The organism is Pedobacter sp. B4-66, from assembly GCF_018492665.1.
Classification (GTDB): Bacteria; Bacteroidota; Bacteroidia; order Sphingobacteriales; family Sphingobacteriaceae; genus Pedobacter.
This window is the reverse complement of record NZ_JAFVME010000015.1, coordinates 1-57,671: the sequence shown is the minus strand read 5'-3', so window position 1 is coordinate 57,671 and position 57,671 is coordinate 1. Positions and strand designations below refer to the sequence as shown.

57 protein-coding genes and 1 riboswitch (1 of these 58 running past the window's edge) are annotated in these 57,671 nt (G+C 37.2%); of the genes, 32 read left to right on the top strand and 25 right to left on the bottom strand.

What is annotated here, in order from left to right; genetic code table 11:
* The 4 genes from thrS to rplT all read left to right on the top strand — a co-directional run.
* Positions 1 to 141, top strand: partial view of a threonine--tRNA ligase gene (gene thrS, locus J1905_RS21545; RefSeq protein WP_173089309.1) — the final stretch only. The gene continues 1,785 nt to the left of window position 1, outside the view; only the last 141 of its 1,926 coding nucleotides appear in the window; the start codon falls outside the window, past its left edge; it ends in the stop codon at positions 139 to 141.
* A 13-nt stretch (positions 142 to 154) separates the two neighbouring features.
* On the top strand, positions 155 to 724 hold the full coding sequence (gene infC / locus J1905_RS21540) for a translation initiation factor IF-3 (RefSeq protein ID WP_008238148.1): 570 nt from the start codon (positions 155 to 157) through the stop codon (positions 722 to 724).
* Positions 725 to 750: 26 nt separating this feature from the next.
* Complete coding sequence (gene rpmI / locus J1905_RS21535) at positions 751 to 951, top strand: 50S ribosomal protein L35 (protein ID WP_048905002.1); 201 nt, start codon at positions 751 to 753, stop codon at positions 949 to 951.
* Between the two features lie 74 nt (positions 952 to 1,025).
* Positions 1,026 to 1,370, top strand: a complete 345-nt coding sequence (gene rplT / locus J1905_RS21530) for a 50S ribosomal protein L20 (RefSeq protein ID WP_048905003.1) — start codon at positions 1,026 to 1,028, stop codon at positions 1,368 to 1,370.
* Between the two features lie 64 nt (positions 1,371 to 1,434).
* Here the strand turns inward: rplT and bioD are convergent, their stop codons facing one another.
* From bioD to J1905_RS21515, 3 genes are read right to left on the bottom strand one after another with little or no spacing between them, the layout of a single operon-like run.
* Positions 1,435 to 2,046 carry a dethiobiotin synthase gene (bioD, locus tag J1905_RS21525; RefSeq protein ID WP_214229282.1) on the bottom strand — a complete coding sequence of 204 codons (612 nt, stop codon included), beginning with the start codon at positions 2,044 to 2,046 and terminating at the stop codon, positions 1,435 to 1,437.
* On the bottom strand, positions 2,039 to 3,169 hold the full coding sequence (locus J1905_RS21520) for an aminotransferase class I/II-fold pyridoxal phosphate-dependent enzyme (protein ID WP_214229281.1): 1,131 nt from the start codon (positions 3,167 to 3,169) through the stop codon (positions 2,039 to 2,041). The genes bioD and J1905_RS21520 overlap by 8 nt, the downstream gene beginning before the upstream one ends.
* A 21-nt stretch (positions 3,170 to 3,190) precedes the next feature.
* On the bottom strand, positions 3,191 to 3,967 hold the full coding sequence (locus tag J1905_RS21515; RefSeq protein ID WP_173089312.1) for an XRE family transcriptional regulator: 777 nt from the start codon (positions 3,965 to 3,967) through the stop codon (positions 3,191 to 3,193).
* 135 nt (positions 3,968 to 4,102) lie between these two features.
* Here J1905_RS21515 and J1905_RS21510 point away from each other — a divergent pair, with 135 nt between their 5' ends.
* A complete protein-coding gene (locus tag J1905_RS21510) occupies positions 4,103 to 4,453 on the top strand; it encodes a GIY-YIG nuclease family protein (RefSeq protein ID WP_214229280.1) in 351 nt (116 codons plus the stop codon).
* A 63-nt stretch (positions 4,454 to 4,516) separates the two neighbouring features.
* Here the strand turns inward: J1905_RS21510 and J1905_RS21505 are convergent, their stop codons facing one another.
* Positions 4,517 to 7,582, bottom strand: a complete 3,066-nt coding sequence (locus J1905_RS21505) for a basic secretory protein-like protein (protein ID WP_250318166.1) — start codon at positions 7,580 to 7,582, stop codon at positions 4,517 to 4,519.
* Between the two features lie 94 nt (positions 7,583 to 7,676).
* Positions 7,677 to 10,124, bottom strand: a complete 2,448-nt coding sequence (locus J1905_RS21500) for a transglycosylase domain-containing protein (RefSeq protein ID WP_214229278.1) — start codon at positions 10,122 to 10,124, stop codon at positions 7,677 to 7,679.
* 9 nt (positions 10,125 to 10,133) lie between these two features.
* Here J1905_RS21500 and J1905_RS21495 point away from each other — a divergent pair, with 9 nt between their 5' ends.
* The 12 genes from J1905_RS21495 to J1905_RS21440 all read left to right on the top strand — a co-directional run bounded on the left by J1905_RS21495 (position 10,134) and on the right by J1905_RS21440 (position 22,558).
* Positions 10,134 to 10,310, top strand: a complete 177-nt coding sequence (locus J1905_RS21495; RefSeq protein ID WP_214229277.1) for a hypothetical protein — start codon at positions 10,134 to 10,136, stop codon at positions 10,308 to 10,310.
* A 35-nt stretch (positions 10,311 to 10,345) separates the two neighbouring features.
* A complete protein-coding gene (locus J1905_RS21490) occupies positions 10,346 to 11,227 on the top strand; it encodes a polyphosphate kinase 2 family protein (RefSeq protein ID WP_214229276.1) in 882 nt (293 codons plus the stop codon).
* Between the two features lie 135 nt (positions 11,228 to 11,362).
* A complete protein-coding gene (locus tag J1905_RS21485) occupies positions 11,363 to 12,046 on the top strand; it encodes a helix-turn-helix transcriptional regulator (RefSeq protein ID WP_250318165.1) in 684 nt (227 codons plus the stop codon).
* Positions 12,047 to 12,095: 49 nt separating this feature from the next.
* Positions 12,096 to 12,303: riboswitch (cobalamin riboswitch) on the top strand.
* A gap of 97 nt (positions 12,304 to 12,400) precedes the next feature.
* On the top strand, positions 12,401 to 14,452 hold the full coding sequence (locus tag J1905_RS21480; protein ID WP_214229275.1) for a TonB-dependent receptor: 2,052 nt from the start codon (positions 12,401 to 12,403) through the stop codon (positions 14,450 to 14,452).
* A gap of 5 nt (positions 14,453 to 14,457) precedes the next feature.
* Positions 14,458 to 15,609 (top strand): YncE family protein, encoded by a 1,152-nt coding sequence (locus tag J1905_RS21475; protein WP_214229274.1) that lies wholly within the window; start codon positions 14,458 to 14,460, stop codon positions 15,607 to 15,609.
* 18 nt (positions 15,610 to 15,627) lie between these two features.
* The gene (locus J1905_RS21470) at positions 15,628 to 16,593 is read left to right on the top strand and encodes a PKD domain-containing protein (protein ID WP_214229273.1); all 966 of its coding nucleotides are present in this window, start codon (positions 15,628 to 15,630) and stop codon (positions 16,591 to 16,593) included.
* 12 nt (positions 16,594 to 16,605) lie between these two features.
* Complete coding sequence (locus J1905_RS21465; protein WP_214229272.1) at positions 16,606 to 17,691, top strand: YncE family protein; 1,086 nt, start codon at positions 16,606 to 16,608, stop codon at positions 17,689 to 17,691.
* Between the two features lie 22 nt (positions 17,692 to 17,713).
* Entirely contained in the window at positions 17,714 to 18,829 is a 1,116-nt protein-coding gene (locus J1905_RS21460) for a YncE family protein (RefSeq protein ID WP_214229271.1), read from the top strand.
* Positions 18,830 to 18,858: 29 nt separating this feature from the next.
* On the top strand, positions 18,859 to 19,962 hold the full coding sequence (locus J1905_RS21455; RefSeq protein ID WP_214229270.1) for a fimbrillin family protein: 1,104 nt from the start codon (positions 18,859 to 18,861) through the stop codon (positions 19,960 to 19,962).
* Positions 19,963 to 20,034: 72 nt separating this feature from the next.
* Positions 20,035 to 21,129, top strand: a complete 1,095-nt coding sequence (locus tag J1905_RS21450; RefSeq protein WP_214229269.1) for a DUF5074 domain-containing protein — start codon at positions 20,035 to 20,037, stop codon at positions 21,127 to 21,129.
* Between the two features lie 97 nt (positions 21,130 to 21,226).
* Complete coding sequence (locus J1905_RS21445; protein ID WP_214229268.1) at positions 21,227 to 21,808, top strand: DUF6580 family putative transport protein; 582 nt, start codon at positions 21,227 to 21,229, stop codon at positions 21,806 to 21,808.
* Positions 21,809 to 21,868: 60 nt separating this feature from the next.
* Positions 21,869 to 22,558 carry an SIR2 family NAD-dependent protein deacylase gene (locus J1905_RS21440; protein WP_214229267.1) on the top strand — a complete coding sequence of 230 codons (690 nt, stop codon included), beginning with the start codon at positions 21,869 to 21,871 and terminating at the stop codon, positions 22,556 to 22,558.
* Here J1905_RS21440 and J1905_RS21435 read toward each other — a convergent pair.
* From J1905_RS21435 to J1905_RS21405, 7 genes are all read right to left on the bottom strand, one after another.
* A complete protein-coding gene (locus J1905_RS21435) occupies positions 22,551 to 24,293 on the bottom strand; it encodes a peptidase associated/transthyretin-like domain-containing protein (RefSeq protein ID WP_214229266.1) in 1,743 nt (580 codons plus the stop codon). The two genes, J1905_RS21440 and J1905_RS21435, sit on opposite strands and share 8 nt — an antisense overlap.
* Positions 24,293 to 25,270 (bottom strand): FecR family protein, encoded by a 978-nt coding sequence (locus J1905_RS21430; protein ID WP_214229265.1) that lies wholly within the window; start codon positions 25,268 to 25,270, stop codon positions 24,293 to 24,295. The genes J1905_RS21435 and J1905_RS21430 overlap by 1 nt, the downstream gene beginning before the upstream one ends.
* Before the next feature lie 9 nt (positions 25,271 to 25,279).
* Entirely contained in the window at positions 25,280 to 25,873 is a 594-nt protein-coding gene (locus tag J1905_RS21425) for an RNA polymerase sigma-70 factor (protein WP_350027996.1), read from the bottom strand.
* 68 nt (positions 25,874 to 25,941) lie between these two features.
* Positions 25,942 to 27,480, bottom strand: a complete 1,539-nt coding sequence (locus J1905_RS21420; RefSeq protein WP_214229264.1) for a DUF4833 domain-containing protein — start codon at positions 27,478 to 27,480, stop codon at positions 25,942 to 25,944.
* A gap of 122 nt (positions 27,481 to 27,602) precedes the next feature.
* A complete protein-coding gene (locus J1905_RS21415; protein ID WP_214229263.1) occupies positions 27,603 to 28,253 on the bottom strand; it encodes a GIN domain-containing protein in 651 nt (216 codons plus the stop codon).
* 64 nt (positions 28,254 to 28,317) lie between these two features.
* Positions 28,318 to 29,457 (bottom strand): hypothetical protein, encoded by a 1,140-nt coding sequence (locus tag J1905_RS21410; RefSeq protein ID WP_214229262.1) that lies wholly within the window; start codon positions 29,455 to 29,457, stop codon positions 28,318 to 28,320.
* A gap of 80 nt (positions 29,458 to 29,537) precedes the next feature.
* Positions 29,538 to 30,743 (bottom strand): multidrug effflux MFS transporter, encoded by a 1,206-nt coding sequence (locus J1905_RS21405; RefSeq protein ID WP_214229261.1) that lies wholly within the window; start codon positions 30,741 to 30,743, stop codon positions 29,538 to 29,540.
* A 110-nt stretch (positions 30,744 to 30,853) separates the two neighbouring features.
* On the opposite strand from J1905_RS21405, the gene J1905_RS21400 reads away from it, so the two are divergent.
* Entirely contained in the window at positions 30,854 to 31,486 is a 633-nt protein-coding gene (locus tag J1905_RS21400; RefSeq protein WP_214229260.1) for a class I SAM-dependent methyltransferase, read from the top strand.
* An 11-nt stretch (positions 31,487 to 31,497) separates the two neighbouring features.
* On the opposite strand, the gene J1905_RS21395 is transcribed toward J1905_RS21400, so the two are convergent.
* Positions 31,498 to 32,112, bottom strand: a complete 615-nt coding sequence (locus tag J1905_RS21395; RefSeq protein WP_214229259.1) for a YdeI/OmpD-associated family protein — start codon at positions 32,110 to 32,112, stop codon at positions 31,498 to 31,500.
* A gap of 17 nt (positions 32,113 to 32,129) precedes the next feature.
* On the bottom strand, positions 32,130 to 32,306 hold the full coding sequence (locus J1905_RS21390; protein ID WP_214229258.1) for a hypothetical protein: 177 nt from the start codon (positions 32,304 to 32,306) through the stop codon (positions 32,130 to 32,132).
* 140 nt (positions 32,307 to 32,446) lie between these two features.
* Here J1905_RS21390 and J1905_RS21385 point away from each other — a divergent pair, with 140 nt between their 5' ends.
* The 3 genes from J1905_RS21385 to J1905_RS21375 all read left to right on the top strand — a co-directional run bounded on the left by J1905_RS21385 (position 32,447) and on the right by J1905_RS21375 (position 35,641).
* Entirely contained in the window at positions 32,447 to 34,699 is a 2,253-nt protein-coding gene (locus J1905_RS21385; protein WP_214229257.1) for a heavy metal translocating P-type ATPase, read from the top strand.
* Between the two features lie 117 nt (positions 34,700 to 34,816).
* On the top strand, positions 34,817 to 35,029 hold the full coding sequence (locus J1905_RS21380; RefSeq protein ID WP_108204000.1) for a heavy-metal-associated domain-containing protein: 213 nt from the start codon (positions 34,817 to 34,819) through the stop codon (positions 35,027 to 35,029).
* A 45-nt stretch (positions 35,030 to 35,074) separates the two neighbouring features.
* Positions 35,075 to 35,641 carry a helix-turn-helix domain-containing protein gene (locus J1905_RS21375; protein ID WP_214229256.1) on the top strand — a complete coding sequence of 189 codons (567 nt, stop codon included), beginning with the start codon at positions 35,075 to 35,077 and terminating at the stop codon, positions 35,639 to 35,641.
* On the opposite strand, the gene J1905_RS21370 is transcribed toward J1905_RS21375, so the two are convergent.
* From J1905_RS21370 to J1905_RS21360, 3 genes are all read right to left on the bottom strand, one after another.
* Positions 35,638 to 36,804 carry a chromate transporter gene (locus J1905_RS21370; RefSeq protein ID WP_214229255.1) on the bottom strand — a complete coding sequence of 389 codons (1,167 nt, stop codon included), beginning with the start codon at positions 36,802 to 36,804 and terminating at the stop codon, positions 35,638 to 35,640. The genes J1905_RS21375 and J1905_RS21370 overlap by 4 nt on opposite strands.
* 14 nt (positions 36,805 to 36,818) lie before the next feature.
* Positions 36,819 to 37,340 (bottom strand): hypothetical protein, encoded by a 522-nt coding sequence (locus J1905_RS21365; RefSeq protein ID WP_214229254.1) that lies wholly within the window; start codon positions 37,338 to 37,340, stop codon positions 36,819 to 36,821.
* A 62-nt stretch (positions 37,341 to 37,402) separates the two neighbouring features.
* Positions 37,403 to 38,242: a chromate resistance protein ChrB domain-containing protein gene (locus tag J1905_RS21360; RefSeq protein ID WP_214229253.1), complete on the bottom strand. Its 840-nt coding sequence runs from the start codon at positions 38,240 to 38,242 to the stop codon at positions 37,403 to 37,405.
* Positions 38,243 to 38,377: 135 nt separating this feature from the next.
* Here J1905_RS21360 and tatA point away from each other — a divergent pair, with 135 nt between their 5' ends.
* The gene (gene tatA, locus J1905_RS21355) at positions 38,378 to 38,578 is read left to right on the top strand and encodes a twin-arginine translocase TatA/TatE family subunit (protein ID WP_173089341.1); all 201 of its coding nucleotides are present in this window, start codon (positions 38,378 to 38,380) and stop codon (positions 38,576 to 38,578) included.
* Positions 38,579 to 38,688: 110 nt separating this feature from the next.
* A complete protein-coding gene (locus J1905_RS21350; RefSeq protein WP_214229252.1) occupies positions 38,689 to 38,874 on the top strand; it encodes a hypothetical protein in 186 nt (61 codons plus the stop codon).
* A gap of 163 nt (positions 38,875 to 39,037) precedes the next feature.
* On the opposite strand, the gene J1905_RS21345 is transcribed toward J1905_RS21350, so the two are convergent.
* From J1905_RS21345 to J1905_RS21335, 3 genes are all read right to left on the bottom strand, one after another.
* Positions 39,038 to 39,430, bottom strand: coding sequence for a DUF1801 domain-containing protein (locus J1905_RS21345; RefSeq protein ID WP_214229251.1), 393 nt, complete (start codon positions 39,428 to 39,430; stop codon positions 39,038 to 39,040).
* Positions 39,431 to 39,496: 66 nt separating this feature from the next.
* Complete coding sequence (locus tag J1905_RS21340) at positions 39,497 to 40,018, bottom strand: hypothetical protein (RefSeq protein ID WP_214229250.1); 522 nt, start codon at positions 40,016 to 40,018, stop codon at positions 39,497 to 39,499.
* Positions 40,019 to 40,110: 92 nt separating this feature from the next.
* A complete protein-coding gene (locus J1905_RS21335) occupies positions 40,111 to 41,523 on the bottom strand; it encodes an aminotransferase-like domain-containing protein (protein ID WP_214229249.1) in 1,413 nt (470 codons plus the stop codon).
* 115 nt (positions 41,524 to 41,638) lie between these two features.
* Between J1905_RS21335 and J1905_RS21330 the strand changes: the two genes are divergently transcribed.
* Positions 41,639 to 42,754, top strand: a complete 1,116-nt coding sequence (locus J1905_RS21330; RefSeq protein WP_214229248.1) for an acyltransferase family protein — start codon at positions 41,639 to 41,641, stop codon at positions 42,752 to 42,754.
* A 180-nt stretch (positions 42,755 to 42,934) separates the two neighbouring features.
* On the opposite strand, the gene J1905_RS21325 is transcribed toward J1905_RS21330, so the two are convergent.
* Positions 42,935 to 43,249, bottom strand: coding sequence for a hypothetical protein (locus J1905_RS21325; protein WP_214229247.1), 315 nt, complete (start codon positions 43,247 to 43,249; stop codon positions 42,935 to 42,937).
* 49 nt (positions 43,250 to 43,298) lie between these two features.
* Here J1905_RS21325 and J1905_RS21320 point away from each other — a divergent pair, with 49 nt between their 5' ends.
* Positions 43,299 to 43,589: a hypothetical protein gene (locus J1905_RS21320; RefSeq protein WP_214229246.1), complete on the top strand. Its 291-nt coding sequence runs from the start codon at positions 43,299 to 43,301 to the stop codon at positions 43,587 to 43,589.
* A gap of 66 nt (positions 43,590 to 43,655) precedes the next feature.
* On the opposite strand, the gene J1905_RS23860 is transcribed toward J1905_RS21320, so the two are convergent.
* Both J1905_RS23860 and J1905_RS21310 read right to left on the bottom strand, forming a co-directional pair.
* Positions 43,656 to 44,768: an acyltransferase family protein gene (locus J1905_RS23860; RefSeq protein ID WP_214229245.1), complete on the bottom strand. Its 1,113-nt coding sequence runs from the start codon at positions 44,766 to 44,768 to the stop codon at positions 43,656 to 43,658.
* Between the two features lie 390 nt (positions 44,769 to 45,158).
* On the bottom strand, positions 45,159 to 48,932 hold the full coding sequence (locus J1905_RS21310) for a glycoside hydrolase family 44 protein (protein WP_214229244.1): 3,774 nt from the start codon (positions 48,930 to 48,932) through the stop codon (positions 45,159 to 45,161).
* Positions 48,933 to 49,112: 180 nt separating this feature from the next.
* On the opposite strand from J1905_RS21310, the gene J1905_RS21305 reads away from it, so the two are divergent.
* From J1905_RS21305 to J1905_RS21275, 7 genes are all read left to right on the top strand, one after another.
* A complete protein-coding gene (locus J1905_RS21305) occupies positions 49,113 to 49,838 on the top strand; it encodes a hypothetical protein (protein ID WP_214229243.1) in 726 nt (241 codons plus the stop codon).
* A 20-nt stretch (positions 49,839 to 49,858) separates the two neighbouring features.
* Positions 49,859 to 50,932: a PCMD domain-containing protein gene (locus tag J1905_RS21300; protein ID WP_214229242.1), complete on the top strand. Its 1,074-nt coding sequence runs from the start codon at positions 49,859 to 49,861 to the stop codon at positions 50,930 to 50,932.
* Between the two features lie 105 nt (positions 50,933 to 51,037).
* The gene (locus tag J1905_RS21295) at positions 51,038 to 51,877 is read left to right on the top strand and encodes an alpha/beta hydrolase (protein WP_214229241.1); all 840 of its coding nucleotides are present in this window, start codon (positions 51,038 to 51,040) and stop codon (positions 51,875 to 51,877) included.
* Between the two features lie 40 nt (positions 51,878 to 51,917).
* The gene (locus J1905_RS21290) at positions 51,918 to 52,577 is read left to right on the top strand and encodes a hypothetical protein (protein ID WP_214229240.1); all 660 of its coding nucleotides are present in this window, start codon (positions 51,918 to 51,920) and stop codon (positions 52,575 to 52,577) included.
* Between the two features lie 70 nt (positions 52,578 to 52,647).
* Entirely contained in the window at positions 52,648 to 53,391 is a 744-nt protein-coding gene (locus J1905_RS21285) for a hypothetical protein (protein ID WP_214229239.1), read from the top strand.
* Positions 53,392 to 53,456: 65 nt separating this feature from the next.
* Positions 53,457 to 55,226, top strand: coding sequence for a hypothetical protein (locus J1905_RS21280; protein WP_214229238.1), 1,770 nt, complete (start codon positions 53,457 to 53,459; stop codon positions 55,224 to 55,226).
* A gap of 118 nt (positions 55,227 to 55,344) precedes the next feature.
* Positions 55,345 to 55,752, top strand: coding sequence for a hypothetical protein (locus J1905_RS21275; protein WP_214229237.1), 408 nt, complete (start codon positions 55,345 to 55,347; stop codon positions 55,750 to 55,752).
* Positions 55,753 to 55,758: 6 nt separating this feature from the next.
* Here J1905_RS21275 and J1905_RS21270 read toward each other — a convergent pair whose 3' ends face one another.
* Complete coding sequence (locus tag J1905_RS21270; RefSeq protein WP_214229236.1) at positions 55,759 to 56,880, bottom strand: hypothetical protein; 1,122 nt, start codon at positions 56,878 to 56,880, stop codon at positions 55,759 to 55,761.
* A 1-nt stretch (position 56,881) separates the two neighbouring features.
* Positions 56,882 to 57,514, bottom strand: a complete 633-nt coding sequence (locus J1905_RS21265; protein WP_214229235.1) for an ABC transporter ATP-binding protein — start codon at positions 57,512 to 57,514, stop codon at positions 56,882 to 56,884.
* Between the last annotated feature and the right edge of the window lie 157 nt (positions 57,515 to 57,671).

Here is a 57,671-nt window from a genome sequence, read left to right as displayed (position 1 = left end):
AAAATACCTTATATGTTGATTATTGGAGAGAAGGAAATGGCCGAAGGAAAGGTTTCTGTAAGGAAACATGGAGAAGGTGATTTAGGTGAAATGACCCTGCAAGAGTTTAGTGAATTATTAATAAAAGAAATAACAGTTTAAATAAAATACAAATTTGGCATTAGGCAGACCAGGATTTAATAGGGGACCACGTCCTCCTTTTAAGAAAAAAGAAGCAGAACATAATATTAATCAGTTTATCAGGGCACAAGAGGTAAGATTAGCTGGAGATAATGTTGAACCGGGGATCTATCCTTTGGCAAAAGCTTTGGCCCTTGCCGATGAGTTAGAATTGGATTTAGTGGAGATTTCTCCAAATGCAGTTCCGCCAGTATGTAGAATAATCGATTACAGCAAGTTCGTTTACGAGCAAAAGAAAAAGCAAAAAGAGATTAAAGCTAATGCTAAGCAAACTGTTATTAAGGAAATCAGATTCGGACCTAACACTAATGATCACGATTTTCAATTTAAACTAAAGCATGCTGTTAGTTTCCTTGAGAATGGTGAGAAAGTTAGAGCTTATGTTCACTTTAAAGGTAGAGCAATCGTTTATAAAGAACAAGGAGAAATCTTGCTTCTAAAATTCGCTCAAGCTTTGGAGGATATAGGTAAGGTAGAATTGTTACCTAAATTAGAAGGCAAGCGTATGTTTTTAACACTTGCACCAAAAGTTGCTAAGAAATAAATAAATTACATAAATTAAAACAGGTTATGCCAAAAATGAAAACCAATTCCAGTGCTAAAAAGCGTTTTTCGCTTACTGGAACAGGTAAAATCGCAAGGAAGAACGCATACAAAAGCCACATCTTAACAAAGATGTCAACTAAACGTAAGCGTAACTTAGGTCAAACATCAATGGTGTCTGATGCTGATATGGGCAACGTTAAACGTATGCTTGCAATCGGTAAATAATTAAATTTTTAACCAGGTATCCGGTAGTAAGTTTGCTGTAATACGCAACACCGCTTATCAAAAACAACAAAAACATGCCACGTTCGGTAAACGCAGTAGCTTCGAGAAGAAGAAGGAAAAAAGTTCTTAATTTAGCCAAAGGCTATTGGGGATCAAGAAGCAAGGTTTTCACCATTGCTAAAAATACGGTAGAAAAAGGTTTGCAATATGCATACCGTGACCGTAAAGTTAAGAAAAGAGAATTTCGTGGATTGTGGATTCAACGTATCAACGCTGGAGCACGTCAACACGGTATATCTTACTCTCAATTAATTGGTAAACTAGCTACTAAAAACATCGGTTTAAACCGTAAAGTTTTAGCTGATTTAGCTATGAACCATCCAGAAGCTTTTAAAGCTGTAATTGATGCTGTAAAATAGATATAACTTAAGGTTATAAAAAAAAGGAAACTAATTTAGTTTCCTTTTTTTTATGTCGTTTATTTTATAAATTGATGTGTTGACCAGCACTAATGATATGTTTCTTGTCGATTCTGCTTATAAAGGGAATTTTGCCAATTACCCTTATACCACTATAATTCTCGATGTAATCTTCAGTTTCATGGTTCGCAGTACCATTAAATATTAAGCCCTCAACAGGAATATTATTTGTCTTAAGTACTTCTAGTGTAAGCAAGGTGTGATTAATGCTTCCAAGGTAGTTTTGTGAAACTACGATAACCTTTGCTCCAAGTGACTTGATAAGGTCGTATATAAGCTCCTTATCGTTTAATGGTACCATTAAACCTCCGGCACCCTCAATGATCAGACTATTGTTTGTAACCGGTTTTTTAATAGAATCAGTAGTGATATGTACGCCGTCTATTTTAGCTGAGAGATGAGGCGAAAGCGGTTGACCAAGTCTGTATCTTTCAGGATGTATAACTGTTTTTGTGTTACTTATCAGGTTTCCGACAAATAAGCTGTCGCTTATATCCAAATCTCCTGACTGTATAGGTTTCCAGTAATCTGCTTGTAGTTTCTCCGTTAGGATTGAACTTACAACTGTTTTACCAATGCCAGTTCCTATTCCGGTAATGAAATATGTATTATTCATGTTCTTTTAATAATATAAGTTGGTCTACGAGCATCTTAATTTCTTTATCAGTATTAAAAAGATGTAAGCATATTCTTAGGCGTTCTTTTCCTTCTGGAACAGTTGGGCTTAAGATTGCGCGAACATCTATACCTTTATTTTGTAATGTCTCGGCAGCAAATTTAGCTTTTTGATTGCTATTATATATAATAGTCTGTATGGTGCTTGGACTAGGAAGAATACCTTCAATGCTGGAAACAACAGAAGTATATAATGCAATCTTTTCAGCAATTAATGGCTGATAATCTGTTTCAATTAGCATTTCATAAGCAGCTTTGATTGTTGCAACAGTATGAATAGGAGCAGCTGTTGAATAGATGAAAGAACGTGCAAAATTTATAAGATAATTGCGTAGAGTTCTGCTGCCAAGCACAATTGCTCCGTGGCAACCTAATGCTTTGCCAAAGGTTACGATACGGGCAAATACCTTGTTTTCTAATCCGGCTTCTTGTACTAACCCTCGTCCGGAATTTCCGAATATACCCAAAGCATGCGCTTCATCAACAATCAGATTTGCTTCATACTTTTCACACAAGGTATTTATTTCATATAAAGCTGCAATATCACCGTCCATAGAGTAAACACTTTCTACAACCACATAGATATTTCCCTTTGAGACCTTTAATTTAGCTTCAAGATCCTCTAGATTATTATGCTTGAAGGAATATCTGTTGGCGTGGGTAAGGCGTGCACCATCTATAAGACTCGCGTGAATCAGTTCATCAGATATAATGGTATCGCTACGCTGGGCTAAACTTGAAATAAGACCAACATTCGCATCATATCCTGAATTAAAGATGAGACCACTTTCTGCATGATGAAAATCAGCAATAAATGCTTCAGTTTCTTCTGTGAACGAATGATTACCACTTAATAAACGAGAACCTGCAGAACCATTACGGTATTGAGGAATGTGTAATAATAACTCATCAGTTGCCAATTTCAACTCAGATGATCTTGCAAAGCCCAGGTAATCATTAGAACAGAAATCAACAGGAAAAATCTTTGTAGATAGATTCCTAAATGAGCCTTTTTCTGTCCTGTTGAGTAGTCTTTCGCTTATGAATTGTTCAGCTTTATTCATTTATTGCTGTTCTGTAGCTTATTAGTTTTTGTTTAGCTGAGATATTGATTTCTGCATTTGAGACATCATATTCGTTAGCGTTTCAATAGTAGGCTCAGGTGTAGGGTCAGGTAGGGTAGACGATATATAAGCTTTTGCTTTCCAGATTTCCAGAATATCTTCAGCTGCTATAGTGTAAGGATCATAAACCTTATTATCTGAGATTAGCTTTAACTCTTTGTTTTCTTTGAAACGATTACCGGCTCTTTTATAAACTACGCCTTCATTCTTACTAATAATAACGTAAGTTTCGCCAGTTTTAACATCATTCCAGTTGTCAAGGTATTCACCTAGTATTACGCTTCCCGATTGAATAGGCAACATAGAATCTCCAACAATTTCAAAGGCTCTGAAGGTGCCTTGTTTTAAAAAGGGTAGAGGCAATTGAAACTTTGGAAGGTCTTTAATGTACTGCGGATCTGAGAAACCATTTAAATATCCGGCACTTGCTTTAACAGGAACCATCTCAATATTCTCGTTATCATCTTTATCTACCGATATACTCAGAATCCTAAGATTTGAACCCTGACTTTTAGGTTTAGGTTTCCAACTGTCGTTTATATTTTCATTGATGAATTCATCAATGGTCAGTTCAAAATATTCTGCTATTTTCTTTAGTAAATCATATTTTGGTTCAGCTCTGTCCTCTTCGTAAGCACCAATCAATGATCTTTTAATTCCCATTGCATCAGCGAATTGCTGTTGTGTGTGGCCTTTTTTCTTTCTTAAGTACTTAAGGTTGGATGAAATATTTGACATAAAATAAAAATTTAAAATTTATTTGTTTTTACTAAAATAGTTAGTATTATTGTACCAATAAAGTTAGTATTATTTATTTGAATATCCAAAAGGAGTACTAATTAATTTAGTTTATAACAATTTAAGCTTAAGGCCATGAAAAAGTTCGTATACATTGTAACAGACAGAAACCGTACTAGTTTACACGTTGGAATGAGTTCTGATTTAATTAAAACATTGGATTTCTATAAGCAAATGCCTTCTTTGTTTTTTGATAGCAGTCAACAGCTTACCAGATTGGTATACTTTGAAGAATTTAAAACGGAAGCACAGGCCTTAAGCAGATTTAAATTAATGAGCAGATTCACTAGAATGCAGAAGGAAAGGGTAGTGAGATCTTGCAATCCTGACTGGGTTGATTTAACTATTGGATTGGACTTTGAGCACATCATCTCAAGCAAGAAATTGATCAATCAGGTGAACTTGCCATTTAATATGTACTCTTAAATATAAAAGGTCGGATAGAAATGTTTCTATCCGACCTTTTAATAATACTATTAAGTAATGCGTCTACCAACCAGGAGCAAATGTTAACCCGAATACACCGGCTTTAACATCTTTACGCTGGAAAGGAAAAGCATAATAAGGTTCTAATACAAAGTATCCAAATACATTTACTCTAAGAGAAATACCTGCACTTAAAGCTGGCACTCTTTCAGCAGGCTTTCCGTTTGGTAATAAAACTCCATTAGGTTGGCTTTTGAAAGCTATTTTTGAATCTTCATCCCATGCTAATCCTGCATCAAAGAACAAGTTTAAATCTGTGAACAAAAGCTTAGAGGGTATTTGTGCTAACTTTTTAGGGCCGGTAAAGGGCAAACGTACTTCAAAGTTTACAACAGCAATCTTACTTCCTGACAACTGATTGATATCAAAGGTTCCTCCTAAATTATTGCTTTTATACATAGAGTTTGCTTCATAACCTCTAATTAAGTACGGATACCCTGCATACAATGGATATAGGTTTTCGCCATCCCTCCCAATTCTAATGTAGTTGTAAGTCCTAGCTGCTAAAGTGAAAGGTTTAAGACGTACATATTTCCTTAAATCAACAGTAATCGCCGAGAAACTATAATCTCCAAAATATTGTTCAGCTCCAACTCTGTATCTAAAACCATCAAGAGGAGAGGTTACACCCATGATAGAGTTATCGCCAACAAACGAAGCATTGGCCTGGAAAATAGTAAAGGAGTTGAACGGAATACCTAGTTCTTGAGAAGCCCGCTCTGTCGGTATCTTTTTCTTCTCCGAGCCTAGATAGTAAGAACCAGTTTCATCATAATAATTACTGATACGATCTATACGGTAGCTGTAACGTGAAAAGGCACCACCAAGTTCAAACCTATGCACTTTATTAAATGGATATGCTCCAAATACCTGAGCTTGGTCTTCAAATGTTCTTATTAAGTTAGTTCTGTCGTTAATAACATCTAGCTTGGTGCCATCACTCTGGTCAATTTGTTCTCGTGCAATATCCCTAAAGCCGGTTATGTATGGAATATGAGATAATGCAAAGCCCCAGTTAATTCTGCTTTGCTGGTTGATATAGCCTACAAGTCCACCAAAATCATAGATTTCTCCATTTACCGATAAGTTGGCAACAATTTGATTTTTACCCAAAATATCACTGAACATCCCAACAATACCACCTTGAACCCCTGTTCCAAACCTGCTGGTCGAAACCCCAACGCCACTATTCGCGAGGTAATCAAGTTTAAATTTAGGCTTGTAAGGAACCAACCTCATAGAATCAGTAAGCGTTTTTTCAAACCTTTCAAAGTTTCCAAGATTAGAATTTACAATATCCACGCCCGTATTCTCCATTGGAGGTAATATCGCAGCATCAAAATTTACCTCGTTAATGTCAACTGGTTTTGATTTGAAATTGCTGAGCGGGGAGTTGTATAAAGTATATCTCTGATAACGATAGTAACTATAAACTATATCATCATTTCTGGAAACCGAAATAGCTGGCGAAAACTCTGTGACCCCACTAATACCTGTAAAGTAGTCAGTAAGTTGTTTTGCTGTGTTTTCTGCAAGGTTGTATTCGTATAAATTCCTAAAACCATCTCTGTTAGATAAGAAGAACAACCTTTTGCTATCACCGGAGAATTGTGCATTTAAGTTGTTTGCACCGGGGAAAACAGGTATATCAGTTAATGATTTACTCTCAATATCATAAACGGTTAAGTTAATCGGATGAACAGCATTATTGCCATTATTCTTCATAGAAGATCTATCCGAAGAAAAAACTATCTTCTTTCCGTCAGGAGAATAACTTGGTGCGTAATCAGAATAAGTATCATTGGTAATTGGAGTTACCGTCTTAGTTTTTATGTTGTAAGAGAAAATATCACTTTGTCCTTCCGCCATACCTGAAAAAACAAGGTCATCACCATTTGGCGACCAGGTCAGGTTTCCAAACTGTTCAACAGTGCCCATGTCCGCTTTTAAAGCAACACTTCCATTGTCTACATTAATCACCATCAACTGGTTTTTACCCTTACTAAATATACTAAAAGCAAATTGTTTACTATCTGGCGACCATGCACCAGCTGATTCCAGAAAGTTAAAATCATCAATATGGGAATTCGCTACCTGACTACTTAGCTTTCTCATTATTTTACCCGTCTTAGCATCAGCTAAAAAGAGATCTATTCCGAAAAGGTCTTTTTCGGAAAGGAAAGCCAGATATTTTCCGTCCGGACTAATAGCCGGAGCAACATTCATGTTTCCAGCATTTTTGTTGTCAATAATCTTTGTACCACTGATTTTAATCTGAGAACTATCGGCTTTTAACATTGGACGATAGTGAGATTCAATTGCATTTTTCCATAATCCCGACAAAGTATTGTCATCGTAGCCAAAGGTATATTTTAAACCATTCTCGTATCCAAATCTTGCCGTTGCTTTAAACAAAGGTACAATAGTTGTATCACCATAAACAGAACCTACGAAAGTCCAGAATGCTTGTCCGTAACGATACGGGAAATATTTGTTAGAATTGGTTAAATCTTTTAATGAAGGGATATCTCTATTTAACAATGCATCCCTCATCCACATTGAGGTAAAAGCATCAGTTTTTCCGACTGATAGGTATTCGGCCATACCCTCAATCATCCATAAAGGAATCTGACTAATATTTTCCATGCCAATAGAATCCTTTTCAAGAAGGATATGGTATTGAAAAGCGTGAACCAACTCGTGACCTAAAACGTGTCTTGTTTGGTTGTTTAGCTCCATTACCGGCATAATTACCCTGTTTTTTAGCGATTCAGTTACACCGCCTGTACCTACACCAATTTCCCCCTGTAAAGCTGTTGTTTGCTGAAAATCGGGATGATTATTGTAAAGGATAATCGGGTTTTTTGTAAGGAATGTATCTCTAAATATTTCCTGGTGCATTTTATACCAGGTTTCTGCATCCTGAGCAAACTTTTGAATCAGCTTTTCATTTTTAAGGTAATAATAAAGCTCAAAATGCGGAGTTTGGAGAACTTTAAACTTTTCATTTTTATACCTTACTTTATTCTGTCCAAAGTATTGAGCCTGAACGGATACAGCAGATATCATTATGAAGATTAACAAGGGAACTAGTCTCCTCAAAAATGTAGAGTTCATTATCATAGTATGACTATTATAGGTTGTGATTTATAAATATTAAGGGCTACTGTTGTTCGTTTTTCTTTCTTTCCTTCTCTTCCTGACGTTGTTTTCTCTTTAACTGACGCTCTTCTTTTTTAGTTAAAGGAACTTCAGGTGCGGGCTGTTTAACAGGCTCAGGCGTTTTATTTTCTTCAGGTTTTGGAGTTATCACTTCTTGCGGGACAGGTTGTGTCTCTTCAATAGGAGGGACATCAAAATTCGTTGAATCAACAGCAAGACTATCTGTGCTAGTTGTATCAACTGTAAATCTAGGACTTGGACAGTTAATCTCTCTCGTTATTTTAACTTTCGATTTAGGAAAAGGGCCCATTGTATATCCTGTACTCGGATCTTTGTAAACCTTCTCCATAAACTTAGCAAAAATAGGGAGTGCAGTTCTCGAACCCTCGCCAGACTCTCCATTTTTAAAGTGAGCCGTACGCTCATCACAGCCAACCCAAACACCGGTAACAAGATCTTTAGTGACACCCATGTACCATGCATCAACATAGTCAGACGAAGTACCTGTTTTACCACCAATCTGATTGTTGTTTTTCCAAAGATCCCACTCCCAAAGCGCTTGCGAAGTTCCACCCGGTTCTTCCATACCACCTCTAAGCATGTATAACATTAACCAGGCTATTTCCTCGGTAAGTGTTCTTTTTGTTTTTGCTTTAAACTCTTCAACAATGTTGTCATCCTGATCTGTAATTTTCTCAACAAGAATTGGCTCAGTTTTGATACCTCCATTTAAGAAAGTCCCATAAGCCTTAACCATTTCAAATACAGTTACATCATTTGGACCAAGACTCACAGAGGGGACCGTAGCTAAATGACTATCAATACCGCATTCATGAGCCCATTTTACTACATTTTCTGCACCTACTTTTTCGGTAACCTGAGCTGTAATAGTGTTTACTGATTTACCCATTGCCCAACGAAGGGACATTTCGCGATAACTGTTACTCCAATCCGCATTTCTAGGCTCCCAATATTCAGTTTTTCCATTCTCCTGATAAGAGATTCGAACGGGTTTGTCTGTAAATTTATCACAAGGGCTCATTCCTGATTCCAAAGCAGCTAAATATGCAAAAGGTTTAAAGGTTGAACCAGCTTGTCTTTTAGATTGATTTACATGGTCATATTTAAAAAACTTATGATCAATACCACCAACCCAGACTTTAATCTTTCCATTAAACGGATCTAGCGTCATCATACCGGTATTCATGATTTTACCATAATATCTAATAGAATCCATGGTAGAAAATAAAGTATCTCTATCGCCTTTCCAGCTAAAGATTTTCATCTTTTTTTTCTTATTGAAATAGGCATCTATAGAATCGGGGTTGTTGTTGAATTTCTTTTGCAGAAGCGCATAGATAGGTAGGTTTTTCTTAGCACGCTCAGGATAATCTACTTTTTTCTTTTCAGAATCTTCCCAAGGATCTTCATTGCCCCAAACATTGTAAAACCTTTTTTGGATGGTTTTCATTTGTTCTTGAACAGCTTCCTCAGCATATTTTTGAAGTTTCGAATCTATTGTAGTGTAAATTTTCAGGCCATCTTCATATAAGTCATAACCATTTTCTTCGCACCATTTTTCCAGATACTTATCAACTGCAGCTCTTAAGTAAGAGTCGCCATCACTACCCTCATCAATACGTCCCTCTTTAAGTTTTATAGGCGTGTTTTTAAAGCTATCCAATTGAGCAGCATTGATATAATTGTACTTGTTCATTTGCGCTAAAGAAACATTTCGTCTCTCTAGTGCTCTTTGAGGGTTTTTTATCGGATTATATAAACTTGTACCTTTTAACATGCCAATTAATAAGGCAGATTCAGGAATGTCAAGCTCATTCGCCTGCTTGTCAAAATATATCCTTGCAGCTGTTTTAATTCCATAAGCATTATTGCCAAAAGAAACCGTATTCAGGTACATGGTAATGATGTCGTTTTTAGAATAATTTGATTCCAATTTTACAGCTGTAAGCCATTCTTTAAGTTTAGGAATGATTGTTCGGAGTAAAGGAATATGGCTTAAAAGTCCTTGCGACTTATTATATCGCGTGCGATAAAGGTTCTTTGCTAATTGTTGTGTAATAGTACTTGCGCCTCTTTTATCACCGGTTGCTGTTGATATTCCACTCGATAACAGGGAACGGAAATCGATACCCATGTGGCTGTAAAAACGTACATCTTCTGTTGCAACGAGCGCATTAATTACACTTGTCGCTATTTCGTTAAAGTTTACCGGAGTACGGTTTTCTTTGTAGTAACGACCAATTAGTTTCCCATCGGAGGTGTATAGTTCCGAGCCCACACGCAGAGTAGGAGCTTTTATATCTTTAGAGGAAGGGGAGTAACCAAATAACCATAAAAAGTTAAGTTGCAACGCACAAAAGAAGATAATGATACCAAAAAGAACTATGCTCGAATAACGGATGTACTTATTGCGAATTTCTTTAAACATGTGATAAAGATGAAAAAAAACGTAAAACTGTTAGTGTTAAATAGTGTTAAAATTGCAACGAAAAAAAAAAACCTGATTTTAAGAAACCTGATTGATTATGAATTTAGGCTTTCTAAGCCAAAAAACATAAACAAAGATAATAAAATAGCAGTTCACTTTTTCTACTTAAATCCTGCATTTGGTTAGTATAAACACTATATTTAACTAAAACATATCTCCTTATGAAAGACGAAATAGAACAATATCTCGCTACACCAGGGAAAAAGATTTCTCTTAAAAATTACGATACCCATTACAGAGGAAATCTCCAGAAGGAAGAAGGAAAAGAGAGGTTGGAGGAGATTAAGTTGAGGCTAAGTGTTTCACAGGAAACGCTATATGCTGAAGATAGATATTCAGTACTAGTCATTTTTCAGGCAATGGACGCTGCCGGAAAAGATAGCGCAATACAACATGTTATGTCGGGCTTAAATCCACAGGGTTGTCAGGTTTACAGTTTTAAGGCCCCAAATTCAGAAGAATACGACCACGATTTTTTATGGCGCCATTATAAAGCTTTGCCAGAGAAAGGTAGAGTAGGAATTCATAATCGCTCACACTACGAGAATGTCTTAGTTTGCAAAGTGCATCCAGAATATGTACTTAATGAACGGATTCCCGGATATCAGGACGTAAAAAAAATAGATAATGAGTTCTGGGAAAAGCGTTACGAAAGCATTAAAAACTTTGAACAACATCTAAATAACAATGGAACAGTAATTATAAAAATCTTCCTATATGTTTCTAAAGAAGAGCAAAAGCAACGATTCCTAGAGAGGATAAATGATCCTTCAAAGAATTGGAAATTTTCTTCTGGTGATATAGAAGAACGTAAACTATGGAAAGAGTACATGACCGCATATGAAGAAGCAATAACAGCTACCTCAACAGAAGGATCTCCTTGGTATATTATTCCGGCAGATCAGAAGTGGTACGCAAGATTAGCAATCAGTCATATATTGGACGAAACATTCAAAAAGCTTAATCTCAAATTCCCTGTGCTGGCAAAAGAAGAAGCAGAAAAGCTAGATCAAATAAAAGCGCAACTAATTAATGAAGAGTAAAATTACAGTTTTTGCAAAGCAACAAAAAAGGAGTAAAATAATCAATCCCAAAAACGGGGATAATGTTACCTCGGGTATATTAATACTATGTATATTTAACCTGATAATTAAAATCTTTATTATTGCTTTCAAAATATGACTCAAAACGCTCTTATTCAAAATAAGATTAGTAATGCTATAGCTAAAATTTCTGCAATTGCTGATGAACTTCCTGGCGTTGTCATTGTACACGATCTTAGAGACTGGTCTGTGGCCTGGATGTCAGATAGAGGGCTCACACAACTTGGTGTTACACTCGAAGAGATTACAAAAATAACCGCCGAAGAATACTATTCAAGATACTTCAACCCAGAGGATGCTAAAGATTATGTGCCTAAAATATTTCGTTTGATAGACGAAAATAACGACGACACAGTATATACTTTCTTCCAACAAGTTCGGTTATCAAGTTCCAGCGATTGGAACTGGCATATGTCAAGCGTAAAAGTTTATTTACGTGACGAGAATAACAAACCTTTGCTCGTAATGACAATTGCTTTACCAATTGACTCTATGCATCATATGACTGTTAAAGCCTCTAGGTTGCTTGAAGAAAACAACTTCCTGCGTAAAAATCTCTGTCATTTTGCAAAATTAACTAAGCGGGAACGAGAAATTCTTCGCCTAATGGCATTGGGCAAAACCTCAGCAGAAACAGCAACTGAGCTTTTTATATCCACAAGTACGGTCGAAACCCATAGAAAAAACATCAAGCTAAAACTCGATACAAATTCTTATTATGAGATGTGCCAATACGCAAGAGCATTCGATTTAATCTAAGCACAATTCCTTAAATGTAATCGAGCTTGTCTGAAGCTATTTATTTAAGTACATTTGCATCGCTTTTGGTTCCCGATGTGTTTATTCGGGATTAAAAGGGAATACGGTGTAAATCCGTAACTGTCCCGCAGCTGTAAGCTTCATAACGGTGTTCAAATCAAGGCCACTTTTTCTGATCTTTTAAAAAGGGATTAAGGATTGGGAAGGCAGAATTACCGGAAGTAAGTCAGAAGACCTGCCATAAGTAGTAATATTTCATAGCTTTCGGGGATTGAAGCTTGGAGTGAGTGCTTGTTTTTTGTATTTCATTTCCTTGATCTAACTGTTTGCTGTGGGTAATAAACTCACAACAAAATGAGAAGAAGTAAGAACGCTTTTGTAAGCGTAAATTATATTTTTTTTACTTTTCCGGCTATTATATGGCTGGGTACATTTACGTCTGTTCAGTCGTTTGCACAAATCGATTCAACTAAAGCTGATTCTATAAATAAAGTCAATCAACTTAAGGAAGTACAAATCAGGAAAATAAAGATCAGTAAAAGACAAACATCTTCCACACCATTACAAATACTATCCGGTGCCGAACTCGAAAAGTTAAACAGCCTTTCAGTAGCTGATGCAGTTCGTTTTTTTTCAGGTGTACAGCTTAAAGACTACGGAGGCATTGGAGGCTTAAAAACCATTAATGTCCGCAGCATGGGAACCAATCATACCGCAGTATTTTACGATGGTGTACAATTAGGCAATGCGCAAAATGGACAGGTGGATCTTGGTAAATTCTCATTAGATAATATAGAAGAGATAGAACTATACAACGGACAAAAGAGCTCTATTTTTCAATCAGCAAAAGGATTTGCTTCAGCAAGTTCGCTATACCTTAATTCTAAACAACCTGATTTCTCCGATGGCCGAACTCAAAAAGTTCGTGCTTCGATAAAAGGAGGGTCGTTTGGGCTTATAAATCCATCCCTATTGTGGCAAAGTAAAATAAGCAACAATGTTTATAGCTCCCTAAGCACAGAATATAAAAATGCCAATGGTAAATATAAATTCCGATCTACTAATGGAGTATATGATACTACAGCCGTAAGAAAGGATGGTGATATTGAAACCATGCGATTAGAGTTGGGGTTAAATGGCATGTTAGCCGACAGCAGCAAGTGGAAAGTAAAACTATACGGTTACAAGGACAATCAAGGATTGCCGGGGGCAGTTGTCAACAATGTATTTGCATTTTCTCAACGGATGTGGAACAAGAACTTTTTCATTCAGTCTTCCTATGAAAAGAATGTAGGCAAATACAGTTTGCTGGCAACAGCCAAGTATGCAAACGATAATCTACGTTATCTAGATCCAGATAGAGTAACTGTTAATGGATTGCTAGAAAATAATTTTCAGCTACAAGAAGTATACATATCATTGGCCAATAAGTTAAAAATCACCAATTACTGGGATGTCGTATTGTCTACAGATTACCAGCGAAACGTGTTAAATGCAGATCTTTATCGCTTTGCATACCCCGTAAGGAACACCATATTAACAGCTTTAGCTACCCAGTTTCGTTTTGCCAGATTTGATATTCAGGCCAATTTACTAAACACACTTAAATACGATAAAACCGTAAGTGGACCGGCCGACATAAACAGAAATGAGCTAACACCAACAGTTATGCTGTCCTGGCAGCCCTTTAACCAAAAGGAATTTAGGGTACGCTCATTCTATAAAAGCATTTTCCGAATGCCAACCTTTAACGATCTTTACTACACCTATTACGGGTTTACTGTTTTAAAACCTGAGTACACAAAACAATACGATTTAGGGTTTACCTATATAAAAGGATACGACAATAGGATATTGAGTCAATTTTCTATACAGGCAGATGCTTATTACAACAATGTTAAAAATAAGATAGTTGCAGTGCCCGGTAACAATCAGGCAAGGTGGAGTATGATGAATCTCGGACTTGTTGAAATTAAAGGTATAGATGTAAATATCCAATCTGCATGGCAACTTACAGAATACGTAAATCTTACGACAGGCCTTACTTATACCTATCAAAAGGCAATAGACGCAGATAAAACATCGGCAAGTTATAAAGATTTAATTCCTTACACTCCAATACACAGTGGGTCATTCTTAGCAAGCGCAGCCTATAAGAACCTATCTATGAATTACAGCTTTATTTACATCGGAGAACGCTATAACCAAAGTACAAATAATGTATACAACTATGTACAGCCATGGTATACCCACGATTTAGCATTGCATTACAACACAAAATTAAACCGAAGCGAAGTTCGTCTTACAGCAGAAGTCAATAACCTGTTAAATCAGGATTATGAAGTAATAACAAACTTTCCTATGCCCGGTCGTTATTATCGAATTGGATTAACCTATAACTATTAGCACTTATGAAAAAGAATAAAACACTTAATGCCATTAGTTTAGCAATTTTAATTACCTCAGTAGGGCTTACGTTATCTTGCCGTAAAGAACTTAAGCCAGTACCAGAACAGCAAGAAACGCTGTTAACACCAGATCCATCAGCTCAGGTTAAGGGATTTTATATTGTAAACGAGGGCAATATGAATATGAATAAGGCATCTTTAGATTACCTCGATTATACCACTGGAATTTATAGAAGAAACATTTATAACAAAGCAAACCCCGAAGTAGTAAAAGGACTTGGCGATGTTGGCAATGATATAGCCGTTTACGGTTCTAAGCTGTATGTGGTAGTAAATGTTTCTAATAAGATCGAAGTCTTGGATGTAAAAACAGGCAAGCGTATCAAACAAATCAACATCATTAATTGTCGCTACATTACCTTTCATAATGGCAAGGCTTACGTCAGTGCCTACCTGGGAACGGTTGGAGATCCTAAAGCACCAAATGGAATTGTTGCAGAAATAGATACAACATCCTTAACAGAAACCAAAAGAGTAGATGTTGGTCGACAGCCCGAAGAAATGGCCATTGTTGGCGAAAAACTCTATGTAGCCAATTCAGGTGGATACAGCCCTCAAAAATACGAAAGAACCGTTTCAGTAATCGATCTGAGTTCATTTAAAGTAACAAAAAATATCGATGTAGCCATTAACTTACACCGTTTAAAGGCAGATAAATACGGAGATCTTTACGTAACCTCCAGGGGTAATTATTACGATGTTCCCTCAAAAATGTTTGTAATAGACACCAAAACCGATCAGGTAAAAAAGACTTTTGATATCGCAGTAAACAACCTCACCATTGATGGAGATATTGCTTATTACTATGGTTCAGAATGGAGTTATAACGAAGCCAAATACACCATAACCTACGGTATGCTCAACGTAAAAGACGAAGTAATACTCAATCAGAAATTCATTACCGATGGTACCGAAAAATCCATCACTATACCATACGGGATAGCAGTACATCCAATAACCAAAGAAGTCTTGGTTACAGATGCCCTAAACTATGTTTCTCCAGGTAAACTTTACTGTTTTGATCCTAGCGGAAAAAAGAAATGGTCGGTTACCACAGGCGATATTCCGGCTCACTTTGCTTTTGTATATAAATAACCATATCTAAATTAAAAAATGAAGTTCTATCAAAAATCAATTCTTGGCCTTTCAGCAGTTTTACTTTGTTTAAACTCCTGTACATCTCCAAGTGATCCTTATTATGATGAAGTACCATACACGCCACGTTTGGCTACAAATACTAGTGGTAAATATATCAGTAAAATATATGAATACTCACCTGCTCCGGGGCAATTTATAAATACAGGGTTTGGAACTATGGAAGCCACCAAGCAAATCGTAGGGCAGGCTTACAATAGCCTTGTGTCTTTAGGAGGATACGGAGGGTACATCATTTTTGGATTTGATCACTCAATAGAAAACATTTCAGGGGCTGATTTAGGGGTTTACGGAAACCCATTATATGGCGAAAATATGGAGTGGTCTGAACCTGGAATAGTAATGGTGATGCGCGATTTAAATGGAAATGGATTACCTGACGACGGAGAATGGTTTGAACTGGCCGGAAGTGAATACGGTAAGTCCGAAACCATTAAAAACTATAGTATTACTTATTATAATCCCAAAAATTTAAAAGATGACATTCACTGGAAAGATAACCAGGGTAAAGAGGGCGATGTACTAAGGAATATGTTTAACAAAAATAACTATTATCCTGAATGGGCAAAAAATCAGGATCAGCTTACTTTTACAGGAACGCTACTTAAAAGTACACTTATGGACGGTGATATTATTACAAATAAGCCACTTCAATGGGGTTATGTAGATAATGGTTCTGAAGACTTTAAGTTGCTTACAGAAACTACAGATCCTTACAACTCTTTTGATATTGACTGGGCAGTTGATAAGAATGGCAGTAAAGTCAATTTAAAATATATAGACTTTGTTAAAATCTATACAGCACAAAACTCAAATGGAAATCCTTTCGAACCAGATAGAGAAAACTACCGTGCAAGATGGCTTGGAGAAGTTTCTACTGAAATTGGTGGAGCTGTAGATCTTAAATTACATTTAAAGAAATAACCAATCTGTAATATGAACTATAACAAACTACTACCTTGCTTTTTAGCCGGGTTTATGGCACTAACCATTGCCTCATGTAAAAAAGATAAAATTAATAGCGATGAGCCCGAAGCGCTAATGCCAAAAGAAACAGTTGGTGTTTATATGCTTTGCGAGGGCTATATGGGCCAAAACAATAGTACCATCTCATATTACGATATCAAAACAAAAGCTTCAGAAAAGGATTACTTTAAAAAAGTAAACGGATATGCATTAGGCGAAACCGCAAATGATTTACAGCGTTACGGTAGTAAAATGTACTGTGTTGTATCAGGTTTACAAGGAAAGAAAAACTCTTATCTGGAAGTGATAGATATAGCTACAGGAAAGTCATTAAAAAGAATACCTTTCTTTGATGCCACAAGTGAATTTATGCCACGCTATGTAGCCTTTAATAAAAACAAAGCTTATGTATCTGGTTATGATGGAAAAATCTCCCGTATTGATACCGCAACTTTAACTATTGATTCGAGAGTTGAAGTAGGTGGAGCACTTGAAGGACTAGCAGTAGTAAATAACAAAATCTACGTTACAAACTCAGATCATCCAATTCATCCCGATGGCAAAAAGAACGTTGTTTCTGTGGTAGACCTTACCACTTTTGCAAAAATAAAAGACATAGAAGTTATCCATAATCCAGTTAGAATTGCAGCAGCAGGAAACGGAGATTTATTGGTAATTTCATGGGGTAATTATTCCGACATAATGCCAGGTTTAACGCGTATTAATAGTACAACAGATTTAGCTACAGGTAACTACGAATACAGTGCAGGTGCATTGGCAATAGGAGGTAATACTGCCTATTTAAGTCTCGACTGGGGAGCATCAATAAAACCGTTTGATGTAGGTACAGGTATACTGGGCAAAGAGTTTGTTACTGATGGTACCATTACCGCTGGCGCATACGGAATAACGGTTAATCCTGTTGGTAACGAAGTTTACATTGCCGATGGTGCAACAGATGGAAAGGCATACTGCTTTAGTGCATATGGAGGCAAGAAGTTTGAGTTTGAAACCGGACCTTTACCACAACACGCCGTTTTTAAATATGGATATTAACAAGAAGATAAATAGAATAATCATGAATAAACCAGTACTAAACTATAGAAAACCAGCATTGCTTGCAATCATTGGCAGTGTTTTAGGATTAGCATCTTGTAAAAAAGATAAATTGCCAGTATTAAATGAGCGACCAGTTTCTACGGCCGGTGTATATGTATTGTGCGAAGGCTCATTTGGCTTAGCAAATAACAGTACCCTTACTTATTACGACCTTGCTGAAGGTAAAGCAACACAAGATTATTTCAAACTGAAAAATGGAATTTCTTTAGGAACCGATGCCGCTGATTTAAAACAATACGGTAGTAAAATGTATTGCACTGTAACTGGGGCAAGGGACACCAAGCAGGATTCCTATGTTGAGGTCATTAACATTGCGACAGGAAAATCTCTAAAAAGAATTCCTTTCTTTGATGATAAAAACGACTTTATGCCTCGCTTTGTAGCTTTCTATAAGAACAAAGCGTATGTATCTGGTTATGATGGTTATATCAGCAAAATTGATACTGCTAGTCTAACTATAGAGTCAAGAATTCAGGTTGGTGGTGCATTAGAAGGTTTGGCAATTGTAAACGGCAAGTTGTATGTAACAAACTCTGATCAATTTTATTATCCAAGTCCCAATAATACATCAGTTTCTGTGGTCGATCTAACTACATTTACAAAGAAACAAGACATCAATGTTGGTTTTAATCCTATAAAGATTGCCGCAACCCCAAATGGCGATTTGCTTACAATAGTAAAAGGAAATTACGCCGATATTCCAGCTCAACTTGTTAAATTGAGTAGTGTAACAGATAAAAAAGTTGACGGTTTCGATACTAATCTCGCTGGAATTACAATTGTAGGGAATAGTGGCTATGTAGTTGTTGAAGGAGCATACCCTATAAACTATTTAAAAACTTTAAATGTAACCAATGGACGAGTAGAGACTGATTTTATTAAAGATGGAACAGCTGTAATGACCTCATATGGTATTACTATAAATCCGTTAGGCAATGATGTTTACGTTGGCGACGCTTTAGGATATGCTGCTGCGGGTAAGCTTTTCTGTTTTGGCGCTGATGGTAAAAAGAAATTTGAATTTGCAACAGGCGGTTCACCTCAAAGTGCGGTATTCAATTACAACTATAAATAACGATATTGTACTCATTAAATCTGCCTGTTATGAACATTAAACATTACCTGCTTTTCGCTTTACTAAGTATCAGTATCTTATCTGCTTGTACAAAAGACGAGGATGCGGAGCAAGCTCCTGTGGTTGATATGGTAATTAAAAATAACCCAATTAACAGCAAGGTTAATGAACAAATCGCGTTTACCACGATTAATGTAAACAACAAGGCTTACGATGAGGAATGGAAACTAGATGGGGAGGTTAAAAGCACCTCCTCATTTTATAATTTCACCCCTGTAAAAGCAGGTATTTATAACATAGAGTACACAGCTACAAACAACAGTGGTGCTTTTACCTATAAATATGTAGTAAATGTCGGCGTGCCAACAGTACCATCAAATCCTGGAAGCAATCAATATGTAACTAAAGTTTTTGAATACTTACCAGCTCCTGGTCAATACACCAATAAAACTATTGGAACACTCGAAGGAGCAAAAAGTATCGAAGGTAAACAAGGCATAGTATCTCTAGGCGCATGGGGCGGATATATAGTACTCGGTTTTGACCACACAGTAATCAATGAAAACCAGAAAGACGACATTATTATTTATGGCAATGCACAATCAAACTGGGCAGAGCCTGGAGTAGTATGGGTAATGCAAGACGAGAATGGAAACGGTAAACCCGATGATACCTGGTACGAGCTAAAAGGAAGTGAGTTTGATAAAGAAGGATATATTCGTGATTATGAAGTAACCTATACAAAACCAACAACGGGAGGTAGCGTATCATGGAAAGACAATAAAGGTAAAACTGGAGTTGTTACCATTGCAGGAGCTACTTTGCAAGCCTTTCCATCATGGGTAGAGGGTACCGAATATACACTTAAAGGAACATTACTACCTTCATCTGGTATTAAAGCAGAAACACCAACCTTTATTACAAGTGCACCTTTTGCTTTTGGATATGCCGATAATAAAGTAGGCGGCGACAACATCGATATTGCCAACGCTATCGATAAGGACGGAAAAACAGTACATCTTACCGGTATCGATTTCATCAAAATTCAAACAGGTATTCAAGCCGATCTTGGCTGGTTAGGCGAACTATCAACAGAAGTGTTAGGCGTTGCCGACTTAAATCTTGCCAAATAAGCCCCCCAGTTAACAATTAAACAATCAGATCAATTTTATAATAAGCCGCTTTCAACAAATCATAACAACTAAATGAACAACATTTTTCTTAAAAAATCGCTTTTACTTGTAGTATTAGCAGGAACCCTATTTTCTTGTAAAAAAGACAACAACAAAGAAATTCAGCAATTAGAACCAGGTAAATTCGAAGATGGTTTCTTTATAATTAACGAAGGCTGGTATGGCCACGGTACAGGTTCAATAACCTTTTTCGATAATGCCTCACGCACACTAAAAGATAGCGTTTTCCAAAAAGAAAACCCTGGTAAAGATTTTGAACCTAAAAGTTCAACTGTTCAGTTTGCAACCATATTCAATAAAAATTTATATGTAGTAAGCAAAATAGGTGGCCCGGTTGTAGTGGCTGATGCTAAGACGCTTAAGGAAGTAGGACGTATCCCTGCATCACCGAAAAGTGACTGGCGTGCTTTTGTCGGTCTCGACGAAAATAACGGACTTTTAAGTAGCAGCAAAGGAATCTTTAAAGTTAACCTTAAAACTTACGATGCTACTACTCAAGTTGCTGGAACAAGCGGCCAAACTGGCGATATGCTTAAAGCTGGCAAATATGTTTATACCCTTTCTCAGTCCGAAGGTGCAGTAATTTATAATTTAGCAGACCTAATCGTGGCCAAAAAAATAAAGGGAGTTACATTAGGTTTTGCACAAACTCCAAATAATAAAGTGTGGTATACCAAAGGGAAATTCCTATACAACTCAGACCCTGTAACATTAGCTACCGACAGTGTTGAATTGCCATTTACACCAGCAAGCACATGGTTTACTTGGTTCTCTTCGCCAATCATTGCTTCTACAAAAGAAAACACTGTTTTTCTTTTAAAATCACCTTCATTTGGTGGCGGTAAAATGCTGTATAAATATACCGAAGGAAATCCGGCAACACTTCAACAACCTTTTATAACAACTCCTGATAAGCAATCATTCTACAAAAAGAACCTTGGTTATGATGCTAAAACAAATCAGATTGTAGTTACAACCGTTCAGGATGGTTATGGAGAGAATTACGGTGTAAACAATATCTATTTTTACGGCGCTGTATCAGGTAACCTGGTTAATAAGATTTCTTATTCAGGATATTATTTTCCAGCAATGTTTGTATTTCATTAAAACAGGTGCGTTTTTATAATAGAAACCTTGCTTTTTAATACCATAGAAATAATATAACTTTGTGTTATAAACTTTTTGAGTTATAATCTTTAAAAATATGTCTGAATTTAAATTCAATCCACGTACTGCCATTCTTCTGTTAATTATTGTTGTGATCAGCCTCATTCGCGTTGCTGCACCACTATCTGATAATTTCAAAGACATCGCAAATTTCTCTGCAGTAGGGGCGATAGCCTTATTTGGAGGAGCATATTTTAATAACAATTACAAAGCTTTTGGATTCCCCTTAGTGCTTTTATTGTTAAGTGATATTTTTATTGCCAAAACATCAGGTTACGGTTTCTTTTATGCCGGTTGGTATTGGACTTATATCGCGTTTGTGATGATGGTTCTTGTTGCCAAGCTGTTGATTAGAAAGGTAACTGTATTAAGTTTCCTAACTGCAGCTCTTTTAGCTGTTCTTGTACACTGGATAGTTGCCGATATTGGTGTAATGTACTTCCCAGGATTGTATGAGCCGACCTTAGCAGGATATATCAAATGCTTAGGCGCTGCGATACCTTATGAAAGACTATTCCTTTACGGAACACTAGCTTACGGTACTATTATGTTCGGTGCATTTGAATTACTAAGAGCTAAGTATCCACGTTTAAGTTTATCAGCAAATACAACAGTATAGTTGTAAGTAAAGTTTTTATTATATTGAAGGCTGTTCCAAAAGAACAGCCTTTTTACATTTATGAAAAAAAAACTTGTAGTATTAACCGGAGCTGGTATCAGTGCTGAAAGCGGCTTAAAAACTTTCAGAGACACTGACGGATTGTGGGAAGGATTCAATGTTTACGACGTTGCCACCCCTGAAGCCTGGCAGCGTAATCCTGCACTAGTGCAAGACTTTTACAACCAAAGAAGGAAGCAAGTATTAGAAGCGCAACCAAATGCAGCCCATAAAGCCCTTGCCAATCTTGAAGCTTATTTCAATGTTCACATCATTACCCAAAACATAGATGACTTACATGAACGTGCTGGCTCATCAAACGTTACCCACCTACATGGCGTAATTACCCGATCACAGTCAGACATAAATCCCCAACTAACCTACCCAATAAACGGATGGGAAATCAAGGAAGGAGAGTACTGTGAACTTGGTTCACAACTACGGCCACATGTAGTCTGGTTTGGCGAAGCTGTACCAATGATAGAAATAGCAGCTTCAATCTGCTCAAAAGCAGATGTTTTTATGCTGATAGGAACCTCGTTGGCAGTTTATCCAGCTGCAGGACTAATAGATTTTGTGCCAAAAACAACAATAAAATACATAATAGACCCTAGAATACCCGAGGTAGGCCGCTATAAAAACATCGTAAAAATAGAAAAGGCAGCAACATCCGGAGTAGCAGAAGTAGTAGAAGCACTAACCACTACATAATTGTGATACCAACATTCCAACCAATCCAACCCTTGGCTCTTTTGCTAATGTAATCATGCTTTGTAGGAGCTACATTCTGTTTGTAACCCTTGCCGCTCGAACCTTCAGGAGCATCTGTAGAATAAATTGAATAAACCGGACCACCAAATATCGATACACCTTTAATCAGCTGAATCTGTAGATTAGTTTGAAACCTATGTAAGAAATTCGAATAATCCCAATTGCCGAGGTATAAATACTGAGAAGTTATCTCGGCAGCTACAGAGAACCTGTTGCTAAATACAAAATCATGGCCAAACCCTAAACCAGCAGTCTCAACATTGGCAGAGTCGGCAAAGTTTTTTCCAGCCAATATGATATTATACAAATTCGCATTACCCATTTTAAAAGATGCATTGGCGTTTATGGTTTCATTGGTGGAGAAACTAAGCTTATGATAACCATGATGTACATAGTTTATTAAACCTAAGCTATAGCCATCAGAACGACCAGAAATATTTACGATACCAATCTGTAAACCATCCATTTCCTTGGCGTAATTAAAGAAACCAGCAATCTGAGTCCCTTTCATTTTTTGCGAAGTCATGTTGCCAAAACCGGCTATCTGCATACCATTAAGGTTTTTAGACGTTAAATTACCAAAGCCTGCAATCTGAATCCCCTTCATATCTTTGGACACCACATTGGCAACACCGCCAACTTGCAGGCCTTCAGTCTTTTCCTTTACATGGTTAAGCAATCCAGCAACCTGTACACCCTTAGAATTTGTGCGCACATCGTTTAGCACACCTGCAACCTGTACACCGTCTACCGAACCACCAACACCATTAAACACCCCCGCTATCTGCAATTTTTTAACATTTCCTTTAGTGATGTTAAACATTCCGGCAACCTCAACACCATCAGTTCCTGCGGTATAACCACCTAAAATATTCAAAGAAAACTTATTAATCACCTGCGAACTCATTATTCCATGTGTACTTAAACCGGGAGTAAGAGAAGCCTGAAAAGGAGTATTAGCAAAGAAATCAGGAATATTTAAACTCTGCATACGCTGTTTCGAAGAAATAAAGAACCTGCTAATACCAGAACTCTCAATAGAATTTAAAAACTCACCCCCCTGTTCCGAATCTTCATCAACATAACCCTCGGGCTTAACTGTAATATCGGCCAAAAAAACCAGCGAAGTATCCCTATAACTATCCTTGCTAGCAGTTAAAGTCACTTCAGTATGCTCACCCTTAAATCGAAGCCTGAAATAACCATCGTTATCCGTAAGTACCGATTGAAGCAAGCGCTTTTCGTAAACACTAGCCTGCTTTACTTTTTTGCCTGTTTCTGTATCAACGACATAACCACTGATGATATATAGCTTTTCAGCACTTGTAATGTTCTCTGGCTCTATAGTGAGGTGATTCGCCGCATAGCGAAGAATAATGTACTGACCGGTCTCTTTATAGTCTACTTTGCCATTAAATATACGATCAAGAACATCCCTAACCTGCATATCTTTTGCCTTAATGTTTACTATGCTATCCTGTTTAAACAGAGAGCCGCTGTAAGAGAAATAGAAATCCCCGGCTTTACTCATTTTATTGAGCACCTCAGAAATTGGCTGCTGCTTAATATCCAGATTAACCCTTTTATCCAAATTGCGCATGTAATTGGTCACAGAAGACTGTGCATTACAATATCCGGTTACAAATAATAGGGTTATGACTATTTTTAATCTCATTATTTAATTTTAGACAATACAATCTGCCCATCGTTACGATCTATTTTCAAGTTCTGCATAGTCTGAGTAATTAACTTCAGATTACTATCCAGAGGAGTTGCTTCTTTAAGCGTAGTATTAAGCGTTTCATTAGCAATACTCGCATCCTGTATTACTATCTGTGCGTCATAGGCTTGGTTTAAAATCTCTGCAACCTTCCAAAGTGGAGTTTTCGAAAACACAAACTCTCCGCTGCGGTAGTAGTTATACAACTGATCGGTATTTTGTTCCTTAATCAATTTTGGTGATGCCTCTTTAATCAAAACCTTTTCTCCTTTACGCAATTCCACTACCTCTTTACCTGTGCTCACTTTTACAATACCTGTTTCTACAATTACTTCAGTTTCACCTTTTAAGTGCTTCACATTAAAGGAGGTACCAACAACAGTTACCGAAATCTTATTTACCTCAATTACAAATGGCCTCGATTTATCATGAGCGACATTAAAAAACACATCACCCTTTTTAAGCTTAACACTGCGGTCTTCTTTAAAATCAGTAGCATAGCTGATCTGCGAATTTTTATTCAAAGTTACTTCAGATCCATCAGGAAGATGTTCTGTGATCACCTTATTGCTCGCCGTCAGATCGGTATAGTTTGCAGGGCCAAATACATTATACATCATCCATGCTCCGGCAACTAAAACCAAAACAGCGGCAATTTTTAACCATCCGAAAGACTGTTTTATTGGACGCACAATAGCTTCATGTGAGCTAAAAGTTTCTGTGCTAGAAGCTCTAGCTTTAAATTTAGTCCAGGCCTGTTCCTCATCAATATTACTTGTACTACTTAAGCTTTTACTTGCAGTCCAGATTTTTTCAAGTTGAGTATACTGCGCCCGGTTAGAGGTAGCCTCATCCAGCCATTTTTGTACAGCAATACTTTCTTCTTCACTTGTTTCTTTTAAAAGAAACTTTATCAATATTTCCTCGGTCATCTGTTCCTCTTAATTAAAAAAATCCTTGTAATACATGATTATGCCTGGCAAAATGAACGCAATGAAATCGGCCAGTTTCAAACGCAATATCTTTAAAGCCTTACCCATCTGATTTTCTACTGTTTTAATAGAAAGATCTAGTTGCTCAGCTATTTCTCTATATTTCAATTCCTCAAACCTGCTCATCTGAAAAATAGTTCTGCAATGTTCAGGCAATTCATTTAATGCTTCCTGAAGCTTAAATTGAAGTTCAGTAAGCTCTACTTTTGATGATGCTGCTTCATGATGATTATTCATGGTATAAGCTGCAAAATCCTGGTATTTTGTTTTAACCTTTTGGTGTTTTATGTAATTTAAACTATCATTATAAACACATTTGTACAAGTATGCTTTTATTGAAGTTTGCACATTTAACAACGCTCTCTTTTCCCAGAATTTAAGAAACATAGATTGTACAATTTCCTCCGCAGTGTCTTCGTCCCTAAGCATTATATTGGCATAGGAGTGAAGCTCTTTATAATGTGCTTTGAACATTTGTTCAAATACTTTATCATCATAATAGGGCGGCGAGCTAGTTTTAATAGGGGTATGATTCAATTCCACTAATTCGTTTTTTCAATAGGTTGGTTTGTTTCTTAGTCAAATATATTAGTTTTTCGTAAGCGCCCGGCCTAAATCTCAATCCGCTTTAAAAACTCCATTCCCGAAGCACTATTCACAGTTATCAAATCAATGTATTCTACTTTTGGAAACCAAAAAGAACCACCATTAACTCTAACAAAAACCCTTTTCAACAATAGGTCCTTACCCTCATCCTTTATGTAAATCTTGTATTTATTATCAATTTCTGACCTTTTAAGATACAGCGGCATCTTTTTATAAGCAACCAATCTTATTTCATACTCATCATTCGGCAAAGCTTTACATTTAACGCCATAAGCAAACCTGCGCTCAATACCAGTTAATTCCTTGTATTTGATTTGCTCCGTATACCTGATCCACGACCCTTTAACTGGATTTTCACGATCTAGCACACCATCACTTTTAAAGTTAAGCTCATAGATCACTGTATTAGCATCAGGATTTCTCTGAAGAAAAAACAGCAGATTTTCTCCTTTAGGAGTAGGTAGTCCCGATGTTTCTTGCTCATACCCCTTTTTTAAAGGCTGACTAAAAACATTTAAAGACTCACTAAGCAACAAAATGATCATCAATAATATACCTGCAAATTTTAACGTGTTTAATACCTTGCTTTTAGTGCCATTAACGCTAGCTTTTTTCTTTTCACTATGTGTAAGCTTGTGCTTGTAAATCTTACCCGGACTAGCAAAAATGAAGAACAACATTTCCCTTATTCCATCACTTTGTTTCACATCCTTAATCATATCTCTATACTCATGGAAGTTCAAAATAAAGGGGTTAGTTTTATTCTCAACAGGCGTAGTCAGACCATAAATCGGTTGTTCCTCTTCGTATTGAAAAGTTCCAAATAAATGATCCCAAATCATAAACATAGCACCAAAGTTCTTGTCCAAATACTTCTCCTGACTACCATGGTGTACCCTGTGATTAGATGGAGTACCAAAATACTTTTCAATAAAAGGGTATAACTTTCCAATAGCCTCAGTGTGAACCCAAAATTGATATAATGTACTCAACTGACTCGCTACAAAGAATATAACAGGATTGAAACCCATTAAAGCCACCGGAATAAAAAATACAGTTTTAAAATGTTGCACCCAACTTTGTCTAAATGCAACTGTTAAATTGTAATGTTCAGCGGAGTGATGTACCACATGTGTAGCCCAAAAGAACCTGTTGAAATGAGAGATTCTGTGCGACCAATAGCTACAGCAATCATAAATGATAAAGCACGGAATCAAAGTCCACCAGTTTAGGCTCATTCGCCATGGCAAAATATTATATATCCAAACAGCGCCATAAAGCAATACTGCTTTCATTAAAAGATTAACCGCCAAATTTCCAAGGCCAATAAAAACCGACCCAACAGTTTCTTTCTTTTCATAGCTTTTATGCTCTGCAAAGTGCGAAAATCCACATTCCAATGCAGTGCAAAAGAATACCAAAGGCAAGGCATATACCAATAGATCCGGGGCACTTTTCTCTAACTGATGGATGTCATTAATCGGAATCCTTGCTGCTCCGAAAAGAGAGATGAAATTTTGCCAATATGATTGAATCAAAGCCATAATAGTTATGTTTAAGAGTCGTGTATTTATCCGTTGCTAAACTATATTAACTAACTGTGCCAGAACATACCTATAAGTGGGTATTTTAAGTATTAGTTAATTAGATGTCGCAATAAATGCTTTTAAAGTTTAATTACTTTTCCTGATCCGCTGATGTCAGAATTAACCTGAGGACTACCCCAGTAGTAAACTTTACCACTACCGCTTATTTTAGCCTTAAGTAAGTCCTGCACTTTTATCTTAACATCACCACTGCCTGAAACATCTATGTCAGCAGTTTTGGTGTTTAGCTTTTCCAGATCAGCATTGCCAGAGCCTGAAATATCAACTTTGGTCTGCCTTGCATTAAGCGGCTCGTCAACCTCAACCTCCCCAGATCCGCTAATAGAGGTTTTAAAAACATCCACATCAGGAAACTGACCTTTAATCTCAACTTCGCCGCTGCCACTTAACGAAACACGGTCTATCAATGGCATCGTAATAAATACCTCAATGTCATCGTGCCTAACGCTGGCTTGTTCATATTCCAGATACAAAACATTGCTCATAACCTTGGTTTTAAAACGAGGAATCAAATTGTCAGATCCTTTTAAAATAACCTTAAAATCGGCACCATATACTACATGGATAGGGTTGGAGCCACTTCCGTTTATTCCTGTAAAGCTACCTGGTTTGCGTTCCTCTGTGATTTTGTCGCCACTAGCTGTTAGCCTGTCCTTTGAACAAGAAATAAATAGCAGACTGATGTAAACGTATAATACTAAGTTTTTCATAGTAGGTTGTTTTTTAATGTGTTATAAATGATGATTGTTAATTTTAATTAAAGGTTGCAAGTAGTTAAAAGATTACCTGAATACCTCCAGTGTATCCAACGTATAGCCCTTGGAAGTCGTTACCCCACTTGTTTTGCCATTTCGATATATAATGTTTGTTTAGTGCTTTGCCTTCAGCAGTATTGGTGTTTACGTAGTTAAGAGAAGGACCAGCATAGATTTCCAGAAATTTGGCAATCTTTAATGCAGGTAATACACGTAATGAAGTGTTAAAATATTCTCCATCTTTAAAGCTCTCCAAAGTAGTTGCTGTTAACTCTGTGTTTAACCTAAAGCTTTTTGATTGAAAGAAATGCGCTCCAAAACCAGCCTCAATTGCATATACTTCTTTATCGTTTTTAAAGTTATAACCAACCCCTAAAATTCCATAAAGCACCCTACCTCCAGATCTGAAAGTCAACATTGTAGTCAGGTTTTCGTTAGTACTTATGCCTATACTTTTCTCCCCGTTTTTAATGATGTTTACAATACCTATAGGAAAATCGCTGCTCTCTGCAATATTCATAAAACCAGCTATCTGAGCTCCTTTAACTTTTTTTGCAACATTTATAAACCCTGCAATTTGAGAACCCTTTACATCCTTTGCGGTATTGATAAAACCGGCAAGCTGAGAGCCTTTCACATCCTTGGCAATATTGGCAAAGCCTGCAAACTGCGATGCTGTTACATTTTTAGCAATATTAGTAAACCCAGCGAACTGAGCGCCATTCATATCTTTTGCAACATTTGCAAAGCCTGCAAACTGTGCACCTTTCACATTTCCCGAAGAGATATTGCTGAATCCAGCGAAAGCAAAGCCATCGCCACCACCATAAGTATTCGCAAAGCCTGCAAATAATCCGCCGTCTGCATTTTTAATTACATGGTTAGAGAAGCCTGCAAACAGAAACCCTTTGCTATCATGAAGCACAACATTTGAAAGACCTGCGAATGCGAAACCACGTTCGGCAGCAGATACGCCTCCAATCAAATTAAAAGAAAGGTTGTTAGTATCTAAGGGAGCATGAGTTCCATTGGTACTTAATGGATACACAATACCAATATGCATTTTTCCTGGCATCTGATTTTGTGCATTTGCACTGATACTGGTAGTTAATCCTGCAGCTAATAATACTGAAGTTGTGATAAAAGATTTAATGTTCATTGTTGTCTTGTTTTAGAGTAAGACAACATGATTAACTTATACCCCTACGTGAGGAGTAAAAAAAACTGTAGAAGAGATTTTTACACTAGAGGAGCAGGATTGGAAATAATATTTCTTCTTCCAACAGTTAAAATAGTGAGCGCAATAACCGAAGTTCCGGTCATAATTGCTACCATTGGCACAGCCGAAGTCTGCTCAAAAAAGCCAACACATGCCGAAGCAAGCGCTCCTAAGCCCATTTGAAGAGCACCCATCAAGGCGGAAGCACTACCTGCATTCTTAGAAAAAGGCGCAAGCGACAGCGCAGCTGCATTTGGATTGGCAACCCCTAAGCAACACAAGAATAAAAACAAGAATCCAACAGTTTCGGCAAGACCGAACCAGCCATTAATACTACCAATTAAAAACATCAAAACAGTAACTACCTGTCCTATTATAGCAGCAAAAATCAATTGCTCACTTTTATATCGCTTCAGCATAAGCGTATTAACCTGACTAGCACCAATAAATCCTGCCGAAAGAAAGGCGAAAATCCACCCGTAAATCTCCTCCTTTACCTTAAATAACGACATAAATAAAATAGGGGAACTCGTAATATATACAAACAAACCTGCAAATGCCATTCCGCCAGTAAACGCATAAGTGTAAAACTGAGGTTCACGTAACACCTTTAAAAAGTTGGTTATTATTGGTTTAGGTTTTAATGACATCGTAGTGTCAGCCTTATAACTTTCGGGCAACCAAAGCCAGCTGGCTATAAGATTAAACAAGCCCAAGCCAAGTAAAATCAAGAAAACAGTATGCCAGCCAAAAGCCACTGTAACGTAACCACCTACGGTAGGTGCTATCATTGGCGAAACACTGAGAACCAGCATTAGCAATGCAAAAACCTTAGCATTTTCGCTAACCGGAAACAAATCTCGGACCATAGCTACCGAAGCCACAGTAGCCGCACAGCTTCCAATTGCTTGTACAAATCTTAATATAATAAATGAATCAATATCTTTAGCCAAGGTACATCCGGCAGATGCCAAAATATAAACCAGCAAACCAATAAACAAAGGCTTCTTTCTGCCGAAACGATCTAATAATGGGCCGTAAAGCAACTGTCCTGCCGAAATACCGATGAAATAACTAGATAACGACCACGCAACTTTTGCCTCACTGGTACCAAGATCTTTGGCTATAGCCTTAAAACCCGGCAAATACATATCAATAGAAAAGGGGCCAAGAGCAGTTAACGAACCAAGTATTAAAATTAAGAACAGATATCTTTTTTGCGTCATGCTACAAAAGTAAGTATTTGAAGATGGGCTATCTGTCACATACGAGTATAAATGCGGAGATAATTATTTTTTTGTCTTAGCTTTAAGAGTATATAGTTATCAATAATAGTATGAAAATATTAAAACCGGCCGAGGCATTCGATAAGTCTGCAAAAATATACCAGGATAAGTTTATGGATGTCAGTATGTTTGCCGAAACATTCAACCTCTTTTGCGATAATATAGCGACTGATGATGTCAGTATTTTGGATATCGCCTGCGGCCCTGGGAACATCACCAAATACTTGTTGGATAGGAGGCCTGATTACCAAATTTTAGGAATTGACCTCTCTCTAAATATGCTCGATCTTGCCCAGAATAATAATCCTAACGCTACATTTCAGCAAATGGACTGCCGTGATATTGACACTATTGAACAGAAATTTGATGGGATCACATGTGGCTTTTGCTTGCCCTATTTAACACGTAAGGAAGCTATTGATTTAATTGCTAACGCATCACGATTGTTAAAACCAGGTGGTGTGCTTTACTTAAGCACTATGGAAGGGAACGATGATTGCAAATCTAAATATCAAATATCAAGCACCGGCGATCAGGTTTGGATAAATTACCATCAGGAAGACTACTTGTCTAAAGCTTTCTTTGAGAATAACTTTGAAGTCATCAATTTAAAGCGTTTTACTTCTCCAGATAAAGATGGTTTAATGATTACCGACTTGGTATTAACCGGGAAATTGAATTGATAAGTATATAATTACTTAGCATATTGCCAGAACCTACCTTTTCCTTGGGCAATCCATTCTAAAGCTTGTTCCATTCTTTTTTGCCTGGTGGCTTCTGTTTTGGCGTCAATTATCCAAACCAGATAGTCCTTTCTAAAAGAGGGTGATTTGCTTTCAAAAATTGCTCTAGCTTCTGGGTGTAGTGCCAGAGCCGCTGCAAAATAATCAGGTATTTCAATGACGTTAGGTGCTTCGGCTTTTTGAGGCTTAGGCTTTTTTATACCTTTTTCATTCAATTCCATCGCTTCTTTGATGTAAGCGACCAGTATTTCCTTTGAAGGTAAATCTGCTAACGATTTAAGTTTTACCATAAATCCCATTTTTTGCCCAGCTTTTACACTTGCAATCACTTTGGGATCGTGCATTAACTCCGCTTTGTAAAGGCTGAAGCTACAATGGGTTTTTGCAGCAGCTAGAATAAGCATCATATCTGCTTTGTAATCAAAGTGGGGGTAACCCCATTTAATAATTTCTTCTGCTTCTGGGCAGGTCTCATGTATGATTTCCCGTAAATAGTTAAGAATGGGTTTTGCAAAATCTGCAGATTTTGCAATGTATTCATCGAATGCTGGATTAAATGCTGACATTTTTTATAGTTTTGTTATTACTTCTTTGATCTTTCATTGATGAAATCTGCAAGTTTGCTGATATTCTCAGTACTACTGGTGCCATTCCAGGCAGGCATTTCTTTTTCAGTAATTCCGTTAGTGATAACAAGAATATGAAGGTAAGAAGTAACCTGTTTTTTTGCATGCCGGAGGAGGATTTGTTTGACTTCCAATTTAGGGAAATAATTTCATATCCATTTTTATTCTTTAATGGTGTTTTATTCAGTCTCCAAATTATATAAATTAAACACCATATTATATAAGCCCTCCCAAGACCAGCCATAGTACCTTTGTATTATAAATAATTAAGATTATGGCTTTACAAGAAAATATAGAAACAATTTCTTTTCCCGTGTTGGGGATGACTTGTGCCAGCTGTGCGGTTAGTGTTGAATCTATGATAGGTGCACAAACCGGTGTAAAACAAGCTGAGGTAAACTATGCAACCCAAAAGGTAAAAGTTACTTATGATGCAGATGTAATACAGCCAGAAGGAATGCAGAAAGCAGTTCAATCGGTAGGGTACGACTTAATTCTGGATACTGATAAAGGAAACGAAAAACAAGAACAAGTACAGGCCGACAATTATAAAGCATTAAAAAAGAGAATCATTGCCGCAGGAATATTAACCATACCTATAGTAATAATAGGCATGTTTTTTATGGATATGCCTTATGGAAACTACATTATGTTGGTTTTATCGGCACCAGTAGTTTTTTACTTCGGTAAAAACTTCTTTATAAATGCCTTTAAACAAGCAAAACACAGCAAGGCGAATATGGATACACTGGTTGCATTAAGCACCGGAATTGCCTTCATTTTCAGTGTGTTTAATACATTTTATCCTGAGTTTTGGCACCACAGAGGACTACATCCACATGTGTATTACGAAGCTGCCGCTGTAGTAATCGTGTTTATCATGCTAGGTAAATTGCTTGAAGAACGTGCTAAATCAAACACTTCATCTGCCATTAAGAAACTAATTGGGTTACAGCCAAAAACGGTGATACTTGTTACCGAAGATGGCGAAAAAGAAATTCAGGTAGCTGATGTTAAAACTGGTGATAAACTGTTGGTTAGATCGGGCGAGAAAATCCCTGTAGACGGTAAGGTTTACGAAGGAAGTTCTTTTGTAGATGAAAGCATGATTACCGGAGAGCCTGTGGCCGTTTCTAAGCAAAAAGACGATAGTGTTTTCGCCGGAACCATTAACCAAAAAGGTAGTTTCCGTTTCATAGCAGAAAAAGTTGGTAGCGAAACTATGCTGGCACACATTATTCAGCTGGTACAAGAAGCACAGGGCTCTAAAGCACCGGTTCAAAAACTGGTTGATAAAGTAGCGGGAATATTTGTACCAATAGTAATGTTGATTGCAATTATCACCCTGGGTGTGTGGTTGTTATTTGGCGGGGAACATGCCTTTACACAAGGGCTACTCGCTATGGTTACTGTATTGGTGATTGCTTGTCCTTGTGCGTTAGGACTTGCAACACCGACAGCAATTATGGTTGGAATAGGCAAGGGTGCAGAGAGCGGTATTTTAATTAAAGATGCCGAAGCACTTGAACTTGGCTACAAAGTAAACGCCATTGTTTTAGATAAAACCGGAACCATTACAGAGGGTAAACCAGAGGTTACATCTATCCATTGGACTGATAATTTGCCTGAAAACGTGGATCAGTTAAAGCAAATATTTGCCGCTATGGAACAAAGCTCAGAGCACCCATTGGCCGAAGCAATTTTTAACAGTCTTAAAGAGGATTTAAACAGACTTAAAAAGGATGATGTAAAACCTGTCAGTATTACAGATTTCGATAGCTTAACTGGTAAAGGCGTATCGGCAGTGTATAACGGTAAAAAGTACTGGGCCGGAAGTCATAAGATATTGGTTGATCACAATCAGGTTATATCCAATGAATTGAAAACGCAAGCTAAAGTGTTACAAGATCAGGCTCAAACTGTAATTTACTTTGCCAACGAAACACAAGTATTAGCTGTGGTATCAATTGCCGATCAGATAAAGAAAGGCTCAAAAGAAGCTGTTGCTAGATTGATTAAGCAAGGTATTGAGGTTTATATGCTTACCGGCGACAATAAACAAACTGCGGCTGCGGTAGCTGCAACGGCAGGGATTACCAACTATATGGCCGAAGTATTGCCTTCTGATAAGGCTGATTTTGTTAAAAAACTACAGGCCGAAGGAAAGATAGTTGCCATGATTGGCGATGGAATAAACGACAGTCAGGCGCTGGCACAATCCAATGTGTCGATAGCGATGGGCAGAGGTTCTGATATTGCCATCGATGTGGCCAAAATCACGCTAATATCTTCGGATTTATTGCAAGTTCCAAAGGCGCTGCAGTTGTCTAAGAAAACGGTAAGGACTATTAAGCAGAACTTGTTCTGGGCGTTTATTTACAACCTAATAGGGATTCCGATTGCAGCAGGGGTACTGTATCCGGTTAACGGGTTTTTATTGAACCCAATGATTGCAGGTGCGGCGATGGCTTTAAGCTCAATATCGGTAGTGAGTAATAGCTTGCGATTGAAATTCGCAAAGCTGTAAAGGCGAGTGGGATATCTGTTCAGCGTCATCCTGAAATAAATTTAGGATGACGAGAGCTTTAAAAAAACTAATAATTCAAAAAACATAACATAATAACAACAATTAAATTCAAAAAATATGCAAACTTTAAAATTCAAAACAAATATCAAATGTAGTGGTTGTATCGCAACGGTAACACCTCACTTAAACGGCTTAAACGAAATAGAAAACTGGGAAGTAGATACGGTAAACCCTGATAAAATACTGAAAGTAGAAGCTGAGGACGACCTTAAAGCCACAGAAATAATTGCTACCTTAGAGAAAGCTGGTTATAAGGCTGAAGAAATATAAGTACTAAAGAAGATACATCAACCAGAAAGAATTAACACAGAAAATATGACATTGTATGTAAAAAATATGGTTTGCGACCGTTGCATTATGATCGTTGATGAGCGTTTACAAAACCTTGGTTTTTCTGTAAAACAAATTACTTTAGGAAAAGTGGATGTTATTCCGGATCCTAATCCCGAACAATTAAAAGACATTGCTTTCGAATTTCAGGCATTAGGTTTTGAGCTTATCCAAAAGGAGAAAAATCAATTGGTAGAGCAAATTAAAAATGAAGTAATTAATTTGGTTCACTATTCTGATTTAGGCGAAATCAATCAAAGTTTGATGCATTTGGTAGCTGATAAGTTGAATAAAGACTATAATTATCTGAGTAGATTATTCTCAGAATCAGAGGGTTTAACCATCGAGAAATACATCATTCAGCAAAAAGTAGAAAAGGTAAAGGAGCTGTTAGAGTATGGCGAACTAAACCTGAATGAAATATCCTTTAAAATGGGATATAGCAGCAGTGCCCACTTGTCAGCGCAATTTAAATCCTTAACCGGACTTTCGCCAAGTAAATACAAAGCTTCATCCATTGCAAACAGGAAGCCTATTGATAAATTGACTTAGATAAGATTTATCAATACACCAGCTACTGCCGAAGCCAATATGAGGTAGGGTTCTTTCATTTGCTTAACGTAAATTAAAGCTAATATAGAAAACAGCGCGATTGCAGTTGTAGGAATATCTACAATTGCACGCGTTGCAATAATGATTACTGCGCCCACGAGTGCACCAATTACAGCGCCGGTAATGCCATCTACAAATGCTTTGATGCTGGGGTTTTTGGCGATTTTTTTGAAAGAAGGCGCAAGGGCGACGGTAAAAAGATAACAAGGTAAAAAGGTAGCCAGTGCTGCAACACAGGCGCCTGGGAAACCTGCCACCAGATATCCAATAAAAGCAACAGTGATCACAACAGGGCCAGGGCTAATCATTGCCACTGCGACCGAATCTAAAAACTCTTGTTCATTAAGCCATCCGAATTCCTGAACTACCCCTCCATGCAAAAAAGGGACTATAGCAAGTCCGCTACCAAATACAAATGCGCCTGCTTTAAGGAAAAACAAGCCAATCTCTTGCAGTGTTTTGCTCTCATATTGCCAAAAACCGATGCTTACTAAAATCACAGAAGGGGCAGAGGCGGGTTGTTTAATCCATTTTGGTGGAGCTTTAACCATCATGTAAATTAGGCCACAAGCTATGAAAAGTAAAACATCTTCTCTTTTGGTTATTACGGTGATAATTACACCTGTAAGGTAAAATACCCAAAGTAACCAGTTTGATTTAATGGCTTCGAAATTCAATTTGCTTACTGATTTAATGGTGAGTTTATAAGCACTTACAGTGATAATGCCAATCACAGAAGCACTTACTCCATAAAATACAGCTTGCATGCCGGGTAAACCGCTATAAAGTTTATATGCAACCCCTAGTATAACTACCATAATGAATGAGGGTATTACAAAAGCAAGGCCTGCTAATGTTGCCCCTAGCAATCCATAATGGACAAAGCCTATATATATGCCTAGTTGAGCAGCCAGGGGCCCGGGAGCAAGCTGCGCTAGCGCCAGGCCTTCTTTGTATTCATCTTCCGAAATCCATTTTTTTTGCTCAACAAGGTCTCGTTGCATGTAACCAACCAAAGCTACAGGGCCGCCAAAGCCCCAGGTGCCTAGTTTTAAGAAGTATAGAACTAGATTGGCGAGTTTGTATGTGGGGGTGTTTTTCATGATGGTTAAGCTGATTAAAATGAAATTCCGAACTGAAAGCCTATGCCATAGGTTGAAGATTGGTCGTTTCCGAAACGAGCTGGTAGGGGAATCGCAACAAAGTAACTGCAGGCTTTGTTTTTCTTTATTACCTTATTGAATACGGGGGTAATGCCATATCTGCCAGAGGTTTCGAATGCCAATCTCCCTGCGAAAGTAAAGCCATCGCCAAGTGCGACCAGGATACCCGGATGAAATAGTACATTGTTGACTTTACTGTTTGTACTGGTTGCTTTTATAAATGGCACTATTTCACTAGAGAAGCCAATTTTATCGCTTTTCCAGATGTTTATGCCTATGGGTAGGCCTACTATGTAACTGTCTTTAAAATTAGTGTGGGTTCCATCGGTACTAAAGGATACTAGAGGATGTACGATACCAACATAACCGGTTATTTTTGGATAGGTAGTTTGGTGTTGTTGCGCTATCGCGGTTGTGCTTAAAATGACATACAGAAGTATAGTAAAGAGTATCGTTTTGCGTTGTTTTGCTTTCATAGTACAAGACTACAGCATTTATAAAAGCTAAAATAGAACGTATTTTACTGCTGGTATAGAATTTACTTTTTAGGAGGGTTTTTTCTGTATTCGGAGGGTTTTAGGCCTGTTTCTAGCTTGAAGATTCTTGTAAAATGGCTTTGATCGGAAAAGCCGGTTAGGTAAGCGATTTCTGATAAGGAATAATCGGAGGTGGTCATATAGGTGATCGCTTTATTGATGCGAAGTTTTCTGATGTACTCGCCAAAGGAAAGGTCGTCGAAGTATTTAGAGAATTCTCGGGATAGGTAGGTGGGGTTTATGTTTAGATTGCTGGATATGTTGGTGAGTGTGAGGGTTAAATTTGTATCTATCTGATCTTGAATAATTGTTTTTAGTTCTGTGGCCCAGGTAGGGATTTTATCGGTATTTCCTTTTTTAAGAAACTTCTGATATACTTCTATTAATAGTTGCTCAACGGGGCTTTCTGTATGCTTTACGTTTTGTAGGTGTTTGGCCCAGGTATATAATGCGTCGTATATTACCATGCCGGCTTGTAATAGTTCCTGGTCGTTTTTAATGTTGTAGGCCATTCCGGAGGCTATTGCCCATAGTCCTGAGGCCTGACTTGCTAAATTATGACGATCGGTATCTGCTCCTCTTACAATTGGAGCCATTATGTCTAGGGCGGGATCGTTGAGGTTGTACTTTTTTATGAGTGCATCAAAGGTGCATTGGTCGTTTTGATGGGTGAGCTCAACGCCGGGTACGTCGAATGGTGTTGCGTTTATTTCGACAGCCTTTTGTATAACTTGATCAAAGGGTACGTAGTAAAAGTGGGCGTCTTTATCAATGAAATTTTTGATTAGCCAGGGGCATGCTATTCTGTCTATTTTTGGGCGCTCTCTTGTGATCCAGTTCATAGGTTAAAGTTACGTAACGTATTCTGTTTGGCGTTATGTTGAAATGGAGTTGTTTTTCTTGTTCAACTTTAATGTGGCTTTAATGCGGTTTTAATGTCTGCTTGTTATTATTGCACGAAGTTAATTTTATAGATTATGTTGCAAAATACGTTGCTAGCGGCTCTTGGTACACCGGAAATTGCGGTGATTTTGGTTGTTGTTCTACTGCTTTTTGGTGGTAAAAAGATTCCTGAGTTGATGAGTGGGCTTGGAAAGGGAATCAGGGAGTTTAATAATGGAAAGGATGGGGTAGGTGATGTTGATAAAAAGTCTGCTGATTCTGAGCTGCCGAAATAGGTTATATAAGGGGGGGAATTGTTTAATTTGGAAAACTGAAGTAGAAGATAAGTCAGTTTGATAGGATTTATAAATAATTTATTATTTTAGAGTCTAACCAAATAAATGCAATGGGAGTAATTGAAGGAATTAGCATCGTCATTTTTCTTTTGCTGTTTTACTTAGGCTATAAAATGGCCCAAAAAAAAGGTATGGGTGGTGTCGGTGGTGTGATTATGGTTATGCTTTTTAATTGGCTTGGTTTGATAGTCATATTTTTTCGCCAAAAGCGGAAAAACCCGATCCTGATCAATTGAAATATGAAAAAGATTACAGAGATACTTACTATTTTATTGGATTGTTATTCCTTGTCTTAATTGTATTTGTTGCTGTTGTTTATTTCGGCAATAGGGCTACATGAAATATGGTGCAATAAGTAATGCTACAATAAACAATAATAATTAATCTTCAATTGGTAGCTTAAGATAATCGTATTAGTACTCCCTTTCTCTTCATTACATTTTTATAATCCCATTGGATTTCTCTGGATTTTTGAAGCCAACGAGATAGATCAGAGAGGTTGATTTGTTCGATAGCAGTGTAGGTAATAGAGGCGTCTTTAAATTTACCTGTGTTTATTTTTAGGTCGGCTTCATTAAAGTCAGCGCCGCTCCAGAACATTAAACGAATACCTGCTTTAAGTTTGCTATAGCCTACAATTGGGTTTTCGTTGAGGAACCAAACTGGGTGGGCATGCCAGATTTTACTTTGAGCTTCTGCTAGGGCATGGTTAATTGCGGCGGAGAGGATGTTGCAGATTTCGCTATCTGTAGGGGACTGTGAGTCGTTATAGCTTTGTATGTCCTTGTTCATAATGTTTTTATAAATCGGCCGATTTTATATCTTAAACTAAAATATGAATAATTAATATCTTTTGGTTTACTGTGGGTTGTCTTTGTATCGGATTAGGATGTAGGAGGGTTGATCAAATGGTTTTAGTGTTGATTTTTGGTGAATTACAAATCCACAGCTTTCTAGAAAGGTTATAAGGGGATCGGTTTGAAGTACTTCCATCCAGACAGCATATTCTGCTCTGCTTATTGATAGGCACTTTTGCCATAGGGATTCTCTTGATTCTGCATTGTCGAACTCGGGGAGGATGTGGAAATAGGAATAGTGAAGAATTCTTTTCCCGTTTAGTGCTTCAGGATAAAGACTTGTTTGTTTTACCATTGCAAATCCGGCAGGTTCATTTTTGGCGTAGACTATAATTAATTGATTGCAAAAGACGTTTAATTCGCTTATAGCATCAAGATAGTTGACTTGTTGTTCGATGAAGGGGGTTAGTTTATCTGTAGGGACGATGTTGTGATACATTGCCTTAAGTTTTGCTTGTTTAAGGGATAATAAGTTTTCTAATCCTTGTTCTGAGGCTACTGTGAATTTTGATATTACTTCCATTTCTGTTTTTTTTATAAGCTGTTTTCTTAAACAAAAGTATGGTTAGTGGGTGTCGATACAGAGTGCAGAATTTGTAAAAGTAATCGGTACAGTTAGGGTTTTAGGAAGTTGCCGATCTTTTTAATCGCTTCGAGACTGGTGTTTGTAACGCGCTGTGAAAATATCATTCTATAATAATGATGGTATGAGTTTGTGTGCGAAAAGGTAGATCCAGGGGTGAAAAGGATTCGGAATTGCTCGCATTTGGCGTAAAATAATTCCATGTCAACTAATGGGGGTAATTGAATCCATATGCTGTATCCGCCGAGGGGAGCGTGGGCGTAGGCTTGTTTGGGGAAATGCTTTTTGAATTGATTTAATAGGGTTATGGACTGGTGTTCTAGTTGGTGACGAAAGGATCTTAAATGTCTGTCGTAGCTGGAGGAACTGAGTAGTTTAATGACTACTTCTTGATTTAATGGGGTAACGGATCTGCCTAATGAGAATTTTATTCTTTCTGCTTTTGAATAGTAGCGACCAGCGGCTAGCCAGCCTAATCGAATGCCTGGGGCAATAGTTTTTGAGAATGAAGAATATGTGATTACTAAGCCCGTGGTATCGAAATTTCGGATGTTTGATGGTCTGGAATCATTAAAATAGAGGTCGCCATAAATGTCGTTTTCGATGATTGGGATTTGATGTTGAGTGGCTATTTCGAGTACTTTCTTTTTCTTTTCGTCGCTTAACAGGATGCCGGTGGGGTTTTGGAAATTGGGTGTTAGGACGATTGCTTTTACTTGGTTTTTATCGCAAACATTACTGAGGTAATCGGTATCAAAGCCATCTTTATATCTTACCGGAATTTCTATTGTTTTTAAACGTAGGTTTACAATTGTTTCGAGAATTGAAAATACGCATGGGCTTTCTACGGCAATTATGTCGCCGGAAGTGGTTACTGTAGCCAATGCGATGTATAGGGCTTGTATTGCGCCATCGGTAATTAATAGTTCTTTTGGTTGAATAATTGCTCCGTGTGCTGCTGAACGCCTTGATAGTAATTCGCGTAATTCTACGGATCCGTTGGCAGGGTAATAGCGAAGTAGGGCAGCGCCTTTTTCTCGAATTACTTCCTGCATTGTTCTTAAGACTAGTTTTTGTGGTACAAAAGTATCTGATGGTACAGCAACATTGAATGAGGTGTATTCGGAGTGGTTTTGCAGGGAGGAGGTTAAGCTGATGTTGTTTTTAAAAACGGGGTCGTGCGGTATGGGTGGTAAATCTGGATATACATCAGCTGCGGTTTCGGCGTTGTTTTGCACAGCTACAACGTAGCCGGAGCGGGGGAGGCTGGTTACTAATCCTTTGAAGACGAGATAATCGTATCCGCTTTGAACGGTACTTGTGCTGAGTTTGTATTCTTGTTTTATGCTTCGTGCGGAAGGTAATTTATCACCAGGTTTTAAAATCTTTTTATTGATGTTTTCTTCAATAGTTGTGGTAAATATCTTATGCCTGTAGTGTTTCATGTTTGTTTGTTGCAAACTGTACTGGGCAAATTTACATATTGTTGTTCTGTACTTAGTATAGTAAAAGTTATATATTTTTCACAAATTGCAATTTTTACACACACAGACGTACTAAATGAAACCTAACCTAAATAATGAATTGGCCACCAAGCCACACTATCCCATATTGGATGGACTTCGCGGTATTGCAGCGATAATTGTTGTAACATTTCACCTGGCTGAGCCATTCTCAACAAGTAATTTAGATAAATTCGTTAATCACGGTTATCTGGCCGTGGATTTTTTCTTTTTATTATCGGGTTTCGTAATGGGTTATGCTTACGATGATCGCTGGAATAAAATGACAGTCGGCAATTTTTTTAAACGCCGGGTTATACGTCTGCAACCATTGGTGGTGTTGGGGATGACTATGGGTGCTATTGGGTTTTATTTTACGGACTCAACGTTGTGGCCGCTTATTCATGATGTGCCTGTTTGGAAGATGATGTTGGTTATGTTGGTGGGGTATACTATACTGCCTGTATCTTTGTCACTTGATATTCGTGGTTGGCAGGAGATGCATCCACTGAATAGCGTGGGTTGGTCTTTGTTTTTTGAATACATTGCGAACATTCTTTATGCGGTGTGGATCAGGAAGTTTTCTAAAGCGGCATTGAGTGTTTTGGTAGGTATTTCTGCTATTGCTCTTGTTCATTTGGCGGTTTCAAACGGTGATGTGAGCGGTGGTTGGACATTGAATGTGGAACAAGTACGAATTGGATTAACGCGTGTAATGTTTCCTTTTTTTGCTGGTTTGTTGCTTTCGCGCGTGGCAAAACCAACTCGAATTAAAAATGCTTTTTTATGGTGCAGTCTTTTAATAGCTATTGTACTTTACATGCCGCGTATTGGTGGTGCCGAGCAGGTTTGGTTGAACGGGATTTATGACTCTATTTGCATTGTCATCGTTTTTCCGCTTATAGTTTATATTGGTGCAAGTGGCGTAATACACGGTGAAAGGGAGAACAGGGTATGCAAATTTTTAGGGGATATTTCGTATCCGCTTTATATGGTGCATTATCCGCTGGTTTATTTTTACGTTGCCTGGGTGAGTAATAATAAGGGTATTACGATTGCAGAGGCGTGGCCTTATGCGTTGCTGATTTTAATTGGTGGGGTGGTTTTGGCTTATGCTGCATTGAAATGGTATGATGAGCCGGTGAGGAAGTGGTTGCAGAAAAGGTTTGCTTAGGAGGGGGGATATGGCATTTTTCCCAATTGGCCCAGCGCTTCTATCGCTTTACATCATTTAAATACTATTGATGATATGATGGAAAAAAATTAAAATAAAATTGGCCAGCCTTTTTAATCAGTTTAAACAAATTTGCCTAATCAACAGATCCCTCGCTTCTCGGGATGACATGGTAAAATGTTAATTGCCTACTTTTTCTATTTTTTCGTATTTGTAAACTTGCATTCTTCCGCTGGCTTTAAATATGCTGTCTTGTTGTTGGTCTTTGCGATACTCGGTCAAGATCACAAAGTCTGAGCTTATGAAAATCGCTTGCTGATTTGATGCTAGGTTTCCATCTCTGGAATAAAATGAGGCAGGTTCCTCCTTTTGCACTTGGGCTCTGTACAAATCCCTTTTCCACTTATAGATGTTGGTGTTGTCGTCGCTAAATTTATTTTTTTTACAGCCGAGAGCTACAATTAGTAGCAAAGCAATCAAAATGTTCTTCGCCATGTTATTTGTTTTCTTGAAAATAAGGAAAAAAAAATGATTTGGATAAATTTTGCATTGGTATTTAGGTAAAGAGAATGTTTTAACTCAAATTCTGAAAGCAAAGGGAATGGAGTTAATTCCAGATTCTAAAGAAAAAGGACGTATTATTTTAGCTCATAATTCTTATGCAAAGACCATCCCAGGTTTAGTTCAGGAATTTTTTGAATATCTGTTTGAAAAGCAGTTTTTAGAAGCCTTTGTTTGTGATTTGGCTACAGGAATCAGAGAACTGTCTTCGAAAGTATTTTGTGAATTATCCCGGACTTTTTTACCGGAGGATTTTTTGTTAAAAAACAATTAGTAATGCCCTCTATACATTAAATCTATTAAGAAAACTACAAATTGTATCTTTTTATATTTCCACTTTTTAGGCTTTATTTAAGTATCCTATGTCGTATTTCAATATTAGCTTCACGAATAATGTGGTAGATACATAACAAAATATAAAGAAAGATAGAAAAAGAAAAATAAATAAGAATACACGGTGGTCGTACCAATCATTGAGTTTTACATCAAAATACCGGTAGATAAATTCGATGAATAAGGGTATCATAAATGCTGTAACAAAACCATGATATAAATAAATCCCATAAGTTTCTTTTCGAGGGTTTAAAAAACGAATTTTTGGTGGAGTATTACATATTCTAACTAGTAGTGCAAACATCGATAAAGCGTAAAGTTGATTACTAAATCTTAAAATACTAAACACGGTACTGAAATTATTCTTATACAATTGATAGCTCTCAATAATTGACATTGAGAAGAAAACCAAGGTGATAAATATTAAAAAATTGATATTAATATTTAATATTTTGTCAATTAAATTCCTTTGTTGAATATACACACCAAGCCACAGATAAAAAACGAATCCAAATAATGCAGTAGTGTGTGACTTCTCATAGCCAGGGATATATACTAAAAATACAGAATAAATGACTAATATCACAAATAGTATCAAGCCGAAGCTTTTGGAACCTATATATTTATAGAATAATAGTATTATCCCTAAGGATAAAAAGTAGTTAGGGATAAACCAAAGTGGAGTGTATATCATATTCCACTTGATAGATTGAAGTGCATAGGATATACTAAAAGCATTATTTTTAATATAGAAGTGAGATATCAAAGAAAAAATCCAAAATACTATTGAAACAACTATATATGGCTTAACAATAACTTTTAGCCTTTTTTTGAGATATACCCGTGGGGTAGTATTTTTTAAATTATCTCCTAATAAAAATCCTGAAATAATAAAAAAACAAAAAACTCCAAATTTAAAAAAATTCATAAATGATAAATATATCATCGGGTGATCAATTTTACTAAGGATGTTAGCTATGGTTTCATTTTCTTCGAAAAAGGCTATATGAGCCCAAACAATCCCCATCATCGATATAAACCGTATGAAATCGACAAAAGGGTAATTTTTTTTATTGGTAACTATTTTCTCTTCTTTTTGTGTGGAAATGTATTCGAGCATTTAATTTATAATTATTTTTTAAAAACGATAATTCATAATTGATAACAAGACTATGTAAGTATTTTTAGTGATTTTATTCCTAAAACTCTTTCTTTGGCGTTTTATCAAAAATTTAATCTTTAGATACAATAATTGATCCAAACATATAAATTCACGTCTTAGTACTTTACAAAAGAACAAATAACTATATATCATTCAGCTACTTTCAATGCTACTAAAACACCTTATCCATTGGATAAAACACTGAATATGCTGTTTGAGGAATAAGTGGTGAAAAGCCCTGATCATTTAGCGCTGCAGCTAGGTAACAATACTATTACCTTTGATTGCTGAACTTGAAGATCCATCCGCTTTGCTAGAAAAAAATAGTGTAGGTAGTTGATCACCGCACTATTCATATACTGCCAGTTGTTTTACAAGTGGATCTTTACCCTCCGAACGGATAAAGTAGAGACCTTGCCGCAGATTTGGAAGGGAGATAGTGACTTCTCCTTTAGCCTGGTTGACGGCAGATTTCCACAGTATTTTTCCGTAAAAATCTCTGAGGGTAATGGTTCTTTGTGCGGGTGTCAGAAAATCGTATTTCACATTTAATGTGCCATGTGCTTTTGCAGGATTGGGATAAATATTTAATGATGCTGCTGGGTTTGCTTTTGATTGCTCATTAATAGTTAATGTAGCTGTTGAGGCTGTTTTACAACCTGTATTGGTTCCACCAACTACAACTGACTCGATGTATACAAAACCTTTGGTACCTTCTATCCGAATCTCATAGGTAGCTGATGGAAGGGCTTTAAACTCTGCGCTTGTTATTCCGGCAGGGTTTGGTTTTCCATTAATAAAATATGAATATCCTGTTGTTGTTCCGTTTACACTGGTGATAGCTATTTTTCCATTTGGTCCGCATGCCGCATCTGTAACGTTTATTTTTACATCTGCAATGTTACTTCCGGTTGCTGTAATGTCGTCCAGTATAATGTCAATTCCTCCAGGTTTTACCCCCGTGGCAAGGAATCCTATTCTGGCTACCTGTTTTTTGTCGATCTCGTCTCCCGCAAATATTTTTGACATGGGAATGCTTACCAGCTGGTATTGGTTGGTAAATGATTTTATGTAACCACCGGCTTTTAAATTTACAGCACTTGTACTTGCAGTAAATCTGTCTTTTAGGAATACCTCTAGTTGATAATTCTGATCAGGTTTGTCCATTTTGATGTAGAAGTTGAGGTAGCCTTTAGAGCTCAGGTCTTTCAGCTGTGTATCCTGAGTATCTTCATTCCAATCCCAGTGAACGGAAGCAAATCCGTCTGTAGCCATATCCAGGTGCATACGCATGCTTATAGGTTCTGTTTTTCCTCCTGTTTTTTCTATTTTACAGGTACTTTCATCATTTACAAAAATAGGTTTTCCGGTTTTGACACGATCTCCATCCCATAGCACAGTTTTTTCTGCTTTTTCAATGATAGTATAATTTAGCAGGGTGTCGACACTGTTTTCATCTGCATCCGTTGCGCTCAGTCTTATTCCCTTTACACCTTTACTTATTTGTGAGGGTATTTTAAAACTGAAAGTGTATTTCCCGTTCAGAAGTTTCATGTCTTGCTTGTTACTACCATTAATAGCAGAAAGATCAAGTTTAACAGTCTTAAGATTGTTGTCTGGATCTGTTGCTTTTGCACTGACCGTAACTTCTGTTTTGCCATCGGCATATCCCTTTGCAGGGGTAATGGTAAGGTCGGAAATAACTGGTTTATAGATCGGATGTGTATAAGGAAGAACTTTAATCTCATCTACCCAGACATTAAATCCTTTGTTGGCAGTGTTTGATGTGAAATTAAATTGCCAAACCTGATTGAGGTGGATATTTGAACCGGATGTAAATGCAGCCATGGGTATTTTAACCCTGGTGTAGGTGGTTTTACTGAATGAACTGATGTAGCCGCCTGCCTTTAATGAAACGCTTGCTGAGCTTTCCAGCTGAGCTGAAGCATCACGTAAACTAACATCTATATCGGAGCCCTCGGGAGCGTCGGAGCGGATATAGAATTCGAGTGCTCCATAATCGCTAATATTTACAGCATCAGCAGGATTATTTGAATTGGATAACCTCCATGTCAATACATTATATTTATTGTAATCGTGCTCGAAATGCATAAATAAACTTCCGGGAGCATTATTACCACCTGTTTTCTCTGCTCTTACCTTGATAAGTGGGGCCTTGCTGTCGGCCGCATCAAAAAATGCCTCGCCCTTTCCTTTGGTAATTACATCTCCATCCCAGATCATTGAGGAAGGTGTTTTTTTGATCACCCTGTAATTGATGAAGGATTCGGCAGTTAATTTTGTCGAATCTTCTGCTCGGATCTTGATGGATTTTAAGCCAGAAATACTTCCTGAAGGAATTTTTTGACTATAAAGATAAAAAGATGGGGTTTTAGGATCTTGGATAAGGACAGTACCGGCCTTGCCGCCTACGGTACTCAAATCTGCTGTTACCTTGACGATGTCATTGTTTCCATCGCTCACTTTGACTTTCAGTTTAAAGGCAGCTGTTCCGTCAGAGTAACCTACTGCAGGTTCAATTGTAGCCTCTTCTATATCTGGATAAATAGAGAGGTCTTCTTCCGTAAATACAAAATGACATGCAGTTAATGCAGGTAATTTGTATTCAAAAGTATTGTTGGTGATGACTTTAACATTTTTGAGCTGACGAACGGTACTATTGGTATTGTCGAACGCCCATACCCTTGCGCTCTTATATTTACTTGTGCTTGTTACTGCAATTGTTGCGAGGATAGCCCCATCCTGACTTTTGTTCATGGCTATGACATGCAGTTTGTTGTCGCTGTTACCCTCAATAGCAGCATGGATGGAAGAGAGGGCAATATTATTTGTTACCGATTTTACGGATACATCTCCAAATTTTCCACCCTTGCCATCGTAATTTCTATAAAGATCAAATCCGGATTTTACATACCCTGTTACTGCACCCCAGTATGTGGCCAGATGTAGCCCTTGTTTCCCAAATATCCCCAAAGCATCGGCTTGGGCAATACCTCCGGAGGCATGTCCGGTTCCCATGTAACTGTATTCTGTAATTGCCAGTTTTGTTCCAGGATAATGGGTATTGATGTGCTGTTTGATTTTGGGTATAAATGGAAGGAATTGCTCTACTTTGTAAGGGTCTTCACCAATCCAGGTATCCTCAATATAGCTAGGATCCCAAAGGGATCTTGTCATGGCCATGCGGGCTGCATTGCTGGCATAATCTGACCGATCGCTGAAGGGATCTGCTCCGCTGTTATTGGTTTGTGGGTACCAATGTAAATCGAGAACATCTAGGAGTCTTTTCTTTAAAGAATCGCCTCTTTTTTTCATTCTGGCGAGATAAAGATCGATAAAGGTGCTATATGGCCCTTTTTGCTCGTCCCAGTCTGGCGCAAACTGCAGATTCTCAAATTCGGAGACACCCCATGAGGCTGGGCCGTAGACTTCTGCGGTAGGATCCATTTCCTTGATTAGTTCTGCAAGCTCGAAGGATTGCTGCATGAGGTATTTAACAGATACATGATTTGGACCCCACATTCTGCTATGGGAATCGAACCAAAGGCCAGGTTCGTTGTCTAAGGCGTAGCCTTTTACCCCATTTTTTGTGTTGCTTTTTCCGAAATTCTGTAGCAGAAAATTGATCTCTTCTTGGGTATACATATAGGAGTCCTTTTGGTCGGGGGTAAGACTTAAAGGTAATTTTGCTGTAGGTTTTCGGTGTATCACATTTAGCCACCTGTTGGAAGGGGCTGCTTGTTGTGGGGTTACCGCTCCATTTTTATCTTTTGTGACGTATTTTGCCATGGGCAGGGTAACCAGGGAGTATGCTCCCTGGGTTACTGATCTGGATTGAAATGATTTTAGGGCAGCACCGGGTATATTGTAATTATTTTCGGGAACTCCTTGTTCCCAAGGGACGTAATTGTCACTTTCGTGGTACCAGTCTCTGCCGGCATTGGAGGCATTGTTTTCCCAATTGTAATTGGTTATTCTGTTGCCCCCAAGGCGCTTAGATGCGGCATGAGGGTAATTGTCGTTTGTGCCGTAAATTAGGGGACTGATGGCTTTTCTTTCCAGGGCTGTATTGATCTGAAGTTTTACTTTTGTTTGGGCCATTGCTTGTATACTAAATACAAGGAACAGTAAGTGAAGACTTTTGGAGAACATATAGATAGGGGTTACCGCTATCAAAATTAGTGTTGCTCCGCAATAGAAAACATTCTCAGATCATTAATTTTATAATCTTATATTTATATTAATTCCTTACTGGAAGTGGCAGCAATTATTAACTAACGTATGAAAAATTCTGTAATCTATTGTTCGGAAGCTTATATTTTAGGATGCTTATTTGTTTTGTTAAATTTCTCTTCTGCAAAAGCTCAGTTAGATAGCTCATCTAATTATTTTTTGAAAAAAGGAAAAGTATATACAGGTGTTACTTTTGGCTTTGATAATAGCAAAATTGAAAATGAGGACAGATTAATTGTACTTATAGAAGATCGTAAAAACAACTCATTTGACGCAAAATTTGATGGTGGCTATTTCATCAAAGATAATTGGTCTGTTGGCGGGCTGATAAATTATGGGAGTTCCCGGCGTGAAGGTGTTGACGTAAGCACACAAAATATACGCTCGCAAGTTAACCAGGCATCTAAATTTTGGGGGATATACGGAACCACTAAGTTCTATATCCCTCTGGAAGCTAAAAATCGGTTTTTTTTATTTAGTGAGGTATTGTTAGGGGGGAGTTTTAACAATCAATTAAAGGAATCAACCACTGATGCTGTCTTAACAAGAACCTTTATAAAGGACCGTGTTGCTGAGTTACGATTTGTACCTGGAATTATGATTAAAGTAGTTAGGGGATTCGGCGTGGAAACAGGTGCTCAAATTGCAGGCGTTAATGCAAAGTGGTCTAGGACAATGGTTAATGGAGAGCCGTACACTAAAAAGGAGTCTGTATCAGCCAATCTTTCTATCAATCTTTTAAGGTTATCATTAGGTTTTTATTATTTTTTTTGATACCAAAAAGAATTAATATCATGAAACACGGACGGAAAATATTTACTTTAATTCTTCTTACATCAGTTTGTATCTTTTCATGTGTCAAGGAAAATTATTTTGGTAAATCAAAGCTTAAACAAATTCTCTTTTTTTCAGTAGAGAATCAAAGTGGAAATACACGTATTTTACAGGATAGTTTAAGTATATATTTAACGGTAGCTAACGATGCCAATATACGTGCACTGGCTATAGATTCCATTTTACTCTCCACCTTCGCATCAATATCACCTGATCCAAAACAATCACAGGATTTTTCCAAACCCTTTACTTACAAAGTAACGGCTGAGGACGGCACTTCTGTTAATTATACTGTTTTTGTTAGCAAAGAGGACGGTAATCCACAGCTGGAAAACTCAGGATTTGATGATTGGTATATTCCAGATGGGAAGTTGTATAAACAGCCGGGAAAGGATGCCAGCACCATTTGGGCTTCAGCAAATGAAGGTGTCACAACCACAGGCTCGAATAAATTTAACACAACTCCTGTCTTAATAGCAGGAACAGACTTTGCTGCTCAACTGGTAACAAAAGACCTGGGAGCAATTGCTCAGATCACCAAACAACGAATGGGGGCGGCAACATTATTTACGGGTAAGTTTGTTTTAAACATCATAAATCCTTCTTTGTCCGCCCAATTCGGAATTCCATTTCAGGCCAGGCCTTCGGCTTTTAGTGTTGAATACAATTATAAAGCCGGTACGCCCTATAAAGATGGGTCAAATAATGTAATCAATAAACCGGATTCAGCAGATATTTATGTTTTACTTGAAAACAGAAGCGATCTAAATGCAATAAAAAGAATAGCTACGGGATGGTTACGTACTGCTAGCAGTGATAATACAAGCTATAAAAAAGCTACCGTTACATTAATTTATGGCCAGTTGCCAGGTACGACTCCTGCCTATCAAAAACCACAAAATGGACTGTATGGATCTACAGCCGATGTGGTGACACATATTAGTGTGGTATTTGCTTCTAGTGCAAATGGCATTAATTACGAAGGTGGTGTAAATAGTACTCTTCTGCTAAACAACTTCTTATTGGTTTATTGAACGAAGACTTTCACTGTTTATTCGCCAAGCTGTAAATTGGACGGAAAGGTTTTTTTCTGATATCGATAGTTTATTAATAGCTTAGAGAGTATAACGCTAATCAAAATGAAAACTCAGAAAACTTACTTCTACGCTAAAGTATCTTTAGTTATCGTGTTCCTTATGAACGTTTTGTTGTTAACACATACGTACGCTCTTAAGCCAGAGAGACAGTATGCTGCAAAACCGGATGTTGTTGGTATTAAATATGAAACTTATAAGATAAAGGTTAATGATTCGGTTACTCTAAATTCGTGGGTTTGTTTGCAAAGTGATCTGAAAAGACCTTTTATAATTGTTTCGGGTTCGGATGCTGGGAATATGGCTAATTCTTTAGGGCAGGCAAAAGCACTTTATGATGAAGGGTATAATGTTGTTTTGTATGATTATAGGGGTTTTGGGGAAAGTTCTGATTTTAAAATGAACCCGAACATGGTGTATTACAATGAGTTTTCGGAAGATTTGAATAAGACAGTAGAATTTATTAATGCTAAATTTCAGCCAAAATCCATTGTTTTGTACGGGCTTTCGATGGGAACTATTGTTTCGCGGATGAATGTTAATAGCACTGATATTATAAAAGGATTGATATTGGATTCTTTTGTCGTTGATCCAAAACTTGTCGTTGAAAGGGTTTTAACTTTAAGAAAGAAGGATGTTTTGTTGCCAGGAAACGTCTCGGAGTACGTGCAATCGAATACGATAGTTGTTGGTAAACCGATTTTGATTTTTTCGGGACTTAATGATCCCATTACCAAAACTGATGACTATAAAGAGTTTCTTTCGAAAAATCCTACTTCTAAAATGGTGACTTGGGATTGTAGTCACCTGCAATGTTTTACCTCGATGGGGGATGATCCGAATTTGTATGTTGTGGAGGTGAATAAGTTTGTTGATAGTTTGTAAGTAGGGATTTAACTCTGATAATTTGTGTTGATTTTGATAAATGAAAAAAAGAACCATTATAGCTACCATATTTTTAGCACTTGCGGGCTCTTTATATTTCTATTTTAATCATACTCGTGGTTGGAGAGAGTTTCATGGGAATATAAATACTCCTAAAGAGTATTTGACTAATGTAATAGTTAAGAAAAAGAGCTATATGTTAGATAGTCTTGAGATCTTACGTCGACTGAAGCCTTTGCTAATAAAGCATGAAGATTTTTTTTCGAATTCAGCATATTCTGATTCAACCCATTTAATTATCGATAGCATTCTTTATAGTCCTGATCTGAGTAAGCTAGCTGTATTTTTGATCACTAAGAATTCTACTCGTCGACTGTTAATGCCGGATAAAACCTATGATTGGTACTATGATGCAACCTGCTATTTAGGAATCAAGAAAAACGATACAATATCATTAAGTTGGATAGGGCCTTCATTTACTAATTCTTATCATATAAAGGAATTATCGAACATTATAAGAGATAATTATTTTAATAGAATGCCCAGTTCAAGTGTATCCAATGTTCCTAGGTATAATTTGAATGATAGGCGGTTTTGGAATTCTTCTGTTTGGAATGAAGTTAAAAAAAGAGAACTTGAACAGAGAGAGTTCGAAGAAGAAAAGAAAAAACATCCTGAAAATGTATATGAGCCTAAATGATAAGGAAGCAAGTGTGGTTTATCAAATTATATCATTAAATTACTGACCGCTTTCAATATTTGTTAACGCTATGAATCCTAGTTTTATTAGAATTTTCTCACTTCTAATTATTCTGTTTTGTTTAAGGGTTTCTGCTCAGGAGTCATCACAAAGTAGTATTAGAACGATTATCTCTGCAACAGATAGATTAAATAGTAAACTGCCGGCCGAGAAAGTTTATCTACACACTGATAAACACAATTACAACATTGGCGATACCATATGGTTTAAAGCTTATGTGTTAGATGCTGCTTATCTTTCGGGTTCTGAAGAAAGTAACTTACTTTTCGTAGAACTACACGATGATCATGATGAAATGATTAGCAGGGCTAGTGTTCAAATCTTTGCCGGAGTAGGACATGCTCAAATCGTTTTAACAAATAACATATTTAAGGAAGGTGGGTATACCTTAAGAGCATATACCAATTGGATGGCAAATTTTGGCGCAGATTATACTTTTGCCAAACGTTTGTATGTGGGCTTAGCGAATAAAGATTCGTGGCTTGTAAATTCCAATATTGAAATAAACAAAATAGAAAGTAAAAATGAGCTTCAAATTGACCTCAGCTTGATGGATGTCAATAAGATACCTATTGGTTTACGCAAAGTACAAGTGAAAATATTAGAAGCAGATGTAACTCTTTATGATAAAACCTTAGAAACGCCATTAGACGGTAAGTTCGCCATAAAACATAACCTCAAGGAAAAGAGTGATGGTGGAAACATGATATTAGAAATCAGTGATTTAAGAAAAAATTCAAAAAATCACCTCTAAAAATTCCGCTGAGCATCAACCGACCACAGAAAATTGACCTGCAGTTTTTACCTGAAGGCGGAAATTTGGTAGCAGGGTTAAAATCTACCGTAGCATTTAAGGCTATAGCTGAAAATGGAAAAGGAACTGATGTAGAAGGCAAAATTTATGATGCAGCTGGAAATGTAGTCGTTGTTTTCAAAAGCCTATACAAGGGAATGGGAACTTTCGAATTCTCTCCTAAAGCAGGAGAAAAATATACTGCAAAATTGAGTAAACCAGAAGGGACGATTAAAACTTATAATTTGCCGGAAATTAAACCTACTGGAACTGTATTGCACCTCGAAAACCTCGAAGAGAAAGATTCAATAATGCTATCAATAACAGCTACTAAAGATATTATTGAATCTGAAAGTATTCTCTATCTCATTGGATCATCCAGAGACATAGTTTGCTATGCACAAACAATAGATTTGAAACGTTCTAAAGTGGCTATTGCAAAAAGATTGTTTCCTACAGGAATTGCCAGGTTCTCTATACTCAAAGGTGTTAATCCTCTAAATGAACGGATAGTGTTTATAGATCATAAGGATGAACTTAATATCAAAATAGCAGCAGATAAACCCAATTACTCCACAAGAGACAGTGTTGCTGTTAAAATAGCCATCAAAGACAAAATAGGACAACCAGTGAGGGGAAGTTTTTCAATTGCGGTAACGGATAATTCTCAGATAAAACCTGACACCTTAGGTAATTATAATATTTCTACAAGTCTACTACTCAATTCTAATTTGAAAGGCACAGTAGAAGATCCTGGTTTTTACTTAAAAAGAACAGGTAATTTAGCATGGACGGCTTTGGATAATCTGATGTTGACTCACGGTTGGACGGGTTTTGATTGGAAGAATGTATTTCTAACAATAGAACCTCCCAAATATGATGGAATGATACCGGAACAGAAGAAAGTAAAATTTAATGTTGGGTACATGGCATTTCCTTATACAAAACAGGTGCAATTTACTCCCTGGTTTGTAAATGGAGATGAAACTCAACTAAATTATGCTAAAAGAGCTATTTCAAAGTTTAGCGATGATTTAAACCCAATAGGAAATGTACTTAAGGAGGTAAAGATTACTTCAAAAAAGAAAGCTGCTGATATTGTTTTGGATACTGGTGATATTGCACAATCGGGGGCTGTAGGACTATACCAGTTATTAAAGCAAATGGTTCCAAATCTTAGAATTGAATATGATTTCAGAAATCCAGGAAAAAAAGGTTACGGATTAAAAATTGGGAATAGACATGTAGTTTTTCGCCGACGTGGAGACCCTCAATTTTGGACGTTTTTAGATGATAGTCCGCAAGGTTTAAAAGATGCGCTGAATCGTCATTATCCAAGTTTTGGTATAAAGTTATTAGAAATAATGTATACGGACCAATATGTAGCCAGGAACATTACTCCTACTGTACCAAAACCATTTGTGCCTGGGGAGCGGGCAAAAATTTTTGATGCTTGGGGTAGGGCTGGTGTTGCTCCTCCAGATGAAGCACCTAGAGAGAAGGCTATTATCGATATTACATTTATAGAGGAAAAAAAGTCAGATTATAATTCACTTTTTACAATGTCCCCACAGGAATTTTATAGCCCTAAATATAAAATTCAAAGCAATTCTGGACTGCCTGATACTCGATCTACTATTTATTGGGAGCCAAACATTATTACCAATGAAAAGGGGGAAGCGTTGGTGTACTTTTATGCTGCAGATTTGCCTGGGAGTTATACGATAAGTGTTGAGGGGAGCGATTTGCAGGGTGGTATAGGGAGTTTGAAGTCGACAATAAAAATTGAGGAGTAAGTTGTAGGTTGGAGTTGTTTTTGTTATTGCTGGGGTATCTGTATCGTTTGATATTTGCGTTTTTGTATCTGTATCCCTTGAGGGTGATTTCCTAATTTTGTTGAATAAGTTTAACGTTATGGCTTCAACAGAAAAAAAACAATCAGAGATCAAGCTTCGTGAGGTGTATTTATCAGATTTAAAATTGGTTATGAACCTTTATTATAGTGATTTAGCACCTGTTAAAAATGTAAATGGTTCGGGAAATGGACTTACTTCCGATTTTGGATTGCCAATTGGTATTGCAGAACAGAATGGTAAGGTGATTGCTTACTCGCGCGTAAATATTGATAGTAAGGGTATGCCTGTTTTTAATATTCATAGTGCTGAGGCGGCTGAAGCCAATATAGTTTGCGAGAGCCTGAATAGTTTTTCGGCTAAGCGTTTCCACATTATCTGGGGTGCAAATGCCGAGCAGACTTCATCTAATAAACGCGTTATAAATGCTATTGATAGGTTAGTTGATTGGCTTAATCACTGTAGTTAATGAGTATTAATCATCGTATTTAAGGGCGATTGGATCTTCTTTGAACTTGTAATAGTTGAAGTAAAAGATTAAGTATGCCAGGGTTATGTTTATGAGCGTTAAAATGCACATTAGCTTAAATAATATGGTCATAAATATTATCACAAAAGTAAAGAAAACGGTTTTCATGTATTTTTCCTGATCTAAGCCGATTAGGTATAGTGAGTTCGCAAAAAATAATATAATACTTAAACTGAAGATATATAGGCCCAAGGCTTGGGTTGGAGAAACGTTGAATAGTAGCCAAATAAGTTCTGGAAGTAGCAGTACGCTGTAGGTGGCTAGTTGCGAAATGAAGAGTTTGAGTCGGGGTATGGGCAGTGTTTTGGTAAATGTTAGAAAGGTTACTTCAAATTGCCGTCCATCGAGTATTAGCATAGAATGTGATGCTGCTATTGCGAGCATTGCTATCGCGGCTACGCGTATATCTGTTTTTACATCGGCAAATAATAAAAATACTCCAATTATGATTAGGTAGGATAAAAACTTAATGATGAGGTATTTTATCTTTAATTTGTCGAAAACATGGTATATGTAGAGAGTGAAAAGGGGTTTCTTAAATCCTTTGGTTAATTTCAATATCCAGGATGATTTGCTTTCGTTAATTTGTTTGTGGATTAACCATGTGTAAAATAGGGAGCTCAGGAGTAATAGGGCAGCAAGGTAAATGAGAATAATAAGAGCTGACAAAAAGTATTGATGGCTGATTGCAATGATAACGCTGAAAAGCATATAGGCTAGGACGGGTACGCTTACTGCGATTTGTAAGATTATCCAGCCGATTAATTGTTGTGGTCTGGTGTAGCTGTTGATGCTGTAAAATAGGAACTGTTGATGGACTTGGTGGATTTTACCTGCGATAAAATGCCAGCATTTTATGGTGTAAAGGAAGAGTAGGCCAAATACGATCATCATAATTAATGGCTTGGCTACAAAGTATAGCATTACTGATGTGTGGAAACTTATTATGCTTTCTGGTGGGCCGGGAGCAACTATGATGTATAGTATGAAAATAAATATTGGGGCATGAGCTTGGTAAAAGCTTTTGGCAAAGATCTTTAATAAAATATTGGTTAGTGGTTTTAGCATGCTAACTTATTTTTAATGTGTGTTCTTCAACTAATAATGCTTTTGTATTTGGTAGATAGGCAGGGTCTAATGGTTGGTGTGAGGTGATTAGAAATGTGGTTCCTTTTTGGTTGTGTTCTTTGTGTATTAGGCTGTAAAGGACTTTAAGTGAGTCGGTATCTATTGTGATGAGGGGCTCGTCGAGTAGTATAATGCTTGGGTTGCCAATGAATGCGAGTAGTATTGAGAGTTTTTTGAGCATCCCACTTGAGTATGAACTTACCGGTGTTTGGATGTAATGCTGCATTTTTAGGGCTTCGATGAGATTTTCTTTTTGGCTTTTTTGGGCGTTTTTAGCTGAAAGAAATAGATCGATCATTTCTAATCCTGTAATGAAGGTTGGAAATAGTGGTTCTGCTTCGCTAAAGTTTACCATCTTTCGGTATTTAACGGGGTGTTTTTTTAAACTCGTCTGGTTGTTGATTAGGATGTCGCCCTGAAAGGAAAGCATGCCGGCCATTGATTTGAGGAGTGTGCTTTTTCCTGATCCATTAACTCCTTTTATCCAATATATGCCTGCTTCTAAGTGTAATTCTGGGATTTGTAGTGCTGTGTATTGTCCGTATGATTTCTTGAAGTTTTGTAGTCGGATCATATATTTGGAAGTATCTGCTTTGTTTGATTAAATGTGGAAGGAGTTGTTACAAAGTTTGGGATTTTATAATTTAATTTATCAGTTTAAAATCATATAATATGCATATTGTGAGTATGTTATGTGTTTTCTGTTGTCGTGTTCGCTCGAACGCATAGAA

Bases quoted from the DNA above. Each gene is read 5' to 3' on its own strand.
- rpmI (WP_048905002.1), top strand. From the start codon at position 751: ATGCCAAAAATGAAAACCAATTCCAGTGCTAAAAAGCGTTTTTCGCTT.
- rplT (WP_048905003.1), top strand. From the start codon at position 1,026: ATGCCACGTTCGGTAAACGCAGTAGCTTCGAGAAGAAGAAGGAAAAAA.
- bioD (WP_214229282.1), bottom strand. From the start codon at position 2,046: ATGAATAATACATATTTCATTACCGGAATAGGAACTGGCATTGGTAAA.
- J1905_RS21520 (WP_214229281.1), bottom strand. From the start codon at position 3,169: ATGAATAAAGCTGAACAATTCATAAGCGAAAGACTACTCAACAGGACA.
- J1905_RS21515 (WP_173089312.1), bottom strand. From the start codon at position 3,967: ATGTCAAATATTTCATCCAACCTTAAGTACTTAAGAAAGAAAAAAGGC.
- J1905_RS21510 (WP_214229280.1), top strand. From the start codon at position 4,103: ATGAAAAAGTTCGTATACATTGTAACAGACAGAAACCGTACTAGTTTA.
- J1905_RS21505 (WP_250318166.1), bottom strand. From the start codon at position 7,582: ATGATATCTGCTGTATCCGTTCAGGCTCAATACTTTGGACAGAATAAA.
- J1905_RS21500 (WP_214229278.1), bottom strand. From the start codon at position 10,124: ATGTTTAAAGAAATTCGCAATAAGTACATCCGTTATTCGAGCATAGTT.
- J1905_RS21495 (WP_214229277.1), top strand. From the start codon at position 10,134: ATGAAAAAAAACGTAAAACTGTTAGTGTTAAATAGTGTTAAAATTGCA.
- J1905_RS21490 (WP_214229276.1), top strand. From the start codon at position 10,346: ATGAAAGACGAAATAGAACAATATCTCGCTACACCAGGGAAAAAGATT.
- J1905_RS21485 (WP_250318165.1), top strand. From the start codon at position 11,363: ATGACTCAAAACGCTCTTATTCAAAATAAGATTAGTAATGCTATAGCT.
- J1905_RS21480 (WP_214229275.1), top strand. From the start codon at position 12,401: ATGAGAAGAAGTAAGAACGCTTTTGTAAGCGTAAATTATATTTTTTTT.
- J1905_RS21475 (WP_214229274.1), top strand. From the start codon at position 14,458: ATGAAAAAGAATAAAACACTTAATGCCATTAGTTTAGCAATTTTAATT.
- J1905_RS21470 (WP_214229273.1), top strand. From the start codon at position 15,628: ATGAAGTTCTATCAAAAATCAATTCTTGGCCTTTCAGCAGTTTTACTT.
- J1905_RS21465 (WP_214229272.1), top strand. From the start codon at position 16,606: ATGAACTATAACAAACTACTACCTTGCTTTTTAGCCGGGTTTATGGCA.
- J1905_RS21460 (WP_214229271.1), top strand. From the start codon at position 17,714: ATGAATAAACCAGTACTAAACTATAGAAAACCAGCATTGCTTGCAATC.
- J1905_RS21455 (WP_214229270.1), top strand. From the start codon at position 18,859: ATGAACATTAAACATTACCTGCTTTTCGCTTTACTAAGTATCAGTATC.
- J1905_RS21450 (WP_214229269.1), top strand. From the start codon at position 20,035: ATGAACAACATTTTTCTTAAAAAATCGCTTTTACTTGTAGTATTAGCA.
- J1905_RS21445 (WP_214229268.1), top strand. From the start codon at position 21,227: ATGTCTGAATTTAAATTCAATCCACGTACTGCCATTCTTCTGTTAATT.
- J1905_RS21440 (WP_214229267.1), top strand. From the start codon at position 21,869: ATGAAAAAAAAACTTGTAGTATTAACCGGAGCTGGTATCAGTGCTGAA.
- J1905_RS21435 (WP_214229266.1), bottom strand. From the start codon at position 24,293: ATGAGATTAAAAATAGTCATAACCCTATTATTTGTAACCGGATATTGT.
- J1905_RS21430 (WP_214229265.1), bottom strand. From the start codon at position 25,270: ATGACCGAGGAAATATTGATAAAGTTTCTTTTAAAAGAAACAAGTGAA.
- J1905_RS21420 (WP_214229264.1), bottom strand. From the start codon at position 27,480: ATGGCTTTGATTCAATCATATTGGCAAAATTTCATCTCTCTTTTCGGA.
- J1905_RS21415 (WP_214229263.1), bottom strand. From the start codon at position 28,253: ATGAAAAACTTAGTATTATACGTTTACATCAGTCTGCTATTTATTTCT.
- J1905_RS21410 (WP_214229262.1), bottom strand. From the start codon at position 29,457: ATGAACATTAAATCTTTTATCACAACTTCAGTATTATTAGCTGCAGGA.
- J1905_RS21405 (WP_214229261.1), bottom strand. From the start codon at position 30,743: ATGACGCAAAAAAGATATCTGTTCTTAATTTTAATACTTGGTTCGTTA.
- J1905_RS21400 (WP_214229260.1), top strand. From the start codon at position 30,854: ATGAAAATATTAAAACCGGCCGAGGCATTCGATAAGTCTGCAAAAATA.
- J1905_RS21395 (WP_214229259.1), bottom strand. From the start codon at position 32,112: ATGTCAGCATTTAATCCAGCATTCGATGAATACATTGCAAAATCTGCA.
- J1905_RS21385 (WP_214229257.1), top strand. From the start codon at position 32,447: ATGGCTTTACAAGAAAATATAGAAACAATTTCTTTTCCCGTGTTGGGG.
- J1905_RS21380 (WP_108204000.1), top strand. From the start codon at position 34,817: ATGCAAACTTTAAAATTCAAAACAAATATCAAATGTAGTGGTTGTATC.
- J1905_RS21375 (WP_214229256.1), top strand. From the start codon at position 35,075: ATGACATTGTATGTAAAAAATATGGTTTGCGACCGTTGCATTATGATC.
- J1905_RS21370 (WP_214229255.1), bottom strand. From the start codon at position 36,804: ATGAAAAACACCCCCACATACAAACTCGCCAATCTAGTTCTATACTTC.
- J1905_RS21365 (WP_214229254.1), bottom strand. From the start codon at position 37,340: ATGAAAGCAAAACAACGCAAAACGATACTCTTTACTATACTTCTGTAT.
- J1905_RS21360 (WP_214229253.1), bottom strand. From the start codon at position 38,242: ATGAACTGGATCACAAGAGAGCGCCCAAAAATAGACAGAATAGCATGC.
- tatA (WP_173089341.1), top strand. From the start codon at position 38,378: ATGTTGCAAAATACGTTGCTAGCGGCTCTTGGTACACCGGAAATTGCG.
- J1905_RS21350 (WP_214229252.1), top strand. From the start codon at position 38,689: ATGGGAGTAATTGAAGGAATTAGCATCGTCATTTTTCTTTTGCTGTTT.
- J1905_RS21345 (WP_214229251.1), bottom strand. From the start codon at position 39,430: ATGAACAAGGACATACAAAGCTATAACGACTCACAGTCCCCTACAGAT.
- J1905_RS21340 (WP_214229250.1), bottom strand. From the start codon at position 40,018: ATGGAAGTAATATCAAAATTCACAGTAGCCTCAGAACAAGGATTAGAA.
- J1905_RS21335 (WP_214229249.1), bottom strand. From the start codon at position 41,523: ATGAAACACTACAGGCATAAGATATTTACCACAACTATTGAAGAAAAC.
- J1905_RS21330 (WP_214229248.1), top strand. From the start codon at position 41,639: ATGAAACCTAACCTAAATAATGAATTGGCCACCAAGCCACACTATCCC.
- J1905_RS21325 (WP_214229247.1), bottom strand. From the start codon at position 43,249: ATGGCGAAGAACATTTTGATTGCTTTGCTACTAATTGTAGCTCTCGGC.
- J1905_RS23860 (WP_214229245.1), bottom strand. From the start codon at position 44,768: ATGCTCGAATACATTTCCACACAAAAAGAAGAGAAAATAGTTACCAAT.
- J1905_RS21310 (WP_214229244.1), bottom strand. From the start codon at position 48,932: ATGGCCCAAACAAAAGTAAAACTTCAGATCAATACAGCCCTGGAAAGA.
- J1905_RS21305 (WP_214229243.1), top strand. From the start codon at position 49,113: ATGAAAAATTCTGTAATCTATTGTTCGGAAGCTTATATTTTAGGATGC.
- J1905_RS21300 (WP_214229242.1), top strand. From the start codon at position 49,859: ATGAAACACGGACGGAAAATATTTACTTTAATTCTTCTTACATCAGTT.
- J1905_RS21295 (WP_214229241.1), top strand. From the start codon at position 51,038: ATGAAAACTCAGAAAACTTACTTCTACGCTAAAGTATCTTTAGTTATC.
- J1905_RS21290 (WP_214229240.1), top strand. From the start codon at position 51,918: ATGAAAAAAAGAACCATTATAGCTACCATATTTTTAGCACTTGCGGGC.
- J1905_RS21285 (WP_214229239.1), top strand. From the start codon at position 52,648: ATGAATCCTAGTTTTATTAGAATTTTCTCACTTCTAATTATTCTGTTT.
- J1905_RS21275 (WP_214229237.1), top strand. From the start codon at position 55,345: ATGGCTTCAACAGAAAAAAAACAATCAGAGATCAAGCTTCGTGAGGTG.
- J1905_RS21270 (WP_214229236.1), bottom strand. From the start codon at position 56,880: ATGCTAAAACCACTAACCAATATTTTATTAAAGATCTTTGCCAAAAGC.
- J1905_RS21265 (WP_214229235.1), bottom strand. From the start codon at position 57,514: ATGATCCGACTACAAAACTTCAAGAAATCATACGGACAATACACAGCA.